This window comes from Leptospira abararensis (genome assembly GCF_016918735.1).
GTDB lineage: Bacteria > Spirochaetota > Leptospiria > Leptospirales > Leptospiraceae > Leptospira_A > Leptospira_A abararensis.
This window is the reverse complement of sequence record NZ_JAFFPR010000037.1, coordinates 1-57,671: the sequence shown is the minus strand read 5'-3', so window position 1 is coordinate 57,671 and position 57,671 is coordinate 1. Positions and strand designations below refer to the sequence as shown.

The window sequence follows — 57,671 nt, the reverse complement described above, 5'->3', positions numbered from 1 at the left end:
CTGTTTTTCAATCACTGAGCATCATGCAGTTGGCTGTTGAACGTGCAAGTAAAATGACCTTTGCTTTAAAGAATTTTGCTAGGTTCGAAATATCTTCAGAACCGGTAAAATTTAATCTGTTGGAAAATATTGAAACGGTCATTATTCTTTACCAAAACCAATTCAAAAAAAATGTAACCTTGATCAGGGAATACGACTATGTTCCTATATTGGAAGGTTATCCAGAAGAATTATTGCATCTGTGGACGAATCTAATCTATAACGGACTGCAGGCTATGGTTTTCCAAGGAGAGATGAAGATTTGTACAGAAGCGTTTAATGGAATGGTTCGAGTGACAGTAGAAGACACAGGGCCTGGGATTCCTGAAGAAGTCAAAGACAGGATATTTGAGCCATTTTTTACAACTAAATCTTCTGGGGAAGGTAGTGGGTTAGGACTTGATATTTGCAGAAAAATTGTAGAAAGACATAAAGGAAATATACATTTTGAATCCAAACCGGGAAAAACAAAATTTTTTGTTGATCTTCCTTTAATCACTAGAACCTAATCTATGTTTGTTTTTATCATAGAGACCGACAAGTAATTTGTCTCCGTCAGTTTTTCCTTCTAGAAAACGAATCCCCGCATATTTTGCTTCCATATAAAGCTCCGCATCGCCTTCTTGGAAAAAATAGGACTCTGCTCCGATTTTAAGATCATAATCACTTCGATAATATTGTAAACAAAACTCGGAAGCTTTGAGGTTACCAAAAGAAGACTGCAATCGAATGGGTACAAACACATCCGCTTGGATCTGAAAAACAAGACAACCGCGATTGGGTGCCCCTGCATTTTCTTCCCCTTCTAAAAGACTCCAGTCATAATTAAGAACCATATAATCCCCTTGGAATAGAGACCTGGGATCTTTGGGAAGAAGAGGGAGAAATACTAGTCGCCCATCCTTTTGGATGCTTTCTTTTTTTATTATAGCCTGTGTAAAAATGCCAAATAATAAAAGTAAGTTGAAAATAAGGAGAAGCGATATTTTTTCTTTCATCTTTTTTTACCCATTGGCGAGAAACGTAAACAAACATAAGCTCCGAAAAATAAGAGAGAGGAACCTAACATCATTTTTGATTTTTCTAAAAGGGAGGTATCCAGGTCGTAATAAAAAGCAAAATAAAATAAACCAAGAGAAACCCAGGCCAGGTAAGAAAGGAAAGTAACCCCGCTCGCAAATCCAATGAGAAGTAGGAAAAAAGAAGCAATGATTCCAGGAGTTTCGACTGTGGGAAAAAAAATAAGTCCAAAAAAAAGAATCACAAAACCGAGAGTCAGGGATTTAATTTTCGTATTCAGTTCTTTATACAGTAAAACACTTCCCGCAAAAAAGAAAACTAAAGATTGGAACTCTGCAATTTTTGGATTTTCTTTTAATTCTGGTAAAAAGGAAAATCCGGCCAAACATAAAAGCGCTATACTAAGAGAATAGGGAAGGCTTGCGAAGTTTTTTGGTAATTTTTTAAGAAACGTGTAACGGTATACTAAAAACAAACAAACCACTGTTAGAATAGGGATAAGGAATAGAATTTTGTATTCATAAAGCAAAACACTTGAAACTACAAAAAAAAGAATGGGTGATAAAAACCTTTGTATGGGATTGGAAAATAGGAAAAAGAAGGTAAGTTGGAAAATTAGAATGATCCAAAGGATAGAAGTATCTTCGAGTTTAAAAATATCATACAAACCAAAGAGAAATAAAAAGAATCCTTGGTATAAAAAGGAAAAAAAGACGGATCCATAACTTTGTTTTTTTCTCTCCCTTGAGAAAAAAGATAACAGGGAAACTGCCATCATTATAAATAAACCCAAAAAAAGATCGAGTTGTTTGTTGTTCAAAAGACCAAGGACAACCAAACAAAGTAGAAAAAAAGCTCCAGCAAGAACGGATCCAAAAAAACTTAAAAGTTCAATGTACCAAGGATATTTCACTCGTTGCCTTCTTCGATGGATTTAAGCTTTCGTAGGTTTTGTAGATGCGAAACAGCCCAGATCGTATAACCTGTGATGAAAAGACCAAATTGCAGAAAACTAACGGCTGAACTATAAGCCCAAACTTGAAAGATGTCGGCGGATTTTAGTATCACTTGACCGAGCCCAAAGAGTAAAATAAAACTTAGGTTCATCAACCGAAATCGAAACCATCGGTAAAAGGAATAAAAAACACCAACAAAAACGACTGGTAATAAAATTTGAAAAAATAAATAAGTATAGCCAGATTCTATTTCTTTATGATTCCTAAATAAATTTAAGTTTACTAGATGAAGAAAACCTAAAGCCAAAAAAAGTCCAAGACCAGATAGAAATGATTTAGTTTTTTCCGAAAAAAGATTGGTTTGGATCCAATCAAAGAGGAGAACCGTTCCACCAAAGAGTAGTGAGGTGATGCTAAATAAAATAGGAGATTCGTTTCCGTCTACCTGCGCGGAATATAAATAGACTGTGGTGGAACTAAGAACCATCCAAAGACCTGCCACTACTCCTGATCGGGAAATTGGTATTAAGAGAAGGGTGAGTGCCGCCCAACCCAAAAAAAGATCATAAACATCTGCCCCTGTTTGGTAAATTTGACCAAAGATTATAAGTGCAGATCCTGTTAGAAAAAAAATAAGGACAAGGCCCATTTCGAAGTAAAGGAATTTCTTCCGAAAGAAAATGGTAAAAAAATAGGCGAGAAGGATTAGAAATCCAACGAGACCAAACTTCACAATTCGATCGAGAAGGTTCCAGTTAAACGCAACTAGGAAAAAAATTCCAGAAAGGAAGAGGGCAGTTCCAATCAGTAGTAAACTGGATTCAAAAAAATGAATCCAATCTTCTACACTCTTTTTTACCATAAGGCAGCGATTACATGACTTTCTTGGATCACACCTAAGGTTCTTGAATCCACTCCCAATTCTCTATTGTCAGCGAGTACGAAAAAAGATTTTTCGGGAACTGTCAGCTTTGGCATATCATCAGATTCTGTTTTTCCTTGTGGGATGAGGGGAATGTCGTTTGATGCGGATTCGGGAAAACTTGTCGGATCGAGAATAGTACCATTACGAAAAACCATTCGCTTCTGTACATAAATACTGTCCCCTGGTTTGCCTACAATTCTTGCAATCAAAACGGATTCGGGATCGAGAGGGGAACGAACCAATACAATATCACCAATTCCTAGGTGTTTGGATCGAAACAAACGATTGAAGTATGCTGTGGATCCATTTTTTAAAGTGGGTTCCATAAACTGGTTTTGAATGTGAACGGGAGTGATGACATAGTATTTAACTAAAATAGCAGAGACAAGTCCGACAAAAAGCGGAATGAGGAATGCGTATAACCTGGTTTTGAATGGAACTTTGTTTTTCGATTTAGACATGGAAATAGTTAATCTCTCTTCGTAGGCTTTCGGATAATTGATTCATGGTTTGAGAACTGGATTTGGTTCCTTCACTGGACATAGCAGTGGTTTGTGCGTGGTTATTGATTTCCGACATAGATCTTGAAATTTCGAGCATTGCCATTTTCTGTTCGTCGGTGGCTTCCTTGATCATCTCAGAGAGTTCTCGAATTTGAGTGACACCTTCATTGACTTCTTCGTTGGTTTCAATTTGTTTTCGCACGACAGAACGAATCTCTTTTGTCATTTGGTTGATGGAATTGACTCCAGAAATGGTTTCACTTAAAATCACTATTGACTGATCAATTTTCTCCTGGCCTTGTTGGATCTCACCTTCGTTCTGTTTAATGAGCTCTTCAATCTCATCAATCGACTTCGCTGTTTTATCTGCAAGTTTGGAAATTTCGTCAGCAACCACAGCAAATCCTCTTCCACTGGCACCAGCTCTTGCAGCTTCAATGGCGGCATTCAATGCCAGTAAATTGATTTGTTCGGAGATATTGTGAATGATTTCAACAACATTGGTCATCTCTGAAGAAGATTGGAAAATTTTATCCATGGAGAGTTTCATCTCACCCAGAGACTTTTCACCTAACTTTGCATCGTTTGTGATCTCTTCCACTCGCACGTCGGCAATTTGAAATTTTTTGTCAATTTCAGAAACAGCCCCGTTGAGTTCTGTCATTTTTTTCATCAGGGAAACCAGGGTAAAGGATTGGGTTTCTGTTCTTTGGGCTACACTTTCAATTCCCGCTGTAATCTCCTCGACGGATGCAGATATTTCTTCACTACTTGCGGCTTGGTTTTGAGCAGCGTCCGAAAGGGATAACATTGACTCATAAATATCTGAACTTGTGTTTGTAAGTTCATTGGATACAGTTTGTGTTTGGTTTACAATTTGTCGTAACTTGGTTTGGAAATCAAACATGGCGTTTGCCATACTTCCAATTTCATCTCGACTAGAATCATAAAAATCTGATTGTAAATTGCCTTTGACCATTTCTGAAATTCTAACTTTGATTCTTTCTAAGGGTTGTAGTTTGGATTCAATCACAAGAACTGTGACAATCCCAATGAGTAAAACAACAATAATCGAAATTCCGAGAGTAGTAAAAAGACTTGTAAGTGTTTTTTCATACAACTCTGCATTTTCAAAAATACAATAGATGATGTAATTGAACTCAGGATTTTTGACATAAAAAATCCTTTTTAAAGTTCCATCTTCAGTAGAATCTGCAAAACCTAGAGCTTCTTGTTTTTGGAAAGGGATATCAAAAACTAACTTTGTTTTGGCGTTGTTTCCAATTTCTTTTTTATTGGTGTAATAAACTATAGTTCCATCACCATCAAAAAAACCCACCTGTCCAGATGTTCCAATTTTTATATTTCCTAGAATAAAACTGGAAAGTTTGCCTATATTTAAAAATCCACCAACATAACCTAAAAACTGATCATTCTGATATACGGGGAGTGTATAAGGGGAAACAATATCACCTGAAATACGAGAACGAATGCTTGTATGTCTAAGGGGGCCTTGTCTTGCAAGCCCTACATCTTCTATGAAAAATATCGATCCTGTTTGGGAACGATCGTATTCATTCGTGGATACAAAAATACCTTCTTCTGGTTTGTAATAAAAGAGAGCTTCCACTGCGTGGTTTGTACTCTTTAATTGGATTTCGTTTAACACTGCACGGATTCCTTGCAGGTCTTTTTTGATGATTTGGTCTTTTAATTTATTTTCTGCAAAAATAGAAAGGGTGAGTCTATCTCGGAAATCAACGAGAGTGACACGCATTAAAGTTTCCGAATCCATTACGGCTTGTTCCATACTGGAATGAACCAGATCCAACTCTTGTTTGAAATTCATTCGGTAGTTTACTATAAATAAAACAAGAATTGCTGCAAAAAAAGAAAGTACTGTTTGAAACCCAAGATTTCTGGAAAGTTTTCTAGTATTGATTCTTTTGTTATGATCGATGCGGATGGAGAGAAGGATTCCTTTGATATTGAATTTGTTTTCTACATAATCGATAAAAATGGATTGGAAGATGACGGTAAAAGCAAGTGTGAGAAAAAGACCAATTGCCATTTCACTCATCAGGACAAAGTTTTTGGAATGAAGGTAAAAAAACAAAGACCCAAGGACAAATAGAAAACCAATCGCATAGCGAATGATGACATCCAACATGGCAACCTTTGCCAAATGGTCTAACCAGAAGTAAGCCTTGACTTGGTCTCGTTTTGTGCATTCCGGTTTGCCGATTCTGCTTATGGAAGCAAAACGCATCCAGTAGAAAGAAACCCCATAAATTAAGATAAAGAAGACCGAAATGGATGTTGAAATTAGAATAATTTGAAATTCTTCTCCCGACCATTCTGTAAAAAAGTAAATATAAGCAAGTAGAGTGGGGAAGCCGATTCCGTAATTAAAACCTTCTAGACCAAAAATTATAAATTTGATCATTTTACGCATATCCATACCCTAGGGATACAGATCGTCTAAGAATTGTAAACGTAAAATTCCGATAAGAATCCGTAATGAAAGACTCACTTGTTCTAAAAACCATCCAAGAAAAGATTAAAAACTTAGGAAGCCTACCTGGTTGTTATCTTTGGAAAAACGAAGAGGGACAGGTGATCTATGTGGGTAAGGCACTCAAGTTACAATCACGAGTCAGGTCCTATTTAAATCCTAACCAAAAGGACAGAAAAACAAGGGCACTTTACGTGGAATTATTCGACTTAGATTGGATTGCCACAAGTACAGAAAAGGAAGCCTTACTCCTTGAAGCTACTCTCATCAAAAAACACAATCCAAAGTTTAACGTTAGGCTAAAGGATGACAAAAAATATCCCTTTCTTTGTGTCTCGACAAGTGAAGACTACCCCATGGTATTTTTGACAAGAAAGATCAAAGACAATGGAGACCGTTATTTTGGTCCCTTTACCGATGTCAAAGCGGCCCGTGATACTTTAGAATTGATTCATAGAATCTTTCCAATTCGTAAAACCAAACTCAAACTACCACTCGCAAAACCACAAAGGCCTTGTCTTAACTTTCATATGGGGCGTTGTCTTGGTCCTTGTCAGGGAAATGTGACAAAAGAAACCTATGCCGAGTTAGTGGATGAGATTTTGAGTTTTCTTGAGGGAAAAAAAGAACGTTTGGTTTCTGGTTTGAAGTCCGCTATGGTTCAGGCCTCCGAGAAAATGGAGTATGAAAGGGCTGGATTTCTAAAAGCAAGAATTGAAAAAATCATCCAAGTTAGGGAAAAACAAACTGTCGTTAGTATGGATGGTGGGGATGAAGACATCCTCGGGATTAGTAAACGTGAGGATGAGGGACAAATGATCATCCTGGAAGTAAGGGGAGGGCGACTCGAAGGGAAAAAATCTTTCCCGCTCACTGGGCTTTCTTTTTCGGATGATGAAGAAGTATTCACTTCCTTTCTTCGCGATTATTATTTGAATGTCACTCTCCTTCCGAGTATCGTTTTTTTACCACCTTCGGCCAAAGGCAATTATGATGTCTTTGTTGAAGCCATCACAGAAAAATTTGGAACTTCTGTTAAGTTAAAATTTCCAGAAATGGGACCAAAGAAGTCACTCCTTCGTTTAGCGGAAAAAAATGCAGACTTAAGTTTAACAGAGCGTATTCTAGCCACAAAACTTCGAGACCAATCGGTGGCAATGAAGGAACTCCAAGAGAAATTGAATTTGCCTGTGTTGCCAAGAACCATCGAGTGTTATGATATCTCTCACTTCCAAGGTTCCTCTCCTGTGGCAAGCGGCGTGATGTTTGTGGATGGAAAGCCGTATAAGGCCGGTTATAGGCATTATAAAATGCGTGGGTATGAGGGAATCAACGATCCAGGGATGATCCATGAAGTGATTGCAAGAAGACTCAGTCATTTAGTAAATGAAGAAGAACTACTTCCAGATCTCATTGTGATTGATGGTGGCCTGACACAACTTTCACGAGCGGCAGAAGCTGCCAATGCATTGGAGCTTGGCCACATTCCTATGGTGGGTCTTGCCAAAAAAAGAGAGGAAATTTATTTTCCTGGAGAAAAACACCCTTATAGTTTTGATATCCATTCTCCTATGATGCGCCTTCTTCGGAATTTGCGAGATGAAGCTCACCGTTTTGGCGTTACCTTCCAACGTGTCCAAAGGAAGAAAAAAGCTCTAAAATCTATCTTAGATGAGATGGAAGACGTTGGAGCCAGTAGACGCAAAAGTATTCTTTCCTATTTCCAATCCAAAAAAAAGGTAACTGATGCTACAAAAGAAGAGTTAATGGAAGTTCCAGGCATTGGGCCTGTGCTTGCCGAAAAAATCTACACTGGCATCCAAAAACTTAAAAAAATAGAACCATAAATTCCTGTCTTTCACCCAAAGCCATTGAGGTGGGAGATGCGAAAACAAACCCTTGTCTTTCTTTTATTTCTCCTTGGTTCTTGCCAAAATAAGGAAAATGTCCCATTTCTTTTGTTTGGTGATAATTTTTCGGAAACACCAGAACTCGAATTTCAATATGGAAGTTTGGAAGATAATGGGGACTCCATTGAAAATACAAGTTTTACAAGTTTTGAATCCGGTATCTTTTGTATCCATTCCCTTCCGATTTCCTTATATAGACGTGAGTTAGGTGGGAAATTTCGAATTTGTTGGAAAACAGAAGAATCCATTTCTGAAAAATGGAGAGAAGGTTTTTCTCTTTTAGGTTCCGAAACAAGCGAATACCCTTCTTGGAATTTAAAAGGAAAAGCTTGGGCTGCCTTACTCACCGAATATGGAAAATGGAAAAAGGATTCGGACCGGGTAGGAGCCCTTTTAGAATGGGATTCCCAAATTTGGTCCAGTGGCCTTGTCACCTATCAGACGTATGCTGTCCCTCATCCTTTATTTTTACAAAGAACAAAAGAAGTTTGTGAAGTTGTTTTTCCTAGCCAAAGGCTCGATGGTTCCTCAAACAAACACCCTTTGATTTCTTTGGAATTTCCCTGTCCTGATCTGGGAGAGATGGCAGAGAGAATCCAGACAAAAAATGAGGAATGGCTAAGACAATGTGAACCGGCAGATCCAATAGTGTCGGAGGTCTTTCGGCATTCCGAATCTTCTTACCTAAGGTTTTTAGAATGGGAAAATCCAAAAGATTCTGTGATTTGTCCAAACACTCATATTTTGGATTGGGAAAAGGAGGGTAGGATTACCTCCTTCCATTCGGATCTTTTTTCAAAACGAACTAAAGTGATTCTCCCTCGTGCCACTGTCCTTTTCTCTGATCACCCGGGGTACAAGGGAATTCCCATTCCTAAAGAATTTCTCTCCGATTTAGGAACTGAAACGGTTGTTCGGTGGGGGAGTTTTGAGTATCAAGATTCTGAATTTTTCTTTCGCCAAGGGCATGAGTTTTTTTCCAACCAATCGAACCCAGTCTCTTGCCGGGACCAATTCAATCTTTGGAAAACCAAAGATTTGTTTTGTGGAAACCCTGGCCTTCCCAACCGGACCGTCGGTAAGGTAAAGGAAGACAGTCCTCCCGGCTGCCGATCCGACCAAATCCAAATCACAGAATTTTATCCAGGGAATCACTTTGATTCTAGGATGCCTCTCCCTGCTTACTTTGAATTTCAGAATATAGGGGAGACTTGTGATGGTTCTGCCCTCCATTGGATTTTTGAGAAAGCCGTTTATCCCCTGTCAGCTGTAGAATGGGTTTTGGAATCGGGATCTACTTTTCTTATCACAAGAAAAGCCTGGTTAGGTTGGAACCTACTAGAAAAGGAGAAACCATTTTCCATTCCTAAAGTTGTTTTCCAAATTCCAAATTTTACTTGGGAAGAGAGGTTAGGAAAAACAAAAACTCACTTCCAATCGAATCCATCAATTTATCATTTACTTCGTTTCCAAGATCAAAACCGATTTTCTGTAATCCTAAGTTCTGAAGGGGAACATCCCCATGGTCGCGTGGGTGCTTCTTCCGGATTATTGTCATATGGATTCCAGATGAGTCCTGGATTAGTAAACACAAGTTTGGTGGAATCGCTTACAACGGAACTTTTGGAATTCAATCCGAACCAGTCTCCTTTTTTGGACTTTGGATTTACTGATTCAGAAGAAGGACTTGTTTCTTTGGAAAGGGAAACCGGAAAGCATTATTTGTTCTGGAAACCGAAGGAAGTTCGATTCCAAACCTTGGCAACGTCGCCTTCCCTTTGTAATGGAGAAAACTTTTACCAGTTGCCAGACGGATTTTTTTCAGATCCATTTCTTTCTCTTCGTTACTTAAAGAGAGAAACGGGGGAACCGGTTTCTCTTTTCTTTGATCCAAAACGAATCAAAGAGAGTACCCTCGGAGGCACTCGTTCTCTCCATCCAGAACCAAGTCCCATTCATTTTTCTCGTTCCCTTCTTCCTTCCGAACACTGCCTTGGGGATTTTCGAAGTCCAGGACGGACCAAACATCGCAGTCTAGAGGTTGAGAGATTAACTCCCTCATTCACTTATAGCACAAATTTTCCTTTAGGAAACGAGACAGAGGTAAGATTGGGAAATGGACGTAGCAGTATTCTCTTAAACTTACAAATTTTGGAAGCAAACACCTATTTGGCGATATTTGGAAATCCATTGCCATTCCCCCTTGAAGAACAACTTTATTCCTACTTTTCCGATCCCTCGCTTATCCAACCAAAAAGTTTTTTGGAACGTAAAGGCCCCATCCAAATCGAAGCTATCTTTCCGAATCCCCAGCTTTCACAAAATGAATGGATTTATCTTTGCAACCGCTCGGAAACTGCAGAGGATTTAAGTTTGTATTTGGTGGAAGACGAAGTAAGTACCGATGAACTTGTTGCTTACCAAACTCGTTTTACTAATCTTTCTCCTTTAGGGAAAGCCGGCCAAAGATTCCAATACAATACTACGGTTTTAAATCCAGGATCTTGCGCTTGGATTGTTGACCCCGATGGAAAGGATTGGTTTTTTCCCCTTTTTCAATCAGAATCGGATTTACTCCTTACCGTAAGGACAACCCAAACCATAGGGAATGGAATTTCCTCGGCTGAGTCCATCCAACTTCGGAAAAAACAAGGCGAGAATTCCCATCTTATCTCATCGTTCGGCCACAAAGAAAGTCATTCTCCCTTTCAAATTCCTGTGGTGACTGGTGAGTTCCTCTGGCTGAAGTCAGGATCCTTGGGAATGGCGAGTGCCGACTTTGAAATCTTTCGTGAGGAATTTTGAACTTCCATTCAAAACTTCTCCTTATCTTTCTATTCTTCCTTGGTTCGGCTCCTAGTTATGCTTTGGGAATCGAAGTTGGGATTTTTGGATATGAACTGTTTTTAAAAGAAACAAATTCCAATGAAACTGTATTTCCGCCTGGGTGGGATTTACAAATAAACAAGTCTGGGCAAGACTTTCAAAAAGTATCTTATCTAAATCGAATTTCCGGCGAATCAATGTTTGTTGGTCTAAGAGACAAAAATAAGAAAGAGAAATTTGTTTGGGATTTAGACATCAAACTCACAACAGGTAAGGAAACGGGTCTAAAACCTTTTTATCTTGGAAAAAACCACTATATTGGGTATGAGGCTTCCCAATTTCTGGTTGGTGTCGGTCGTCGTGAACATTTGTTTCGTCCGAATAGTTTTCAGACGAGTTTTGATTGCGGAGAGGGCCTTTTCGTAGAATTTTTACCCAAGCCAAAATGGACTCTCCAGTTTTTTCTTTGGGATCATTATTCAGGAGCTCTTTTGCTTGAGAAAGACCGGTTTCGTTCCCTACTTCAGACTCCCACCAATCAGACTCCGGAGGGTTTACTAGGAGAATCGCAACCAAACGATAACAAACGAAGTCACCATCGTAGGCATTCTTTTGGACTTCTATATGGCGATTACTTCAAAGTTCGTATGGGAGTTCAGTATATAGAGCTAGGTTCTTGGGGTCGCCATGTAAAAGACAGTCCGAGGGAAACGAAAGTTTCCGGTGCCGATGGAGATTCTTTACTTAATGGGAATTTAGGCTTTGGTTTTGATGCAGAAGTTTTTGAAATCCAATTCGACTTTTTATGGGCCAAAGGAAATGACAGAACGAATTCCAAAGTGGCCAGTAAACCTGGTTCCCTTCCTATTTCGGGCGAAGCGGTTCAGCTAGGGGCCGAACTACGCTTAGGTGGGTTTTTGATTCGGAGTTCTCACTTCTTATCTGACAGAGAGGAGAGAGATGAAAAGAATCAAATCATTAGGGAAGGTTATGTTTCATTTGGTTCACATCCAGGACAAACTCCTTATCTTTCGCAAATTTTCAGCATTTTTCCTTCGGCAGCAGTAACGGACGTTGGGTATGAAAAAAACTTTGCTTTGCGGGAGGGTAGGTGTTTTGGCAATTTAAATGAACTGGTTCTACAGTTCACCTATCACCAGTTCGTTGCAAAAGCTGTAGGATCTTACTTTTTGCCTTACCGGCTTAATCATCCCACTGACGGAAGGATCAGTTTTCAAAAAAGAGATTTTGAAAGTTTTTTTATCGGAGAGGGAGTTTTAGAGCTTTCATTTAAAGAGGATTCCTCTTTGGAACTTGGGATTGGAGTCTCTAAACTTTTCTTGCCAGAAACTTTGGCGATTCAATCCAACTTTGGCTATATATTTGGGAGGATAGAAATATGAAAAAGGGTATCCCTATTTTTTTCTTTCTTTTCTTTACTGCTCTCTTCTGTCAAAGACCAAAAACAAACCTGGATCTGACTTCTCTTCTATTTCCCACCTCTCCCATTTCAGAAATCTATTTTTCTTATCCCGGTCGGGACGTTGCGGAAGAGAAAAAAAGAATAGTAAAGGAGGCACTACTTACAGAAATCCGAAAAGCAAAAATATCCATCCGAGCTTATTTGTATTCGATCGATGATTATGAAATTCTTACGGAACTTTATTTAAAAAAAAGAATGGGAGTTCAGATTCAATTGTTTGGTGATAAGGAGGAAGAGTATCCAGAACTTGAGTCACTCGGCCTAGAAATTCATCGGTGGTCTGGATCAGGAATCCATCATACAAAGATTTGGATCTTTGATGGGATTCGTTTTTTTACAGGGACCGGAAACTTTACCACTCACGGGCTCTATACGGACAACAATGTCTACTGGACTCAGAACATATCACCGAAAGAGGTGGAGGGAATCATATCCACTCTTGAGGGGAAAAATCCCAAAGGTTATTTTCGGATTGGCGCCTTACAGTATTGGACTTCTCCAGAAGCAGGTTTGGAAATCCAACAGCAGTTACTGGATGCTGTGGATTCAGCTAAACATTCCATTAAATATTTAATTTATTCTCACTATGATCCTGTACTCAGCTTAAAATTGTTAGAAGCCAGTCGAAAGGGAGTTCGCGTTGAAGGAATTTACAATGCACCTATGAGTTCCAACCCAGAAGGAATTTATCTGAGCCAAAACCTAGAGTTCCCATCACAGATTTGGGAAGATGGAAATGTTGATTTTGTTTATAAAAAGGATCGGTATTTGGGTGGATTATTACACCACAAAACAATGTTAGTGGATGATCAGATTGTTTATACGGGATCTTATAATTATTCCGTATCAGCCAGAGATAAGAATAAAGAGGTTTTTGTTCGTTTGGAGCACCCAAACATAACCAAGGAATTTCTTAGGGAATGGAAATCCAATTTATGGACAGCCCAACTTGTTCCCTCTAATGCTCTGGGTTCGGGGGGAACGAGTGTGAATACAGAAAACCAGCTTCGAGTGTATTCCCTAGAACGGTTTCAAAATTCCCTATTTCAAACCAATATTTTATTCAATAGTGAAGGAGGTTTCGATTCCAATTCGAATGCTCTCTCCAGTGCCTACAAACAAACGTTAGGACTCAATGGCGTAACACGATCACAACTAGGGGAACGGTTTGAGTTCACTGCCCAAAGAACCGATCCGATTTGGGAGGAGAGCGAAGGATCAAATTTACAACTAAATCTTCAGAATTACTTTTTAGGAACAAAGGTTAGTCTTTCCAATGGGGAGAAGGTGATCTCCCTTTCTTTTTGGGACGGATCTCATCCGAAAGAGGTTTTTTCTTTGGATGCGAATTCTACGATTTTAGGTCAGACAAATTTTTGGAATGGAAAGAACTTATGGTTTTGGGTGCGCACTGAGAAAGGAATCCTCTCCTTTTGTCATACCAAAGAAAAAATGAACCCACCCGAATGGATGGTGTTTTTGAAAAATCGATTAGAGGTTAGGGGAAAAGTTTCTCCTATCTGCTCTTATGACTAGTCATTCCATTTTGTCTTCAATGACGGGAACAAGAATCTTTGCTATTTCGTCCTGGAGTTTCATGTAGTTATTGATTCCTAAATGAGTGATTTGTTTGTTCACATCGTTTAACATCGTTTGTATAAGAAGCACTAAGATATGTTTTTTATCTTGTGGAAGTTTGGAATCATGGATCAAATCTGACATGGCTTGTCCAGTATTCCCTAGAAAAGAGATTTTCCAAGCACTTTTAAACCCAGTTTTTCAGTTCTAGTTCTTTCAACTTAGGAGATAAACGGAAGGTAAAAAATACAATGAGTATCGTCATGGTGGCACCAAAAACAACGGAGCCGACGGGCCCTAAAAATTTAGCGGAAACCCCTGACTCAAAGGCGCCAATTTCATTCGAAGAACCAATAAACACTTTGTTGATCGCACTCACTCGTCCTCGCATCTCTTCAGGAGTCATGGTTTGCATAATGGTGGAACGAACAACGACCGAGACACTGTCAAAAACACCAGAGAGAAATAAGGCGAATAGGGATAGGAGAAAGGAATTCGAAAGACCAAACACAAGCATACAAACACCGAATCCAAATACACAAAGTAGGAGCACTCGACCTGATTTTTCCAGTGGTGGTTTGTAGGTGAGGTAATAGGCCATAAGTAGTGCCCCAAGCGATGGGGCGGCCCGTAAGTATCCTAATCCTTCGGAACCGACAAAGAGAATATCTTTTGCGTAAACAGGAAGTAGTGCTACAGCTCCTCCAAAAAGAACGGCAAACATGTCTAAAGCCATAGCACCTAACATAATTTCGTTTTTCAGAACAAAGCGAAGGCCCTTTAGAAGACTATCCTTTAATGCTTCTTTTTCTTTTCGTTCAGGGAGGCTGCGTTTGTTTATCCAAAAGAAAAGTAAAAAGGGGAGTCCAATACAAATTGAGTCAAGGCCATAAGCTACTTGCATTCCGAAACTTCCGTAAACAATCCCACCAAGAGCAGGTCCTATCACTGCACCAGCTTGGAAAGAAGTTCCCATCCAAGCTGCAGAATGAGGGTAATGTTCTCTAGGGACGAGTTGCGTCACAAAACTAAAGATCGCAGGAGAGATAAAACCCCTAGCAATCCCTGAAACCAAAATCACTAAAAAAATAGGGTAGGCTTTGTATGTTTCGAGTAAAAAGGAAAGAGGGCCGGTAAAGGCAAATAAAGTAAGAGAACAGAGGAGTAAAAAGAACAAACAAATCACTATGATATTGCGACGGTCTCTAAGGTCTGCTAGGTGGCCCGCATAAAGTGAGACCACAATCGAGGGGACAGCTTCAAAAAGACCTACAAGGCCTAAGTCTAAAACACTTCCAGTGAGTTCATAAACTTGCCAACCAACAATGGTTGCTTGGATGTTAATCGCAAGGACCATAAAGAACCTTGCGATGATAAAAAAGCGGAAGTCACGGTGTTTGAAAATGGCTAAAGAAAGATTTTTCTTCATCTCTTTAACCAATCTTTATTGTCGAAAAATTGGGGCAATCGACAATCTGAATTTATCTTTCAATTCGATTCACTACCGAGTTGGAAATTTAAAGTTTTGACTGCTTCTTCATTTCCCACTTGGTCTAGCGCATAATAGAAAAGTTGAAAGGATCCTTTACAGGCCGACTTTAAATCGTAAATGGAGATTTCCATACTATAAGGTTTGAATTCTGTTTGTGTTCCTGACTGGCAAGTGTAAGCGACAAGTATCTCTTTTGGTCCGCTCAAACGATCCTTTGTAGTCAGCTTGATCTTAGTTTCTTGCGAAATAAATTTTGCCTTTGCTTTGCCTACAGAATTTGGTCCCACCCATTCCAATTTTGTTTCCGGTGGTGTTACATCCTTAATAAAATCCAAAACTTGCATGGGTTCTTTATTTCCGGCCTTATCCACTGCAAAGTATAATAATTTATAATTCCCTTCCTCTCGGATGGGGACAGAAACTGGGGATTTTGCAGAGTTCCAATGTCCCCCATTGATGGTGTATTGGACTTCCAAAACACCGGAAGCATCGTCAGAAGGATTTAAAGTCAATTGGTCTTTTGTTAGATAACGAATGGATTCTTCCTTCTCTTTTACGATGATAAAACTATCGGTGGAGATGACCGAAGATAGTTTTTTTGGTTCTGCTAATGGAACAATGGCTTTTTTCGCAACAAACTGCTTGGGTACAGAAAGTGGGGATCCCGGATCTACATTCGTGGAAAAAACTTGAGTCCAAAATCCTTTTGCTCCATACTCACCTAACCTACGAACACGAAAGTATTCAAAATCATCTTTGGGTGTTACTGTAATCCGATTTCCTTTAAACTGGATGGACTCTGGAGGTTTGGGAGCAATGGAATCTCCATTTTCATTTGGTTTTTCTTGCCAAAGTTCTAATTCGAAATTGGCTTCTGGTTCTGCATCAATCAGAACCCTGAGTTCTCTTTTGGGTTTTGAAACCAGAGAACTAAATACTAGAAAAAAGATTCCAATGCTAAGTATAAATTTTCGATTCATAATCCGATTATTCTTCTCTTATTCGTGGTGCTTCTGGAATTTTATACGGTTGTACGGGAGACTTCCCTTTTTCTACAAAAGTTGCCATCCCTTGTTTTAATTCGACAGTTTTCCCCTGGGCGGCAACATCCACCACACCTTCAAAACAGGAAATAGTGGAACTGAGTTTATCATCTAACTCCACTCGGAACTCGGTTCCTCGAACTCCCGCTGTGGAAGAGGGGCTTACAATATTGAACTTGTGTTCGGTGGTAGGTGGATTGGATTTAGTCACTTTAGCATCCAAACTTCCCTTGAAGAGTGCAACTGTCACAGGTCCGCCTTTTTTGTCTTCACCCTTCACTTCAAAGTGGCTATTGGTTAGGATTCGCACCATACCGACGTTATTGATATGAACATCGGTTTTGCCTTTTCCAGTTGTTTTGATTTGGTCATTCGGATGGAGTTCCTGTCCTAATTTCAAAGGAACCCAAGGCCCTTTGCCACCAGTTCCATTCCATTCCACTTGTCCCATCACAAACTCCGTGACACCAACCACCGCTTTACGAAGGAAAACGGGAACCACCAGAGAAAGGCCTGGTTTGATTAAATCGGGATTTGGAATTTTATTGTGCTTTAGAAGTTCTGGCCAACGTTTTGGATCAGATAAATGCCTTTCCGAGATCAGAGAGAGTGTTTCACCCTTTTGGACCGTGATCGTAATCGGTTCTAATGCTTCGCCACCTTCTGCATAGAGCGAAAATTGGCTGAATATGATGATAAGTACTAGGATTGACTGCAAGATGGACTTTCTCATATATATACATTACGAAACTTATGTTTAAATTTCCAGCGATTTCGAAAATCTTGGGGATTTTTCTAAACAGTTACTGTATTGTATTTTTAGAATTTACGGAAAAGCGAATCTGTATTTATCCGAAGTGATCCTAGTAAAAAACTCTACATCACTTTGGTTGTGATCTAGGTTGTAAAAAATAGATACCAAGAGCTGCAGCCATATGAGGATGGTGGATGGTTCCATCAATTAACAACTGTTTCACTTCTTCTGGTTTCTTTAAAACAATCTCTATATCTTCCCCTTCATCAAATTCGACTTCGTGCTTAAGTTCCACATCGTAGGCAACATAAGAATAGGACCAATTGGTAAACATGGCGGGATTACCTGAAAATTTAGAGAGTAATTTGTATTGGGAAGGTTCAGTGGCATATCCTGTTTCTTCCCGCAGTTCTCTGATGGCAGATTCCAGTTCGGATCCAGGTCCTTCTTCATCCACAATCCCTCCGGGAATTTCTAAACTATCTTCCCCAATCCCATGTCTGTATTGTTTGATGAGTAGAATCTCGCCTGCCTTTGTCACTGGCACTACATTCACCCAATTTTTGGATTTTAGAACATAGTATGTTTTTTCCTCCACGGAACGGGGGAGTTGGATATCAAAACTCGCGAGGGTATAAATCGGAGTGGGGTAGAGGTCTTTCCAGTTCTTTCGTTCTTTCACTTTGGTTTCCTTCTTCAAAGGAATTTCCCAATCCGAGAATTGTATAGAGATTTTCCCTCTTTTTTAGAATTATAAAAATCTTACTCTTGAAGGATGGAAGCAGGATGAAACTATCTACATATGAAATTATATGGTAGCATCACTTCTCCATTTGTAAGAAGAATTCGTTTTCTCTGTTTGGAATTGGGGATTCCCTTTACCATGGTGGATACAATGACCGAGGCCGGTCAAAAGGAACTTCGGGACAAAAATCCACTTTGGAAAGTTCCTTATGCCGAGATAGACGATGTGAAAATTTGGGATAGCCATACCATCATTGACTATCTTTTTGAAACCAAAGGGTTCGGAAATTTTAGACCCAAAGCAGGTCCTCATCATTACCGCGAAGCTAATTTACAGACGGCCATTGACCAGGCTCTTGACAATGCCATTCTCATCTTTTACTTAAACAAAGAAGGGATCAAACCCGATGCGGCTCCTTACTTAACTAAAAATGCCCTAAGAATTAGCTCTATTTTGGATTATATCAAACGCGAGTTAAATGGTTATTTTTTCTTTACCGATGGAAAAGTGGGTCTTTCTGAAATTTCCTTATTTACCACTCTCGATTGGATTCGGTTTCGATCGGTTTTGCCTGTGGAAGAGGACCCGGTTTTTGCTGGGTTTTTAAACTTCCACGGTCAAAACAAATCCTGGAAGGAAACTGCTCCTAAGCAATAAAGAACAGCCGTTTTTCACTCGACCAGATCGGATTTCTTTGGATTATGTCCCTTACCGGTCTCCTTATGAAATTAAATGCGGCGCAAATGGAAGCAGTTTCCACCATCCAAGGTCCCCTTCTTGTTTTCGCAGGTGCGGGATCGGGAAAAACTCGGGTCATCACGAACCGCATCGCCCATATGGTCGAAGGGGTTAAAATCCCTGCCAGTAAAATTGTGGCCCTTTCCTTCACAAACAAAAGCGCCAAAGAAATGGCCGAAAGGCTTCGTAAGATGGTTCCAAGAGAAAAACTCAAAGGAATCACTCTTTCCACCTTTCATTCGTTAGGTTTAAAAATCCTAAAAGAACATATTACTAAACTTGGATATAACGAAACCTTTTTACTTTTTAATGGAACCGACCAGGAAGCCTTTGTTTCCGACCTTTTAAAATCCAAACGGCTGGATCCAAAAAAAGTTCCTCCCAAAGAAATCCTTAGGCGTATCTCTTATGCAAAAAACACACAAGTCCATCCGGCAGACAATGGCCAAACAGGTGAATTTGATTTAGTGGCAGCAGAAGTTTTTTCTATGTATGAAGAGGGCCTAAAAGAAAAAAATGCCATTGACTTTGATGATTTAATTTTACTCCCCAAGCGCCTGCTCGCTGAGTTTCCAGAAATCGCGGCTTTTTACCAAAGAAAACATGAATATTTCCTTGTGGATGAATTCCAAGATACAAACCAACTCCAATATGAGTTTTTGTCTTTATTTCGGGGAAAAAGTGATAATCTTTGTGTGGTAGGCGACGACGACCAAAGTATCTATGCTTTTCGCGGTTCGAATGTACAACTCATTCTCAACTTCGAAAGAGAATTCCCTCACGCGAAAGTGGTGAGGCTTCTCGAAAACTATCGTTCTACTTCTCTTATCATCCAAGCGGCAAACTCTCTCATCCAACACAACATTGGCCGAAAGGAAAAAACTCTCTATAGCCGTATCCCTTCCGCCGAACGAGTAGAATACTATGAAACCGCCGATGAAAGAGAAGAAGCCATTTTTGTCGCAGGAAGGATCCAAACCTTACTCATTAAAAATGAATTTAAGGGAAAAGAAATCGCCATCCTATTTCGGACAAACTTCCAATCTCGTCCCTTTGAAGAAGAACTTCGGAATCGAAGTATCCCATACAAAGTGGTAGGTGGTTATAATTTCTTTGATCGGAAAGAAATTCGGGATTGTATCTCCTATTTACGTTACGTGGCCAATCCTAAGGATGATTATTCCCTCCTTCGCATTATCAACTATCCCAAACGAGGGATAGGCCCGGGCACTATGCAGAAACTCCAAGAAGAGGCCTTTACCCACAAACTATCTTTATACGAAATCTTTCATAAAATGATTGAGAGCCCTGACTATTTGTCCGAAGTGAAAGCTAAGGTCAGACAAGAAATCTATCAGTTCGTAGAACTTGTGGATGCTTTTAAAAAGAAGTTTTCTATGTCACCTAAGATGGCACCAGTGCTTCGGGAAATGATCACCCAAATCGGATTCGAGAGAGAAATCTCCATGGAAGAAACCGAGGAGAAGGTGGTCAAAGCTCGGATCTACAATTTGAGTGAACTTGTGAATATGTTGTCCTTTTTTGAAGAAGAAGAGGGTCGAGAGGGCAAAGCCACCATCTTTGACTTCCTCCAAAGGCTTGTCCTCCTGATGGAAGACGAACCGAAAGAGGATGAGGAAGACCGGCGGGTCCAACTTCTCACCATGCACCAGTCGAAGGGACTCGAATACGATTTAGTTTTTTTAGTGGGCCTAGAAGAGGGAATTTTACCGAACTCACGTGTTATAGAAGAAGAAGGGGAAGTGGTCGATGAAGAAAGACGCCTTCTCTACGTGGGTATGACTCGCCCAAGGCGAAAATTGTACTTGACTTCGGCTCGTACAAGACGCAAATTTGGGGAGCAAATCGAGAGTGCCCCCTCTCGGTTTTTAAATGAGCTGTCTCAGGACGCTGTTCTTTTTTTCCCAATGGAAACGAAGGATAGAGACACAGAAACTAAGAATTTCTTAGAGGAATTAGACAAACTAAAGGTAGGCTAATGAAATCGATTCTCCCACTAACCCTCATTTTGGCGTTGGTAGTGGCATTTGAAAATTGTGCATCAAATCAAGGAACCCTTCGTACCGGAGTTTCCAAAGTAAATACCGGGTCTCATTTGGCCCAAATCGAATCTATCGATGCTGATCTCAAATCCTCTTCTCTATCTGACGAATCCCGAGACAAACTAGTCATCCGAAAAGGAAAACTTTTACTCGATCTTGGAAAATACGATGAATCTATCTCTACACTCAACCTAGTGAATCAGGCTAAGTCCAACCCGGTTCAACTTTCTGAGTGGAATCTCACTATGGGAAAAGCCTATGTGGGAAAAAACGAATATTCTAAAGCCATTCAGTTTCTAAACCAATCAGAAAGATTGGACAAAAACACTAACCTGATGGAACGAAAAAAACTAGTGGTTCAGTCCCTTGTTGCAGAGCGTGAATATTATCCTGCCCTTGCTACCCTAACTAAGACTTATACCAAAGGGAACCAAAAGAAAGACGAATTTTATTATGAAACCGCAGCGAAGACCTATTTAAAAATGGGTTTTGAATATAAGAATACAGGATTTTACCAAAAAGGTTTGCAAGTTGCCAATTTAGGATTGGAAGAATTTCCCAATAACGAAACTCTGAAGTCCATTCAGAAAGAGTGTTTGGAAGTGTTGCAGCCGGAGGGCAAACTCTAAGTTCTTTTGGAACGGATCTTTTCTCTAAAGCGCCTATTTGCCTATAGGTCATTTTTTTCTCAAATGTTCGATAGAATCCGCGAAAACAAGCGGATTCTATTTTCCTTTTTGGCCCTTAGTCTCATCTTTTTCTGCTTTCTCCTTTGTTATTATGGATTGGAATTCTATCTTCGGAACTACCGTATCCCCTTAGTACAACTTAGAAAAGTGGTCTCCTATACAATCAACAAGGAACTCGGAAAAGCGGTCGACATCGGTGTCCTTGACTTCTCGCTCCGAGAAGGTCTTATCATTGAAGACTTGGTGGTTTCCAATGAAGAGGACTTCTCTTTTAACGACCATATGTTGAAGGTAAAAAAAGTCACCTTCCGACTCTCCAGTTATTTTAAAGATTCCCCAACAGTGGAACAAATCGATTTTTATAGTCCACATTTGGTTTTGAACGAAAATGTTAGTTTACGAGACCAACTCATTCAATATGCACAAAAGAGTAAATTAAAAGACATTCGATTTCATGATGCAAGACTCACCGTCAAACAAAACGATTCTACTTTAGTAGATTGGAAAGAGGGCTGGGATATTGTTTTAAAACGCAAAAGTAAAAAATTATATCTCTCGTATAACAACGGTTGGTATTGGATTCCCAATACAACCCGGATCAAAGGTGAGGGAGAATTCTCCGAAACGAATTTGGAAGAGTTCCAGTTTGAGTTTAAATGGAAAAACTACCCATCGGAAGAAGCCATCATTCTTACCAATTATCTATTCGGTTCTAATGTACATTCTGCGGTTCTTTCGGGAGAAGGGAAGGTAGTTCGTGATTCGGTCTCTGGATTTACAGCGAGTGGTGATGTTGAGTTTGAAAATTCATTCATTCCTATCCCGTTTTTTGAGAATTATATTCTAGATGGATTTAGGTTCCGAGAAGTATTTCTTTTTACTCCGAAAAAGGAGGAAAGAGAATTTTTGGGAACTGACTTTCGAATCAAAACTTTGGTGAAAACGGAAACCATTAAAGAACCTCTTCTGGAAAGAAATTTTGAATTTCAGATTGAATCCTTAGAGAACATTGCAGAACGGATTTCCGATCTCTCGGGTAATTTTAATCTTCCTTTGTCTGGTTCGTTAAAAGGGAATATTGCCCTTTCCGAAACTGGCGATAGAAACAAATGGTTCCAACTTCACGGTGAACTTGTCGGGACAGAAATCCAATGGGATTCGAGCCTCATCCAATTGGAAAAGGGGAATCTTTCCTTAAAACTTTTGGAAGGGAATGAATGGAGTCTCAATATTGACTCTATGCTTTTTGGAAAACCTTCCCATATCTTAGGATCTGGGGCAAGTGTTTGGGGGCGGTCGAAAAAAGCAGATGGTTCTTATTATTATCCAATGAGTTCCAAAACCAAACTCAATTTCCAAACACCAGACTTAAATGGAAGTGATTGGAAACCTTTGTATGAGGATTGGAAAAAGGAAACTTTAGAAGAAATTCGGGAACGCCAAGAGAAATTAATTCCAGAAGAATATTTTTACCAAACTAAAATTTATAAATACTTTTTAGAATCTATGAATCTGGATTTCGGAATTCAAATTGCCAATTATTACCCTTTTAGTGGATCCAAATCTCTTGGGGAGTCAAAGGGAAACTTTTTAGTCAAAGAGGGGCGGATGAATCTAAATTTGAATTTAGGAACATCCAATTCCAAAATTTCAATGATTTCCTATTTTGCTAGTAAAACACCTAACTTTGGTTTTAGCCTTATTTTAAATGAATATCCCTGGTCAGATCCCTGGATGAATTTTTGTGGCTCAGATTTAAAACCTACTCATGTCAGTTTGGATTATAGTTTCAATAGCATTGGGAGTGATTATTATAGCCTTCATAAAGATGCCCGTACATCGTATTCACTCAAACTATTTGGAGTGAACTTTAAGGAGGCAGATCTGGTTTCTAAATTAGAAATGGATTTGGGACCATTAAGAAAACCTTTTCAATTGGAATTTGATTTGAGTCGTTATTCAGATATGGATTATATTTCTAATTTAGTAGTTTCTAGTGAGTCTTTAGACTTAAAGGGTTATGGAAATAACAAAAATGGGAACTATGCCTTTACGACTTATGGGCTCGTTGGGGAATCCAGAGGAAGTTTTAGTTTTACTGAAGAGGAAAATAAATGCGTCATCAAATAGTTTCTGTTAGTTTCCTTGTTTTACTTTTTGTTTTTTCCCTTTGCAAAGAAACCAAAAATCCTGCAGATATAGCACCAGAAATTTCCAAATTACCTGCTTTTGGTGGAGAGTGGATTTTAGAATGGGAGAACAAAACTCATTCCCTCAATATACAACCAGAAGAAAATAAAGTAATTTGGAATGGAGCTGGAGATCTCAGTTTGGAATTGGACTCTGTGGGAATTCGTTTACGCCCGAACGATGAAGAAACCATAAAAGGTTATTTTTTATACTCAGATCTAAAACCCAAGTCCTGGATTGGAACTTGGGAAAATCGTGTGGTACGTTTAATTAGAAAGGGATCGAAGGAGTGATTGGATTTCCTTAGCAGCCTTTTTGGATGCATTCATTGTTCCCAGTTCCCTTTCTTTGGCATCCCTGAGAATCCCTTTGATTTTGTTTTTTAGTTTTGTATTGGATAGAATCTTCCATGCTTCTTGAAAAATATACTTTGGTTGGCATTCGTTTTGTGTGATTTCACGACAGACTTCCTCACCCGAAAGGATATTGGCAAGACCTATAAATTTAGACCTCATCAGTAAAGATCCCAAAAGATAAGTAAACAAACTCACCTTATAAAGAATCACCATCGGTGTTTCAAAATACAATCCTTCCAAAGTGGCGGTTCCCGATGCAATGAGAAGCAGGTCACTTGTTTCCATCACTCGTAGCGATGCATTCCAGTGGTAATGGATTTGAATGTCTGGATGGATTTGTTTGAGCGTTTCAATTTTTTCTAACAAAAAACTTTCTTCTTTTGCATTGATATTCGGAAGGAGGAAAACAATTTTCTTTTTCTCTAATTTACATTTCTCATGGAGAAGGGCCGCCGTTCCAAGAATGGGGTCAATGAGCCTACGTATCTCTCCTTTTCTTGAGCCAGGAAGCAGACCTACCGTATACCCATGGTGGGAATCAGGAAGTTTTTCTGCGATCACAGGTTCTTTTTTTAGTTTTTCTGGAATTCTTTTAGTGATGGGATGGCCCACAAATTTTGCATTCACACCATATTCGGTATAGATTTCTTCTTCGAATCGAAAGAGGGTTAGCATTAGGGCAATCTGTTCTTTGATAAAATAGATGCGGTTGAATTTCCAAGCCCAGATTTGTGGTGATACATAAAAAACGGTTGGGATGCCTCTTAATTTTAATTCTTTCGCCAAACGTAAGTTAAATCCAGGGTAATCAATTAAAATCGCAAGTTTAGTCGGTCTATGTGTGGTCTCTTCTAAAACCCGATAGAAGATCTTTTTTAGAAAACTGTATTTTTTTAAGGCTTCCGAAAATCCAATCACACTGAGCTGTTCCAACTCTTCCATGGAATCAAGTCCGTGTTCAATCATTCCTTCCCCACCAATTCCATAGAACTTATATTCTGGTTCCAGAATTGTGAGCTCCTGTAAAAGGTCGGCTCCGAGTAAATCGCCGGAATGTTCTCCGGCAATGACTAGGATATTTTTGTCTGACTCATGTAGATGGGATTTTTTTTTGGTTACCATTAAGAACCTTACTTCCGCTTTTTCCTATAACACAAAAGTTTAACTTATGTTTGGTTGCAAATTCAATCGCTGCTTTTGGATCCACTACTAAGGTTTCTCCTTCTCGAATACAAAGTGTTTTGCAACCACTCTCAAGCATCATCTGGAAAGTGTGGATTCCGATGGTGGGTAGGTCAAAACGGTTGTCTTGTTTGGCTTTTGGGCTTTTACAGACAACAGCGTCACCTTTCTTTTTGGTGTACACACCACCTCGTCTAATGGTTTCATCGGTTCCTTCGACCGCTTCCACGGCAATGACTGACTCGTCACAAACCACAACCATTTGTCCGATGTCTAAATCGGCCATTTTTTCGGCATAAAACATCCCAAAGTCGATATCTTTAAGCTCCTGGGGTTTGAATTTTTTGGGAGTGTAACGACCTTCGGGAAGAAGTAAAGACTGTAAGTAGATCTTTTGAGAGATGACTTTGACACCCATAGCTTCAAACTCATCGGCGATGGCAAGAAAGATGGGGTAATCATTTCGATTGATAGTGCGAGCAAGGATGGCGAGAGCTTTGAGATCAAATTTTAGTTTTTGGAAGAGTAGGTCTTTACGCACTTTTCCGAGCATCAAAATTCGGGTGATTTTTTCTTTTTGGATGATTTTTAGAATTTTACCAACTTGAGTGATATGGACGGGAATCGTGCGTGCACTGTGTTCTCTCGGAGTGAAGTCTGATTCAATCAGTCCAAGAAATAAAGGATCCTCACCCGCAAGAAGTGCTTCTTTCATCCCAATGTGGGGAAGCTCCCCACCACCAGCAATAATGGCTAATCGGCCTTTGGGTGCCAAAGAGAGACCTTAAGGAGTTCCTGAATCACTGCTGCCAGTAGAAGACGAAGGAGTCGAGTCAGAGCCGGTTTTTTTATAATCGGTTACATAAAATCCAGATCCTTTGAAGATGATTCCTGCACTTGCTGAAATTCGGCGTTCGACGGATCCATTTTTTCCACAAAGGCACTCTGTGAGTGCATCATCTTTCATCGACTGGACATGTTCAAAGTCTTTTCCGCATGTATTACAATGGTAATCGTAGGTAGCCATAATTTCCCCCTCTAATGGATTCCCGTTCTAATTTCAAAGAGTATCACTTTGTCCCTGTTTGGTTCTTTCGCCAGTGGGAGACAAATTTCCCAGGAATATCGACCTGCTTGGAGGGCAGATTCATCCATAGGTAAGGAACGAATGGACTGAATGAGTCCTGTATTTCGTCTCCAAAGACTTGCGTTCCATTTGTCCCCTTCGCGAGATCCAATGTGTAAGGACAGGTTTTCTCTTCTTTTTTCGCCGTCTAGGACATATCGATTTTTATTTACCCAAATGGATTCCTTATCCAGCGACAAGGAGTAGGCAAGGTGTTCCTGGTTATCGTAATTTAGATGGAGTTCCAGAAAGGAGATGGGGAGATCGGAGTCCGTGGGTTGGAAGGAAAATTCAAAATAGTTTTTGTCCCCAGAAAGTTTTTTACAAATTCTTTGGAGGGTCTTTGATTCTTTGGAAAGTCCATAAATGGGAAAACCAGTTTCTCCTGAGATACGAAGAGAATCTCTTGGAATATAGTTTCCGAAAAAAGTAGGCGGGATTTGGTTTCCATTCCAACCTTCAAAGTCGATGCGAATCTCATTTTCCACAGATTTAAACCGTTTTTCGAATTCTGCGATAAGAGCGGGGTTTGGTGGAACTTCGGTTAAAAATCCAGAAAAGATCCAGGCAGACTTTTGTAAGTTGGGAAAGTAACAACGTTTCCAATGTCCCAAACTACCGGCAATGGTTTCTTTACCAACATCTTCTTCTAAACAGATTGCCTGTTCCGGTTCGCTGATTTTCCCCAGTTCTGAATTCTCGCGACCCGGTCCACTACGAAGGTTGACATTTTTTCCTCGTACAATCGCTGCTTGGTGAAAGAGGTTGGTATTTGCGGTATTAACTAAAAAATGTAAACTTTGTAATAAAAATTCAGATTCAATTTCTCCAATGGGTTCAAAAGGAAAACTCAGTAGGTTTGTCAGGGCTCGGCTAAACCGATCTTCCATTCCGCGCGGATCTTCTAGGATGAGCTTCAGAAGTAAGTTTGTGACTTCTGGTTTGGGAATTGGTCTCGAAAGGGTGGTAATCTTTGTGATGAGAGCTCTTTTGTAACCTTCACCGTGTTTCTTTAAATTGGGAAGGTAAGGATCCTCAATATGGTAGTAGGTGCCACGAGTGGTTTCCCATTCGACAAGTTTGGTTCCGGGACGTGATTGAAAAAACGATTGGAGTTCCTTACTCGTTTCTTTCTCATTCAATTTTTTTTCTAATTGAGAAACGGTTTCGGAAAGAATGGTAAGCTCTAATTCGCTAACGGGAATTTCTTTTTCCTGATAGAGACTAAGAACTTTGAGATAGGATTCCGATTGGTAAAAATCATAGGCTTTGTCTTCTTTCTCGCGAAAGTCTACAAAGGTATAAGTGATAAAGGATATAAAAAGAAAAAGAAGGCTAAGGGCAAGAAATACACGGGAGCGTATCAAAAGGATTCTCCCGTTTTTGTCTTAAAGATTTTCTGGTAGGAGTTTGGATCTTTCCACTCCGTATTCTTCAAATAAAGCATTTTTAGCAACATAGTATCTGTGTAAATTGATGTTGTAATCTACTTTTGCTCGAACGAGTGACAACTGGTCTTGGACATGAGTGTCTAATGCATTTTTCACTGCGAGCGCATTAAATCTTCCTTGCTGGAAGGAGCGTAACACACCATTATAATACTTCTTAGATTCTTCTTCTGTGCGTTTTGCATTTTCCATCACTTGGAAGGACGCTTTTAGAATATCAATGCGAGTTTTTACATCATCGGAAACTGCTTTTGTTAAATCTGCTTCTTCCAAAGAAACTTGGCGTTTTTGGATTTCTGCATCACGGATTCCTGCCTTCACTCCCTTATCCATAATCGGATAAGATAAATCAAGGGAACCTTGCATCACAGGGTATTGGTAAGAAAAAACTCCGGCACGACCGTCAGAATAATTGTTTTGTGGACTAATCGTATTTTGTGCCTGGTATCCGTAAGTTCCCGCTGCCTTTAAAGAAGGAAGGGCTTCATTTTTCGCAGTTCGCATAGACAGGTCGGCATTTTCTTTTTTACGTAAGATAGCACGGAAGTCTGCTCTGTGTTTGTATGCATAGTCAATATCGGCCGCATAGTCTAACTTGGTAGGGAGAGTTTCAGAAAGAGGAGTTGTCTTTTGGAAGATGGTATCCTCGGGAAGATTAAGGGAACGAATCAGTTTACGACGAGCTTCTTCTCTTTCTGCAATGGCTTGTGCCATTTGTCCTTCGACTTGGGAGAGAAGGGCGTTCCACTGGTTTACTTCAAAACTTTCAGAAAGTCCAAGACCTTGTTTGCGAATGGTAAGGTCTCTTACATTCTTTGTATTTTTTAAAAGTTGTTCGAAGGTTTGGTATCCAGATTCCTTGACCGAGTAGTTCCAATAGTCCACTAGAGTGGCTACCACTTTACTTGCAACTTGGTCTTCCATTTGCTCTCGCAAAATCTCTGTTTGGTTCTCTAGGATTTTTTCCATATTCCTTTCATTGGCACCAAAAGCGTTTTTGAGTAAATCTTGCGCGATGGTAACGGAAAGGGTATCTGTATATAATGGAGGTAGGCCTAGAGAGGTAAATCCCGCAGGGGTTTTATTTGGATCCTCAAAGGCATTTGAGTCAAAACGTTGTGACTTAGCTTCTAGTTTGAAGTAGGTTCCCGTTGTGAAAAGTTTTTCTAATCCAGCACTGTAGGTATTGGTTTGGGTTTTGGTTCCCGTAAAGATATTGTTTTGGTTGAAAGGGAATTGTTTTTGATCCAATTCCGCTTTGGAAAGAGCACGCCAAGAATACTTTCCCTCATATTTCATAAGAGAAGAGTCGGCTTTGGCTAACTCTAAGCGGGCCTGCATGACCTCGCGGTTGTTTTCAATGGCATACTTGACTGCGTCTTGTAAGCTAAGTGTAAATGCCTTATCTCCAGACTCCGCAGCCAATAGGCCCACGGAAACGAGGAGGATCAATGTACTTGAAACCCATGAACGTTGTTCCATACTGTTAATTCAGACTCCTCATTTCCCTTGAATAGCTGTTTTTTTTATAGCAAACCCTTATTTTTTAAGGGCTTGTTTCATTTTCTCGCCAACTTCTCCAATGTGCGCGCAGATGCTGACTCCAGCATCTTGCATTGCAGCAATCTTAGAAGTGGCAGTTCCCATTCCCCCGGAAATGATCGCACCGGCATGGCCCATACGTTTTCCAGGAGGCGCCGTTTGGCCTGCGATAAAACCGACCACTGGTTTTTTCACATGAGCTTTGATGTAAGCCGCTGCTTCTTCTTCCGAAGTTCCGCCGATCTCACCAATCATTACGATTCCCTCAGTGTCTGGGTCTTCGTTCAGGAGGCGAACCGCTTCTACGTGGTTCATCCCGGGAACTGGGTCTCCTCCGATTCCAATACAAGTGGACTGGCCAAGGCCAGCAGCTGTAAGGGAGGCAACGGATTCATAAGTCAAAGTTCCAGAACGAGAAACAATACCAATGTTTCCCGGAGTGTGGATAAAGCCTGGCATAATCCCCATTTTCACATTGTAACGAGGGTTGATCACGCCGGGACAGTTTGGTCCTACTAGTTTCGTTTTAGAATTACGAAGCACACTGTATACTTTCAGCATATCGTGAGTAGGAATTCCTTCCGTGATACAAACTACGAGTGGGATCTCAGCAAAGATTCCTTCCAAAATTGCGTCAGCAGCGAATGGAGGGGGAACAAAGATCACAGCAGCGTTGGCACCGTCTTGGATCATTGCATCTTTGATGGTGTTACGAACCGGAGCAGTTTTTCCTGTTTCGGAAGTCCAGATTTGACCACCTTTGCCTGGAGTGACTCCGGCAACTACTTTTGTACCATATTCCAACATTTGAGTCGCATGAAAGGATCCTTCCTTACCGGTGATCCCTTGGACGACTACTCTTGTGTTTTCATCAACTAATACAGCCATGTTTTATAGTTCCTATTTTTTGATTAGGGAGACAATTTTGTCTGCCGCGTCACGGAGTCCTTCCACTCCAACAATATTCATTCCGGATTCGTTCAGGATTTTTTTCCCTTCTTCCGCGTTAGTTCCTTTCAAACGAACTACTACTGGCACCGATACATTTACTTTTTTAGTCGCTTCGATAATTCCGACAGCCACTCGGTCGCAACGGACGATACCACCAAATACGTTTACAAAGATTCCTTTTACGTTTGGATCAGAAAGGATGAGACGAAAGCCATTTTCTACAGTCGTAGGGTTTGCTCCACCTCCGACATCCAAGAAGTTTGCAGGTTCTGCACCGGCAAGTTTTACGATGTCCATAGTTGCCATCGCAAGACCAGCCCCGTTCACCATACAACCGATGTTACCATCTAACTTCACGTAGTTGAGATTGTATTCTTTTGCTTTCACTTCATACGGATCTTCTTCAGTGATATCACGAAGAGCTTCGTTTTCAGGGTGGCGGTAAAGAGCGTTTTCATCCAAGTCCATCTTGCAGTCACCTGCAATGATTTCGTTTTGTTTTGTAAGGATGAGAGGGTTGATCTCAAGGAGTGCTGCATCTTCTTTAATGTAAGCTGCATAAACAGAGTTTACTAGAGCTGTAAAAGATTTTTGCGCCTCAGTTGGAATTCCTAAAGCAAATGCGAGTTCACGCACTTGAGAACCTTGGATTCCGATTCCTGGATCAATTTGTATTTTAATGATTTTTTCTGGATGAGTTTCTGCAACTTCTTCGATTTCCATTCCACCTTCGGTAGAAGCCATGATGATGGTTTTGCGGATGGCGCGATCGAGTAAGATGGAGAGGTAGTATTCCTTTGCGATTTCAAGACCTTGTTCCAAATAGACTTTCAGAACTTTTTTTCCTTCTGGACCGGTCTGAGGGGTGATGAGTTGCATCCCGAGAATTTTCTCAGCAGCAGCTTTGGCGTCATCTTTGGTCTTTGCGACTTTGACCCCGCCACCTTTTCCTCGTCCACCTGCGTGGATTTGGGCTTTTACCACCACTACTGGTGATTTTTGGACAACTTCGCTGTATGCCTTTTCGAAATCACCGACTGTGTCGATGACCTTTCCGAAGGGAACGTTGGCATTGTGTCTACGTAGGATTTCTTTGGCCTGGTATTCGTGGACTTTCATGGATTTCCTTATGTCATTGGTACGTCCGCAGGATTAACCGACGGATCACTAGGGTAAGCCTCAAGGGTTGGGGGAGATTGTCAAGACCGATTGGAAGGATCTACTCTGACAAAGCAGAGAGCGGACCGATTCTCGAACGTACAAAGATTCAGCAGAAACAAATTAGATGTGAATGGTCTCATTTGGATTTTCAGGAAGTAACACAGTGAACGCGGAACCTTTTCCTTCACTGCTCTGGACTGTGATTGTCCCTCCGAGAACCTCCACTTGGGATTTTGTGATAAAAAGTCCAATCCCCCGGGCGTCTTCGTTTTTATGAAAAGTCTTAAACATGCCAAAAATTTTGTTACCATGTTTTTCTAAATCGATTCCAAGTCCGTTGTCTTCCACTACGAGCTGCACTTGGCCACCTATGTTTTTAGCCGAAACACGAATGAAAGCTCCCTGTTTCAAACGTACATATTTAATCGCATTAGATACCAAGTTTAGGAGGATACTTTCGAGATAGGCTGGAATGATTCTGAGTTGTAAATTTTCTTCTATTTCCACAAAAACTTCTATATTTCGCGATTCAATAGAACCTTTGAGTATGTTTAAAGTTTTCTCTGCTTCTTCTTCGATAGAACAAACTTCCATTGGTTTGTTTAACATCTGATTGATGGAAATAATATCGTTTAAGTGGGTTATCGTTTCGTTCAGTTTGTCGGCTGAGGCATGTAACATGTTCACAATATTCTTTCTTTCTTCTTCGGAAGGATTCTCTTCTAGTAAGGCAATCAGGGAGGTGAAATTAGACGAGTGTTGGCGAATGTTGTGCGAAACAATATAAGCAAAGTTTTGTAAACGTGTGTTTTGGATTCCTGTAAAATGAAGCATCCTGTTGGTATTTTCTAAGGCTTCGATTTCTTCTGTGATATCAAATCGAATGGACAAAAAGGATTCTATTTTTTCATTAGAATCATAGAGGGGATGGATATAAGTTTGTAACCAGAAAAAATTTCCTTGTTTGGATTGGTTGCGGATGATACCTTCCCAAGGTTTCCCCGATAGAATGTCGGTCCACATTTTTTCCCAAAACTCTTTCGGATGAAATTTGGAATTTAATTTTCTGTGATCTGAACCTAACAGTTCTTTTTCAGTATAACCTGATATTTTAATGAACTTTTGATTCGCCCTTTGGATGACACCTTTTGTATTGGCCACACTGACAATGGCGGATCTTTCAATAGCATCGAGGATGGCTTTAAGTTTTCTGTTTTTTAAATCGATTGTATCTTGAGTGTTTTTCAGTTCTGTAATATCAAGAAAACTGGCCGTCGCACCTTCTAATTTACCATCTGCATTATAGAGGGGAGTGGCATTGACACTTAACCATTTGACTTTTTCCCCATCGGCAACAATCCCATGTTCTGAGTTGTATACAGTTTGCCCTTTGCCAAGAGCTATCGATAATGGAAGTTCTTCAGGAGGGTAAGGTGTTCCATCTTCACAAATTTGCCTCCAGTCCTTAGAAGCAAAGTATTTGTTTTCAATTTTATCGATACTAAGCGAAAGGATTTTGGCAGCACTATCATTTGCATAAATAATTTGTCCTTGTAGGTTGACGACAACCACACCGTTGATCATTGTTTTTAAAACACGATCCAATTGGGATTCTTTCTCGCGAAAGGATTTTTCGGCAAACGAGAGTTCTGTGATATCTTCCAATAGAAAGAAAAAATGGTTTTCACCAAGTGGTTTGGCTAGTAGCGAATAAACCTTTTCACTAGTTGATTTTTCTATCAATAACTCTGCATTTAAGTAAATAGGCGAGGGATCTTTTTTTGATAAATTGGAAATGATTTCTGAGAGTAATCCCGCTTTCTGTAAGTGAGGAAACAATGCTTCTAAAGTTTTCTGATTTTTTTGGGATGGTTTCATCTCCAAAAAGGTTTTTGCCAATGGATTTGCATAAACCAATGGGCTTTCCAGAGAAAACTCAGCTTCCAACGATTCGAATATAAATACTCCACAAGGGAGATTGTCCGCAAACAGAGCCAATGATGTAACATGGTTTTGGTTAAAAGATTTCATCAAATGTTCTGTTCGCAGGTTTTGCACCTACGCTTAAACATCTGACGAAGGGAATCTAAAATATACGGGACTTGTATTTTCTCATAGTTTATTCCAATAGGGGGATAAGCGGAGGGAATTACAAAACTTTCCATTAGAATTGGTTAGGATGGCATCGAAGCGATTAGACGAATGCGGTGCCAAGTAGATCTCCCCGTTAGGTCCGAGTGCTCCTCCGCGGTAAGAACCGGCAGGTTTGGCAAAGAGAGTGGTGATGGTATGGTCTTTGGTGTCGATAGAAATGAAGTTGGAATATAGATCAGGAACAGGGTAAATCTTTCCATTGGGAGCAAGAACTGCGCCATTAAACATATTCGATCCGGGGGAAGGTATTGTGGTAACGGTAACAATCTCGTTAGTGGCTGTGTCTAGGTAGAGGAGGGGATGTGAATTATAAGGGATCATGTAGATTCTACCATTTGGTGTGAGAATTCCGGATATATATCCACCAGAACCTGGAAAAACATATGGGTGAATGCTAACCGAATCATTGTTAGTATCTAAAATATACATACTGGTTGCCGTAAATGGAATGAAATAAATTTTCCCTTGTGGGCTAAGCACCGCTGCAGAAAATCCACTCGAAGTTGGTGTGGCCACAGATCCAACCATTCCCGTTTTTGTGTCGTAATAACGAATGAGAGTTTCTGTACTTGGCACAAAGTAAATCTTTCCATTGGGAGCATACATCGCACCATTATAAGTGGCGCTTACCATTGTTTGGTTCGCGACAATCGTCTGCTGGTTGTTATTTGTATCCAATGTCCGGAAGTCATTCGAAGTATGAGGCGCAAGATAAATTTTCCCCGATGGACCGAGAGATCCCCCAATAAAAGCTACACCTCCAGGGCTAACTCCAACATCTGTATAGGTTTTTGAACTTGTGTGAATCGATAAAAACATCGGAGAGTCATAGGGCAAAAAGTAGACATCTCCATTTGGTGCATTGAGAGCCCCTTGAAAGGCAGTCGAACCGTTTCCCGTGACAGAAGCTACAGTTTCTGGTCTGTATTGCAATAGGGTTTCACCACCACTGGAGCCAAGGGCAAACTGTGATTCCATCTCCGCTTTTACCGCGGGCCAATTTTCGGCTAAATGGGTTTGTTCGTATTCCAATTGGCAAGCAGGAAGTTTGGGAAAAACTCGGTATCCGCATTGGCTGCTTTTGTCTTCCACAATCAGTCGGTAAAAGATATTTGGAAGAAAAAAAGAGTCATCTGCATCGCAGAGGTTGTCCGTCTTGGGTTTGGAACAAACGAACAAGCAGGAAATGGCGAGAGAGAAAAGAATGAGGCGATTCATAAATGTTTGAATATGGACTTTATTGCCGACCTATTAGCGAAAGCAACTCGGAAAGATTAGTAAAGAGGAAAGGGTTTGCGTCTTTCATGAAAACGGGAAGTCTTTATTGTTTATCAATTGACCCATTCTGAAATTTGATTTCAATAAGGGCTTCAAAAGGGGCCTGGATATGTATTTGTATATTCACTTTGCGTTTGTGTTGATTTTTGCCTCCAGCCTTTGGGCAAAGGATATAGCTGTCATAAAGCAAGAAAATCTTTTCCCAAGTAATTTTAGCCTTCCTGATAGTGTTCCCCTTAACTTTGAAGAACTGGAAAGAATAATCGTTCCCTCAGATCAGGATTCGGATCTGAGACAAACCCAACAAGCGAGCGAATCCAACGATGGGTATTGGGAATGGAAAAATCAATCACATATGATTCGTTCGGCGAAAGGATCCCATGCCTTATGGGAATCTTTATGGTTCATTCAGTTTCCAGATGGATCAACTATCACAAAACATAAAATCCCAAAAACAAATATAAACCAGTATACTTATAAAAAAAGAAACAGAGGAACTTTTCTTTATTATGACATTGTGCACCCAATCTATTGGGGAGAAAAAAGAGTGCGGGTTGGTGTTTTTGATATTACATATTCACCTAAATGGAGTTTGGTTGTTGATTCTTTGCAGGAAACGGATCGAATCTCTGCGTTTTTGAATTATAGTGAAGAACAATTTGGATTCCGGTCCGAAACCATTAAAGTTGTTTTACACGAATCAAAAGAAAGATTTTGGATTTATGCAGGCAAAGATCCAAAAACCAAAGAAGACTGCACTGGATTTTCAAATGGAAGTTTTTTTACTCTATGCCCACTTCCAGGGATCATTGTGGAAACCAAAGGAGATCAAATCCTTGATTCCTTTTTGAAAAAGAATTATGATCTTCGGGCGTGGAAACATGATACTTTGCATTATATCCAATCCCAGCGATGTGAACAGCTAGGTTTGCAGTCGGGAGGTCTTGCAGAACCTTGGTTTTTAGAAGGAATTGCTGAGCTGAGTGTGATTCAAACTGACTCAGAACACAAAGCGAACACGTATGAAAGGTTCTTTCAAAAATATCTCCGTAAACGGACCTCCTTAAAAGAAGGAAATGATCCTAAACTCCCCGACTATCGTTTGGTGGGGACAATGTTTTTGGAATACATTTCCCAAATCTATGGGAACAAAAAAATTCGAAAATTTTATGAAGAAACCTGTTTTGGAAAACCAACAGAAACTTCCTTTTTGGCTGAGTTTGGTATTTCCTTAGAAAAAGCAACGGAAGATATGTATGATTATTTTTAAAAGAACCAGTCGAGTATAGAAAATCAATTTTTTGTTTGGCGGTTGAATGAAAAACCCAAACTAACCAAAAAAATAAGAGAACTTCCTCTACATTGTGATATAGATTCAGTAACGATTCCCCAAAAGCCAAATGAAATTTTAGAGTTTCATCATATCCCTTGTATGATGAGAAACCAAATCTATGAATTTGGTAACCTTTCGGGATTGTATGAAGGTGGGTTCTCTGGATTATCTGACAAAAATCAGTTGGAGTCTATCTTTCTATGGAAATCAGGTGCATATCAGATCCAATCCAGAGGGCAAACCTGGACTATTGGCGAGGATGAGGAGCAGTGGGATAAAGATGGTGTTCGGATCATCAATTGGTATAAAAGTGGAGACCGACAAATTATTTTTGCGAACAAAAAGAGAGTCCATTGTTTTTATAAATCAAAAACGTGTTCAAAACCTTATGAATAGAATTTAATCTTTGTTAGATGTTTGGAAGTTAGGAGGATGTAAGAATTTTTTTCCGGTCGTGGTAATGATGGGAAAAAAGTTTGGATCTCTGTTTGGATCGGTAAGGAGAAGTTTTACATCTCGAATTTTATCATAACAATCTTTCATGAAGAGTTGGTGTCCGCATCCGAGTAGATGGTATCCTTCATGGATAAGAGTGGATTTTGGACTAGTAAATAACATTTGTATGGTGGAAATGTATTTTGCTTTAATATATCCTCTTGTATTGGTTTGGCCTTCGACAGCTCCTTGGACTTCGAGTTTTAGACCCACACCCACAAAGATACCCAGGGTGAAAACTTCAAAACCAATGTCACCCCAGGTCCTTCCCTTTAAGTAAAGTATTCGATCGCAATCATTCGGTAAGGGAATTGTCATTAAATAACTGAGAATATCGGTTCCCCAAAATCCTGGCCTTTCTATGACATCTAGTAGAACTAGTTTTGCTTTTAGTTTATAGAAAGAAAGTTCCTCATTCCATGCCAAAAACAAGCCTTCCGCTTCTTCCGCTGTGATGTCCGGTTCTCTTAGAACACAAACACGGAAATTTGCTTCTGGTCCAAAGGAAATTCCTTCCCGAATCTTTGTTTCATGAAAGCCAATGGTTGTGCATTGGAAAAGAAAGAGGACAAGAAGGTAGGGAAGAGTTCTGAACATATTTATTTGAGAATTCTACTTTCTGATTTTAGTTTTTTTCGCCAAACCTTAAAAATCTGTTACACAACGAGTTCTATTGGTCGTATTGTTTGACTTTACATCAGGTCCACCGCTGGAACTTCCGAAATGCACTATGTAAGCATTGGCGGCTGCACCCAAAGGAGATGTTGTAGATGTCCAAAAGTTTGAGGAAACAGTATTAGGAAAGTAGATAGGATCAAATCCGGGGTTTCCAAAACTGATGTAATAATCTAAGAGACTTCGAAGTTCACTGACATTGGGCAATCTCCATATTTTCCCCGCTAGATTTAAACCTTGGCAATAGTTAATAGCACTAGCCCAAGTGGTGATGAGATCCGTTCCCCCTGTGCAAGTAGTTAAGTTTGTTTGCCCGGCTGTACATCTTTGCCAAACTAAAGAAGTGTCCAGGTCTGTAATCGTACCATTTCCATTATCATACAATCGTTTGGCGGTAGTGCGAGGGCCATTGGAGACACAACGTAGATGGTGCATATCACTATAAATACCTGTTCCAATCGAGGACTCTATAAAAGTGGGATAGAATGCTGCCGTTGCAGCAGCATTGGAAGTATTACTTTTAAAATTGAAATTATCTGTCGCCGGAAAATAAGTTTGGTTGATGGAAGGATTTGCTAGGGAATAATCAAAAGTACTTGCGTATTCTTCCATTTCGGGAACGCGCCAGTCCGTGCGGTTAGCAAATCCAGATCCAGAATTTAGGTTCGCACATTCGGTTCGTGCATCGGCAAAGGCAAACGTAGTCATCCCGACGGTTGGACACCCTGTTCCAGCTTTTCCTATTTGGCAGCTAGTCCAAATGAGTCCCGTATTTAAGTCGGTTGTGATTTCTACCCCCGCCACAAAGGAGGGGCCGCTAAAACTTTGGGTTAATCCTTTCTGCAATTGCCCATCTTGCCCTGGAATATTTGTACAACCTGGATCTGGGTTATTTGCTCCATCGTAACAAATGGTGCTATTCGTTTTGAAGGGGGGTTTGCCCATCCAAGTAGGTTTGTAGGTACAACTGGCAGAACCTTTTGGGTTACTGGCGGTGATGGTAAATTCTTGTCGGTTGGCTTTCCATCCAAAATAACTTCCTTGGAGTGAAGCAGAAAATGGCGAAAAAGAAATACCAGCAGGAAGAGGTGGATTTGAAGAGAAACTAAGCCTATTTCCATCGGTTTCAAAATTTTCGAGAAAGAATGTCCCGTTTATTTGGGGGATAAGAGGAGGACAGATCAAATAAGAAGGAGGGGTCACCTTTAAAACTACGCCACAGTGTTCGGTTTCGTCAAAATTTATATAACGTATGAGTAGGCTTTCTAGGTAATCATCTGCTTTCGGATCGCAAAGGTTACTCAAGTCTGATCTTCGACAGGAAAATGAGACAAAAACAATCAAAAAAAAACATAGAGTTCTTTCTTTCAATAACATTGATTAATATCGCAAAGGGTAGAGATGACAAAACGTCTAACTTCGATTTAATTTAATCAACTACTTTCTTTCTTATATCTTCAATTTGCATCCGTAAAGCATCCACTCGTTTAGAATCGGCGGTCAGAAAAGAAGTTAGCCCCAAAGTTTTCTCTGCTTTAGGCAAATTGCCTACTAAAAGATACAGTTGTACGAGATGTAGAAGGTTAGATAAATGGCCTGGATTACGTAATCGAATCCTCTCCGCCATATCGATGGCCTTTCCATATTCTTTGGTTTGTTTGTAAGTAAAAGAAGCCAAATAAATAAGATCTGTATCCCCAGGAAATTCCTCTATATATGTGTTAAATTTTTCAGAAGCTAATTGATAGTCTTTCATTCGTACAAGAAGGCGCAAAAGTGCTCTTAAGATCTCTTGGTTTTCTGGATTGATTTTGTTTGCTTCTAATAAATTGTCTTTTGCATTTTCTAAAAGATTTTCTTTTATATGGGATCTTGCCTTTCTCATTAGTTCATAGGATTCTTTTCGGATGGACCTTGGAGGAAGGGATTGGTGTTCTTTATAAGAAATTCGCATTAAACTCAAATCATCTGTTAGTTCGCCTGTTCCCAAAATGGACTGGTATATCGATTTTAGATCTCCTTTCCCAGTTTCGACATGTTGTAAAAATAATTCTTCATCATTGTTGATTTTTCGAAAGTCCGTTTCTGTCACAAATTCAATGTCATCACGACCATCCGAACCCAAAACCATAACATCTCCCGGCTGCAATTGTAAGGTGGATATTTCCAAGGAATTGTCTTTAACGGGAGTTCCCAGTTTTCTAAGTTCCGAATTGTTTTTTATAAATTCCGCTTTGCCATTTCTAAATAAAACGGACCAGGGATGTTCTGCATTTAGGTAATAAACAAGGCCTGTTTCATCATCAATTAGGCCCATTACCATAGAAACTAACATGGAACAGTCGAAACTTTCAAAAATATGATGGAGTTCTTGGTAGGCATTTTTAATCCATCGTTCCGCATAAAGTAGTTTGACGGATTGGACCGCCAAAGACCTCTCTAATATGGATTGAACGGCCGCACCAAGTACCAAAACTCCACCGGCTCCTTGTAAAGATTTTCCCATCGCATCAGCATTGAGAAAAAATGTATAATCTTTCCCACGCAAAGGGACGGTTCTCGTAATACAAATATCCCCTCCAATTTCATTTTCTCTTCCATGGAAGGTAAAGGTTTTCTTTTGTTTAATAAAAAAATCTGTTTTTACATTTGCACCGAGTGTTTTGTTTAGGCTTAAGGGTTTAATGAGTAAGGAAGTAAGAAAATAATCTCCATCTTGTTGTTTTTTTAAGAATTCTACTGTCTCTAAGCTGTTTCTTAACTCGGAGGTTTTTGCTTCAACTAATTCTTGTAAGTTTTCCCTTATCCTTCCTACTTCTCTCGTGGCCTTTTCGAAATTTTCTGCAAATTGAATAAACTCTTTGTCAATGGAGAGGATGGGGAGTGATCCTCTTCCTCCACTCGCCAAACTATTTGCCGATTCGTTGATTTGTTCTAAAGTTAAATTGATCGATTGGAAAAACATAAAGATTAGTATGACTGCTTCAAAAAAAGTCATGGTAATGAATGTGGAAATTTTGATAAGGCTAGCATTCCCAAGAGAAATAAAGACTGCAAGGACACTTAAGGAAAGTAATATGAGAATCAGAAGAAAAATAAACTTACCTTTTAGGCTCATGATTCCATGGTTTTTGTGAATGGTGACATCACGGTAAGAGAGAATTTTTTTGATTTCGACTCGTTTTGCTCCAGTGAAATAATCGGAGATGATATAAGAAAATCCTCCGTAAACAAAAACGGCCGCAAGCCATCCAATAAAAATTAGGGACAATTCATAAAACGGATGTTTGTTGGCCACATGGGTAATCAATACGGAGATAAAAACAAAGGACGCATAACGCACTGCAGCAAACATATTTTCTTTGGGAAAATCAATAATAGAATTGAGTAGATTCTCTAATTCCAAAATATCCTTATGCCGGATGGTTTCGTTCGGTTTTAAGTTTGCATTGAGTTTTTTTGTATCCGACCGAAAGCCAAGAAAACCAAAAGGGGCTAGGATACCAAACTCAACACTATGGCCAATGGCGGCTAGAGCTGTGGTAATTACGAAGACCAAAACCACCTGAGGATGGTTTTCTGCAGTAAATTCAGGGATGAGAGCAGATCCGAAAAAGTATGCGTAAAAGGCCCCAAAAAATGCACCTAGGAGTGAGAAAAAGACGATGGCAAAACTATAGGAAATATATTTATAGAAGAACTTGAAAATAAGATCAAAAAAGCTACTCATATGGATTCCCCTGGGGAGACAAAGACTAAAGGTAAAATAGACTCAGTAAAGATTTTTTATAGAAATATTCCAAAAAAGTTAGATGTCTTATTAAAAAGAACTTTATTCCGAATCTCTCCTATTTAGGTTTCACCCATGGAACTAAAAAATAAACGAATCGTGATTACCGGTGCAGGCTCCGGAATCGGAAAAGAGACCATGTTGCAAGTGTTAAAGCATGAAGGTGTGAAGGTTCTTGCCTGCGATCTAAATGAAAAGAACATTCTGGTTCACCCAAACGTTATCCCTTACAAATGCGACGTATCCAAAAAAGAAAGTTTGGATAAATTATTTAAAGATGCAGATAAAAAATTGGGCGGAATCGACATTTTTTATGCAAATGCAGGGTTTGCTTATTATGAAGTCATTGGTGCTCCCGATTGGGATCGCATTGATCGGATCTATCGTACGAATGTATATTCACCCTTGTATTGTCTAACTACATTAAATCTCACAAGAAAAGAACCTTTTTTGTTTATCGTAACAGCATCCGCGATGAGTCATTTGGCACTCCCCGGTTATGCCCAGTATTCTTCGACCAAAGCGGCCGTTCGTTCTTTTATCGATGCCTATCGGTTTGAGTTAAAACCGGGAAACCGAGTGATGGTTGTTTATCCAATTGCTACAAGAACACAGTTCTTTGATGCAGCAGGGAAGAAGGTTCCAGTTCCCTTCCCGAGCCAATCCGCGGAGACGGTTGCGAAAAAAGTAGTGAGTGGGATTGAGTCAAATGCTAAAGAAGTTTATCCGTCGCTTCTTTTCCGTTTCATCCAAGTTTTGGATCGGTTTTTGTTTATCATCCTTCCAATTTACCAAAAAATCGAAGCTACTAAATTGGATTCTTTAAAAAAATAAGTCTATTGGGGAGTGGATTCTACGTTAGGAAAGGGCGATTCAAAGGATAAAGGAAAACCGGAAGGTCGTCGTCTTTCTGCAGATGAGAAGTTTGTCGAAGCTGAGCTTTTGACAACCATAATGAATGTCAGTTCCACTGCCATGATGGTGCTCAATCCATTGGGCCAGATTCTGTATGCCAACCCGGCATCCGAGTCTGTTCTTGGAATCAAACTAAATGACATTTTGACAAGAACCTATGATGCCCCCGAGTGGAAAAATACATCGGTTGATGGTGGACCTTGGAGAGAAGAAGACCAACCCTTTAATATCATTTTAAAAACGCAAAAACCAGTCACGGACATTCGGCATTCTATTGAAGATTCCGCAGGAAATAAAAAATATCTATCGATCAATGGTTCTCCAGTTTTCAACCAACGCGGTGAAATTTCTTTCCTTGTATTTCTTATCACAGACATAACAGAAAATGTTTTAAAACAAAAAGCACTTGAGTATAACGAAATCAAGTACCGAACCATCACAGAATTGTCGTTGAGTATGGTTTATGATTTGGACATAAAAACAGGTGAAAATCTTTGGGGGGGGGCCATACAAGAAATCACTGGATATTCACCGAGTGAATACCAACAATTTGGATACGAACTATGGTCGAATGCAATTCATCCTGATGATAGAGAAATTACATTGCAAGTGTTTGATGAAGCACTTGCAAATCGCAGAAAATTTTCTGTAGAATATCGATACAAAACTAAATCGAATGACTACGTTTACATAGAAGATAACGGTATATTTTTGTATGACGATAAGGGAGAGGCCTATCGGATGTTTGGTGCCATGATCAACAGAACCAAACAAATGGAAGCAAGCCTAGCACTTCGGGAATCAGAATCGCGATTGGTTTTGGCACTGGATGCGGCCAAGATGGGGATTTGGAGTTGGGACATTGGATCAAGAACCATCTATTGGTCTCCTCAAACCTATAACATCTATGGATTTCCCGGTGCGAATTTTGAAGTTACCGAAGAAAAATTCATCGAATTAACATATAAAGAAGACTGGGAATTGTTATCAAATGAAACAAATCTTTTAATGGGTGATTTAAATCGTTCGGAGTATCGGATTCGGAATCGTATCAATCATTCCGATGGTAAATTACATTGGGTTGAAGCTCGGGGGAAACTCACTCGTTCCAAGGAAGGTAAACCATTGGTTCTTATGGGTACTGTTTTGGACATCACCGAAATCAAGTTAAGTGAAGAGGCACTCCGCAAATCCGATGAACGTTTTGAAGCATTCTACCAATTTTCCACAGAAGCTTTCCTTATTTTTGATGAAAATGGGTTAACAGTAAAAGATTCCAATTTTGCCTTCCAAAGGTTGTTTGGATACGAATTGGCGGACGTTCCGAAATTAAAAATTCGTAACCTATTAACCGCAGAAACCCTTCGTAAAATCCGTAAATCGATTCGTTTGAATGCAAATGACTCTTTAGAAATTGTTTGTAAAAAGAAAAATGGGGATTTGTTTCCTGCCCTTGTATCTGTAAAACGATTTTTATATAAAGATACCCATTCCATAGGTTACAGCATCTTTGATTTAACTCCATTAAAAGAAGTGGAAAGGTTACGTCTTATTAATTCAGAAATTCGAGATAAAAACAAACTCATCGAAAAACAAAAGTTGGAATTGGAAGTTGCTTTCGAAAATTTAAAACGAACTCAAGAACAGTTGATTCAATCGGAAAAACTTGCCGCCTTAGGTCAGTTAATAGCAGGGATCGCTCATGAAATTAATAATCCAATTGGAGCAGTAAAGGCTTCCAACCAAAATATGTTAGATTGGCAAAAACGTTATGGACTTGCCTCTCAATTGTTTCGGGAGGCGATTCTCTCTGTCTCAGTCCCAGAGCAGAAGATTGTAAAAACAATCCTTGCAAACTTAGACCAACCGATTGAATTTTATACAGGAAAAGAAGAACGACTTCGTAAGAAAAGAAACAAAGAAGTGTTTTTGGCCCATGGTTATGAAGTTGGTCCTGCTGAAGATTTTGCTGAAGCTTGGGTAGAGTTAGGGATTGGAGAGATAGATCCAAATTATTTACCGCTATTCCAATCGCATTATATAAAGGTATTTTTAGACTATTTAGCTTTGGAAATCCAATTTAGAAGGAACACAAGATCCATCCAACTGGCTGTGGATCGAATTTCCAAAATCATGTATGCATTGAAGAATTTTTCTCGTTTTGATGCCACTGGCAAAAAAAACAAAGCTTCGATTCAAGACACAATCGAAACAGTTCTCACCATTTATCAAAACCAATTAAAACGCGGAATAAACTTAGTAAAAGATTTTGATGAAGTGGCACCTATTGAATGTTATCCGGATGATTTGTTGCATGTATGGACTAACTTAATTTATAATTCCTTACAAGCCATGTCTTTTGTTGGTAATTTGGAAATTGCAGTAAAAGATCGGGGAGAGGACGTTTTAGTTTCTTTAAAGGATTCCGGTCCAGGAATTCCAGAAGAGATACAATCTAAAATTTTTGAGCCTTTTTTTACAACCAAAGCTCCTGGGGAAGGGAGTGGGCTTGGTCTCGACATAGTGAGTAAAATTGTCAAACGTCATGGTGGACGGATCGAACTGAGTTCTGTTCCTGGTAAAACTATTTTTTATATCTTCCTACCCAAACACAGTTAATTGTGCATGGCATTGGAAATTGTGGAGATCAGTTCTTCTTCATCCCAAGGTTTTTTTAAGCAAGAGATAGGGCCAATTTCTGAATTGAGATCTTCGACTGACTTTTGGTCTGCAAATCCAGTGATGATTACTTTTTCAATATTAGGATAGGACTTATGAACCTTTCTTAGAAACTCATCACCATTCATCCCAGGCATTGACCAATCAGAGATGATGATTGAAACAGAGTTACCTTCTTCTTCTAATTCTTGCAAGAGATCCCAAGCTTCCTTTGCATTGTCAGCGGTAAGATATTTGTACTTTTCGCCGAAATGTTGTTTTACTTGCGACTTCATGCTCATCAAGATAATGGATTCATCATCTACAAAAAGGATGGCATTTTTTGTTTTTTGATTCTCTGTCACAAGTTCCACAGGGGATTGTTATACCTGTTCTTCGCTTAAATTGCAAGTAAATCTTGCCAAAAACTTCCATTTTCTATTTTTGTAGCATATGACTTCTTATCCAAATCTTTTGTCACCTTTATCTCTCGGATTCACTACACTTAAGAATCGAACCATTATGGGCTCCATGCATACCGGCTTAGAGGAAGCTCCTAACGGGTATGAACGAATGGCTGCTTTTTATGGAGAAAGAGCCAGAGGCGGAGTGGCTCTAATTGTGACAGGTGGGATCGCTCCAAATGAAGCGGGCCGAGTTTCTAGAGGTGGGGGTGTGATGGATACTGAAGAAGAAGCCATACACCATCGTGTGGTGACCGAGGCAGTACACAAAGAAGGTGGAAAAATTGCCCTACAAATCCTCCATACGGGCCGGTATGGATACCACGATAAAATTGTGGGGGCATCAAATCTACGAGCACCCATCAATATGTTCAAACCACATCCTCTCACTGAAGAAGAAATTTTGAAAACTATTGAAGATTTTGCACGCTGTTCCGAGTTAGCAAAGTTAGCTGGTTATGATGGAGTTGAGATTATGGGCAGTGAGGGATATCTCATCAACCAATTCATTGCCAAAAGAACTAATAACCGAACCGATGATTGGGGTGGAAGTTTTGAAAACCGCATCAAGTTTCCGATTGAAATCGTTAAAGCCGTTCGAAAACGAGTGGGGACTGATTTTATCATCATCTATCGATTGTCTATGTTGGATCTTGTAGAAGATGGTGGAAATATCGACGAAGTCCTTGTCTTAGCTAAGGAAATTGAAAAAGCAGGAGCCACAATCATCAATACAGGAATTGGTTGGCATGAAGCTCGGATTCCAACCATTGCGATGATGGTTCCAAGGGCCTCCTTTACTTGGGTCACTGCTAAAGTCAAAGGTCATGTGAACATTCCTCTTGTGACCTCGAATCGAATCAACACTCCCGAAATCGCAGAGTCAGTTCTTAGTCGTGGAGATGCGGATTTAGTTTCTATGGCAAGGCCCTTCCTTGCGGATTCTTTTTTTGTTAATAAGGCTGCCGCGGGAAAAGCAGAGGAGATCAATACATGTATTGCTTGTAACCAAGCGTGTCTTGATCATATCTTTCAAGGAAAGATATGCAGCTGTTTGGTGAATCCAAGAGCTTGCCATGAAACCGATTTAATCATAGAAAAAACGGCAAAACCAAAAAAGGTCGCCGTTGTTGGGGCAGGTCCTGGTGGGATGTCTTGTTCCACCACCCTTGCAGAACGCGGACATTCTGTAACTTTGTTTGATGCTGGGGCGGAACTCGGAGGACAATTAAACATTGCTCGTCGTATCCCCGGAAAAGAAGAATTCAAAGAGACCATTCGTTATTTTGGTGAAATGGTAAAAAAACATGGAGTCCAGTTAAAATTAAATACGTTTGTCTCTGCAGAGGAACTCATCAAACAAGGGTTTGATGAAGTGGTATTGGCTACTGGTGTTACACCAAGAACTCCCGAGATTCCTGGAATTCATGGAGAGAATGTTCTTAGTTATGTGGATGTGGTTCTAAAAGGAAAACCTGTGGGAAAAAGGGCCGTTGTCATGGGTGCTGGTGGAATCGGTTATGATGTGAGTTTACTTCTTACCGATGCAGGCCATTCCTTTACCAAAGAAAATTATCTAAAAGAGTGGGGAATTAGCCAAGAGATCGCTAAGGATGGAGGGCTCGGAACCAAAGACACCCCTCGTTCAGACAGAGAAGTAACAATGCTCAAACGTTCCAATAGCAAATTTGGTGCTACCCTTGGGAAAACAACAGGTTGGATTCATAAAACCACACTCGAAGATCGTAAGGTAACTCAAATCTCTGGTGTCACCTACAAAGCCATCGAAGCGGATGGAATTGTCATCGAAGTGAAGGGTGAAACAAAAAAGATCCCCTGTGATACAGTGGTTGTCTGTGCAGGCCAAGATCCAAATCGGACCCTACTCGAACCTTTGCAAAAAGCCAATATTCCAGTCCATTTGATTGGTGGGGCAGATTTAGCATCCGAACTTGATGCCAAAAGAGCCATTGATCAAGGAACGAGGTTAGCGGTTACCATTTAGCCTTTGTTATGGGATATAAACGACCTCTAAAAATCAGTGTTAAGAATGCAGAGTTTCAGATTTTATTGGCTCTTCGAACAAACCGTTCCAAACGAAGCCAAGAAAAGGAAGTTTTTGTAGAGGGGACAGAGGGCATCAAACAATTGATAGAGGCAGGTTGGGAGGTCACACGCATCTTGTATCGGGATGGTGTGCCCTTGTCCCACTGGGCGGTTTCAGTCTTAAAGAAATTTAGCAAAGCAAAACAATTTGAGATGGCACCTGATTTGTATGCGGAACTTTCAGAAAAGGAAAATCCTTCTGAGTTGATTGTCACAGCAAAAATCCATACTCATTCCTTGACGGAACTTATTTCTTTAAAAAAACAGATGCCATTTTATGTACTTTTTGATCGGCCCAGTGATTTGGGAAATTTTGGTTCCCTTTTGCGCTCAGCCGATGCCTTCCAAGTGGATGCCATTTTTGTTTTGGGGCATTCCATTGATGTTTATGATCCGAAAGTGATTCGAGCAAGCCTCGGAAGTGTATTTCATACAAAATTGATTTTTCTGGAATCAGTTTCTCAATTGGAATTTTTCTTAAAAAATGAAAAGGAAAGGTGTGGGTTAAAGGTAATAGGAACCGATTCAGAAGGTTCCCAATCCTTACGAGACCAAAGTTTAAATTCACCAATTCTTATCATTCTTGGAAATGAAGCCAAAGGGATGAGTGTTCATTTACAATCCCTTTGTAATTCGATCGTCAACATCCCCATGTTAGGTGTTGTCAATTCGCTGAATGTATCCTGTGCAGGCTCTATTCTACTTTGGGAAGTGGCAAAGAACCTGGACAAAAAAAGATCAGTTTAAACTTACTTTAGTACTTTAGCGACAAGTGGCAATCGTTCCATCGGGATTGTATTTTACACTGGCACCTGAAGTGAACTGGATGTATTTGACCCCATCCACACAAACTTCGTCATAACCAAAATATTTGGCACAACCACGAGAGATGGTTCCGCATCCCAGAAAAAATAAACTTAAAAAAAGGACAATACGAATGGGTTTAAGTGGTTTCATGAAAAACTCCTTGGTTTGTAAAGATTCCATTCCAAACTTCTTCTAAATGATTTAGGTGAGCAGTGAGTTGGTTTCTGTGATACATAACGATATTTGACTTTTTTAAATTATGAAGGGACTTGGGGATATGATAAAGGATATCTTTTGTTTGGATTGTTTCCTCTTCCCAATCAATGAGTTTGAAGTTTTTTAGTTTTTCAAAGATAGATTCGAGTTGGATATGAAAACTTTCCTTACGCAGTTCGGAAGCAACGGTGATTTCAGGAAAAGTGGATTCAATTTGTTTTTTCAGTTTTAATAGAAGGTCAACTAATTGTTGTTTTTTGATTTTTGTTTCTTTCCCAAATTTTAGTAATACATAAGAGGTAAGATTTCCGAGGGTGATCGTATAGTTTTTACCCAGTTTTTCACCCACAAGTCGGGTCACTTGGTCTGCTGTCAGTTCTGGATCAATTTGAAATGGTTTACCGTATTTGATATAGAGTTTTGTTTTTTGGTAAGAAAGGTGATCGTAAGTCAGAGTGAAACTATTAAAATGAAGACTATCTATTTTTGATTTAATATAGAAGGCCCCTCGTTTGATTTGGTTTAGAAAACCATCATGGCTGTAGGTTCCTTCAGGAAACATAAACAAATTTCGGCCCCTTCTAATATTGGCAACAAGTTCTGTCCATTCACTATCTACCTTCTCTCGTAACTCACCAGATTTTACGAGTTCTCTAGCATTATCGCGAAATGGTCGTTTGATGGGAACCGCACCAATATAACGCAAAAGAATAGGAATGATTTTTATAGCATCAATGAATTGAAAGATCCATTTGATGATTCCTTTGGCTCGAAACTCTTTTTGTAGGAACCCAGGTTTTAATATGTCCTCTCTTGCAGGAATGATCATTTTGATTTTTGGATTGAGTCTGGGATAAACCATAGAGAGAGAAACAACATCAGCTTCCGAAACATGGTTGCAGAGTAGTGCTGTAGGATAAGGAGATGCTAATTCATTATGGTCTGAAAAGTTTTCTTCGATGGAATGGAAAACAATCCCTTTGGCGACACTGACAAGTTTGATGAGTAAGTCATAGGGAATGGTGCGCTTTTTTGGTTTCATTGCGAATGGTATCCCTTTCCTTAGTTTCTAAGTCAATAGGAAAGCAAATGAGTTTGAATCCATCTCTTATTTCTGCAAACCATCCAAGTCGAAATTCAGGTTCGTGCCAAATTCCTTCAAAAATCAGGGCAGATTTTTGTTCAAATTTTGAACAAAAATATCTTTACTTCGTTCAAATAGTGAACACTTTTTGTTAAATGGCTGGGACTCAGGGGGCGGAGCTACGCCTGGATCCAAGATAACTGCTAAGCCGATCTCTTATCCCATTACCTTGATTCAGTATTCTCTAGAACCAAAAGTGCGCACAGGGAATGTCTTAAACAAATGAAAGAAGTATCACAATATAGCGATTACCACTTAAAACTTTTGCAATTGTTAGCTGAGAATCCTCATCTTTCTCAGCGCGATGCTTCTGATGTACTAGGGCTTAGTCTAGGTAAGGTGAACTATATTTTAAAAGCATTTCTTGATAAAGGTTTAATCAAAATGAATAATTTTAAAAATAACAAAAATAAGATGGCATATACTTATTTGTTAACGCCAAGCGGAATTGAAGAGAAGGCGCGATTGACATTACATTTTTATGAGATTAAAAAAAAGGAATATGAAGCTCTAAAAGTGGAAATTGAAAAGTTAGGTGATTCGCAAATATCTAACGGGTTTTATTGAGTTGTTTAGGAATAAATAAGAATATGGAGTGTTTCCTTTGAATAAAGATGCAAAAATCTACATTGCGGGCCACAAAGGGTTGGTTGGTTCTGCGTTAGTTAAAGTATTAAAAGATGCTGGCTTTACGAATGTGATCGGAAAATCACATTCGGAGATGGACTTAACCAATCAAGAAGCTGTCATAGAATACTTCGAAAAAGAAAGGCCCGAGTATGTTTTTTTGGCAGCCGCAAAGGTTGGAGGAATCCATGCGAACAATACATATCCTGCTGAATTTATATTTTCAAACTTACAAATTCAGAATAATATTATTGATGCAGCTTATCGATTTGGAACTAAAAAAATGTGTTTTCTTGGTTCTTCCTGTATATATCCAAAGTTTGCAAAACAGCCGATGGATGAGGGGCAGTTACTTGATGGCAAACTAGAACCGACAAATGCACCATACTCTGTTGCAAAAATAGCAGGTATCGTAATGTGTCAGAGTTATAACCGGCAGTATGGAACTAATTTTATTTCTGTGATGCCTACAAATTTATATGGGCCGGGGGATAACTATCACCCAGAAAACTCTCATGTATTACCGGCTTTGATTCGAAGGATCCACGAAGCGAAAGTTCAAAATTCAGCTGAAGTTGTGATTTGGGGAACGGGAAAACCGCTTAGAGAGTTTTTATATTCAGAGGACATGGCAAGAGCCTGCCTATTTTTGATGGAAAGTTACGATGTATCGAATGACCCAAAAGGTGGAGAACATGTTAATATTGGTTCTGGTATCGAAGTTAGCATTCGGGAATTGGCGGAAACCATTCAGGAAGTGATTGGATACACTGGTAAATTAAACTTTGATTTAACAAAGCCAGACGGCACACCTAGAAAACTTTTAGATGTATCAAAATTGCACAGTATGGGTTGGAAACATGAGATCGAACTCAAAGAAGGTATCAAACGAGCTTATGAAGATTTTGTGAAGCAACATAGAGGATAACTACTTTGGCAAAGGTTTTCGTTTCTACATTTCCATTTTGTCGCTCTGATAAAAAAGCATTCGAACATTTGCTCGCCCATGGCCATCAAGTTGAGATCAATCCGATGGGAAGAAAGATGAAACCTATCGAAGTTCTAGAAAATGCAAAGGATTTTGACGCATTGATTGCCGGAACAGAAGATTTAACACCGCTTGTGGCAGGTAGTTCCCAGTTAAAATTAATTTCAAGAGTGGGAGTAGGGCTTGATAGTGTTCCATTAGATCTCTGCATTAAAAATTCTGTTTCGGTTGCTTATACACCTGATGCTGTTTCTCCTGCCGTCTCCGAATTGGCAGTGGGTTTGATGGTTGATTTGATGCGACAGGTGTCCTTTGCTGATCGAGAAATTAGAAAGGGTGGATGGACTCGTCCTTATGGTAATCGGATTGGTGGTTCTAAAATAGGCATTCTTGGATTTGGTCGTATAGGAACGCGGGTCGCTTCCCATTTACTTGGATTTCTTCCTAAAGAGATTCTTGTTTGTGACCTGCTTGATAAAGCTGATGAGATCAGAAGATTACAAGAATCTGCTAATGTTCTCTATAAAATGAATCGGGAACTCGGTAAAAATTGGAGTCCAGTTTTAATCAGACAAGTTGAGTTATCAGAATTAGTACAAAATTCAGATATACTGACAATCCATGTGCCTTTATTAGATAGTACAAAAAACTTATTTGATGCAAGTTTACTAAGGAAAATGCAACCTTCTGCATTTCTAATCAACACAGCACGCGGTGGAATTGTGAATGAAGCGGATCTTTACAACGTAATAAAATCGAATCAACTTGCTGGTGCGGCCTTGGATGTTTTTGATGAGGAACCTTATCAAGGTAACTTGAAGGAATTGGAGAATGTGATTTTAACTCAACATATGGGTTCTTGTTCAGATGATTGCCGCGCCGATATGGAGAGAGAAGCAGCGGAAGAGGTTGTTCGTTTTTTTAATGGAGAGCCGTTGAGATCCAAGGTGGTATAAATTAATTCATGAAAGAAATTGAAATTACAAACGAATCTAAGTGGTATAATATTGATTTTGCGGGAATTTATGATTATCGCGATCTTTTATGGCTTTTAGTGAAAAGAGATTTTGTTGCATTTTATAAACAAACCATTCTTGGACCACTTTGGTATATCATTCAGCCAATTTTCACCTCACTGACTATGACTGTGATTTTTAGCAATATTGCGAATATTTCAACTGATGGAATCAATCCTTTTTTGTTTTATTTGTCTGCTTCCACTTTATGGAGTTTTTTTTCTGATGCTCTAAATAAAACATCTAATACTTTTTTAAACAATTCCGGATTGTTCGGAAAAGTATTTTTCCCTCGTATGATTGTGCCGATTTCAACAGTATTAATCACTTATCTTAAGTTGTTTCTGCAAGTTGCTCTTCTCGGGATTTTTTATATTGCTTTTGATGGTTATTCTCATTTGAGTCTAATTTCTATTTTCCATATCCTGATACTCATTCCTCTGGTTTTTTTGCAAGTTGGATTGTTTGCCCTTGGTTTTGGAATTTTTTTATCTTCCTACACAACAAAATATAGAGATTTGGTTTTTGCACTTAGTTTTGGAATTTCTTTAATGATGTATGCCTCCCCAGTGATTTATCCAGTTTCCATGGTGCCAGCAAAATATTTAGATATATATATGCTAAATCCAATCAGTTCAAGTATTGAAATCTTTCGGTATTCCCTGTTCGGAGTTTTAACTATCGAATGGTATCACTGGGGTATCGGCTGGATAGTCACTTTAGTGTTTCTATTTTTAGGAATGATTTCATTTCATAAAGTTGAAAAGAATTTTATGGATACAATATGAATAAGTTCGCAATATCAGTCGAGGGACTTAGTAAAACTTACCAATTAGGATCCATAAACCATGGTACTTTGTTTCAGGATTTACAATCGGCCTGGGCCAAGTGGCGGGGGAAAGAAGATCCGAATGCGAAGGTTGGAGAAAAAAAATCTCGTTTGGTCGGAAATAACTTCAGGGCACTTTCTGATATCAATTTAGAATTTCAGAAGGGTGAAAGAGTTGGTATCATCGGGCGTAACGGAGCAGGGAAGTCTACTTTATTAAAGATTTTATCTCGCATTACTAGCCCTAGTGAAGGGCGTATTCGTATTAATGGTCGAATCGCAAGTTTATTGGAAGTGGGAACCGGTTTTCATCCAGAGCTTACAGGTCGTGAAAATGTTTTTCTGAATGGTGCCATTCTTGGGATGAGAAAGGAAGAGATTCTACGCAAATTTGATGAAATAGTTGATTTCTCCGGAGTGGAGGAGTTTATTGATACGCCTGTTAAACGGTATTCTAGCGGTATGTATGTTCGATTGGCGTTTGCTGTAGCAGCACATTTGGAGCCAGATATAATGGTTGTAGATGAGGTATTAGCTGTCGGGGATGCTGTCTTTCAGAAAAAATGTTTAGGGAAGTTGGATAGCGTGAGTAAAGATCAGGGAAGGCTAGTGATTTTTGTTAGCCATAGTATGGATGCAATTACTACGCTTTGTTCAAGATCTATATTATTGGATGATGGCCGCGTAAAATTTGATGGGGATACTTCATCTGCCGTCTCCCTTTATCTTGATGCTTTGAAATCAGATATGATGCAAAATTCTAGCCAAGAGGCAAGTTTAAGCTTCCCAATTGAAAAGGACATCAACCATCAAATTCTTTCTTTTGGAATTGTAACCGCCGATAAAAAGAACTTTCAACCCTTTGATAAGGCATTTGACTTTAACATTAAATATAAAGTCAACGGACGGATTTCCAATTTGGTTGTTGACTTAAGAATTTTGAAAGATGGAGAGACCATCCTTTTAACTTGTATTGGTGATCAGAATGAAAGTTTTCGCGAGCAGCATGAGCCAGGTATTTATGAGGCCAAGGTAACGATTCCGGCAATTTTTTTGCCAGTAGGAAATTACATTGCTCAAGTGACAATGCATGTTCCGCAAATCCATCCACATGGAATATATAACCCCGGGAAAGGAATACAGTTTCAAATCCATCAAGAGGGAATGAATCTCGTGAGCTCATCCTATTTATCTGGATGGTCTGGTCGAGTATTGTTATCACAACCGTGGAAGGTAAGTAGGACAAATTAATGAAAAAAATTCTTATTACTGGCGCAGATGGTTTTATTGGTTCGCATTTGACAGAGGCGTTAGTGCGTGCCGGCTATGATACAAAGGCTTTTGTTCTTTATAATTCGTTTAATTCTTGGGGTTGGTTGGATTCCTGTTCACCAGAAGTTAATGGAAAATTTGAAGTTTTTTCTGGTGACGTTCGAGATCCAAATGGAGTAAGAGCTGCAATGAAAGGTTGCGATGCTGTTCTCCATTTGGCAGCTTTGATAGCCATACCTTATTCTTATCATTCACCAGATACATATGTGGATACAAACATCAAAGGTACTTTAAATATAGTTCAAGCTGCGAAGGATTTGGGAGTTAAGAAAGTAATTCACACATCGACTTCAGAAGTTTATGGAACTGCGCGCTTTGTTCCGATAACCGAAGAACACCCATTACAGGGACAGTCTCCTTATTCTGCAAGTAAGATAGGAGCAGATCAAATAGCGATGTCGTTCTATAGTTCCTTCGATACACCGGTATCCATAATTCGTCCATTTAATACATATGGGCCAAGGCAATCGGCTCGAGCAGTCATTCCTACAATTATCACTCAGATTGCTAAAGGTATTCGCAAGATCAAGTTAGGTGCCATTCATCCAACACGGGACTTTAATTATGTAAAGGATACTGTTTCTGGGTTTTTGGCTGCTTTGAATTCAGATAAAGGGATTGGCCAAGTAATTAACCTCGGAAGTAATTATGAAATTTCTGTTGGCGATACTGTAAAAACTATTGCTGAGTTAATGGATGTAATGATTGAGATTGAATCAGATGATGCTCGATTTAGGCCTGAAAAAAGTGAAGTAGAGCGGTTATGGGCCTCCAATGAAAAGGCAAAGAACCTTTTGGGATGGATCCCGGAGTTTGGTGGGCTAGATGGGTTTCGGAAAGGTTTACAAGAGACTGTGGATTGGTTTCGAGATGAAAAAAACTTACAGTTGTATAAAACTGGTATTTATAATATCTAATATATGTTAAACGTTGAAGAGTTTTCAATTTCCACACTTACAGCTTTAAAAAAAGTGACAGGGGATTCTTCGGTTATTTTACATGAGCCGGAGTTCTCTGGTAATGAATGGAACTACTTAAAGGAATGTTTGGATACTGGATTTGTTTCTTCCGTAGGAAAATTCGTTGATAGGTTTGAAAGAGAATTAGCATCCTATACAGGTTCTAAATATGCTGTGGCTGTCGTGAATGGAACTTCTGCTTTACATATTGCTCTGAAACTGGCTGGTGTTCTTCCGGGAGACGAAGTACTGATTCCTTCTCTTACTTTTGTCGCTACTGCAAATGCTGTAAGTTATTGTGGAGCTATTCCGCATTTTGTTGAAAGTGAATCAGCCCAATTAGGCATCGATCCTTTAGCTCTTCGAGAATATTTGAAATCGATTACCGAAATCAGAAATGGACAAACGGTTAATCGTGCTACGAATCGAGTAATTAGAGCCATTGTTCCCATGCATACATTTGGCCATCCAGGTCTTTTAAGTGAACTTGTTGCTCTAGCAAAGGATTATCATTTAGCCTTTGTCGAAGATGCAGCAGAATCACTGGGGAGTTATTACTTTGGCAAACATACGGGAACCTTCGGGCAATTTGGTGTATTGAGCTTTAATGGGAACAAAACAATAACTACAGGCGGCGGTGGAGCCATTTTAACTCAAGATGAGAGTTTGGCAAAACATGCTAAACATATAACCACAACTGCAAAAATTCCACATCGATGGGAATATGTTCATGATGAAATAGGTTTTAACTATCGAATGCCTAATATCAATGCTGCATTGGGTTGTGCTCAATTAGAACAATTACCTTCTTTTTTGGAATCGAAACGATTGTTATTCAGTAAATACCAAGAGGCACTAAAATCTGTTTCTGGCCTTTCTTTGATGGAGGAGCCAAAAAATTGTAAAAGTAACTATTGGCTTCAAACTTTAGTATTATCTAAAGAGTCCCAAGCCGCGCGTGACTCCATCCTTAAGATCACAAATGACAATGGAATCATGACAAGACCCTGCTGGAGATTGTTACATACTCTCACTCCATTCCAAAATTGTCCAAAGATGGATTTGCCTGTTGCGAAATCTTTAGAACAAAGACTGATTAATATTCCGAGTAGTCCCTCTCTGGTAACTTAAATAAAAGTAATGAAAGAACCATTATTATTACTTGGAGCAGGTGGACATGCCAAATCTTGTATTGACGTGATTGAAGCCGAAGGTCGATTTCAAATTGTTGGCCTTATTGGTTCGGAAGTGGAAAAAGGAAAGGAAATTTTAGGTTATCAAATTATTGGAACAGATAAAGATTTGCAACAAGCTAAATCAATTTCTAATAATATAATCATTTGTATTGGTCAAATTAAAAATTTTGAGCCAAGACATCAGATGTTTTTGCATTTGAAGGAATTGGGTTTTTCTCTGGTTTCTATTGTATCACCAAAAGCAAGGATAGCTCGATCGGCTCAAATTGGAGAGGGGACTATCGTTTTACATAACGTGATTGTTAACAGTGATGTAAAAATCGGAAATAATTGTATTATCAATACAGGTTCTATTTTGGAGCATGAGGTTATAGTCGGTGATCATTCCCATATCTCAACATCTTGTGTTCTCAATGGTGGAGTCACGGTTGGCGATTGTACTTTTTTGGGAAGTGGAACTACGGTAAAAGAAAATGTATCCATTGGTTCAAAAGTCATAGTGGGAATGGCATCAAAAGTCTTAAAAACAATTCCCGATACAACATTTTTTAAATGAAAACGAATCATAACAATCAAACTTTGATTATCGCTGAGGCAGGTGTAAACCATAATGGCGATTTAAAATTAGCACACCAATTGATCGACATAGCTTGTGAGGCAGGTGTTGATATTGTAAAATTTCAAACCTTTCGTGCGGAAGCTTTGGTAACAGAGTCAGCAAAGAAAGCGGAATATCAAGCGGCATCCACAGATCCAGAAGAATCACAGTATTCGATGCTTAAGAAACTGGAGATATCTCCTTCAGCACATAAAGAATTAATTGACCATTGTTTTGATAAAAATATCGAGTTTTTGTCGACTGCGTTTGATTTGGAAAGTTTGGATTTTTTAACTACTTTGAATTTAAAACGTTTTAAAATTCCATCGGGAGAAATCACAAATTTACCTTACTTGGAAGCAATCGGTAAGTTAGGCAAACCTGTAATTCTATCGACGGGAATGGCTAATTTAGGTGAGATCGAAGAGGCAATTCTCGTTCTTGAGAGTAGTGGATTACCACGAGACCTTTTAACGGTCCTTCACTGCACTACGGAATACCCGACACCGTTTTCTGATGTGAATTTGTTAGCACTACAATCGATTAAGAATGCGTTTGGGGTTTCCGTCGGGTATTCGGATCATACATCTGGGATTGAAATATCGTTGGCTGCCGTTGCCTTAGGAGCAACAGTTATTGAAAAACATTTCACTCTTGATAAAAATCTTCCCGGTCCTGATCACAAGGCAAGTTTAGATCCAACGGAATTGAAACAGTTAGTTGCTGGAATTCGAAATATAGAACTTGCATTGGGTGACGGAATCAAAAGACCTACCGCAAGTGAAATTAAGAATATCCCTATAGCAAGAAAATCAATAATAGCTAATAGTTTGATTAAGAAAGGTGATGTTTTTTC

At 39.5% G+C, this 57,671-nt stretch carries 50 protein-coding genes (1 of these 50 running past the window's edge); 25 read left to right on the top strand and 25 right to left on the bottom strand.

The window, feature by feature from the left end; genetic code table 11:
- Window positions 1-548, top strand: partial view of a GAF domain-containing sensor histidine kinase gene (locus tag JWG40_RS11770; RefSeq protein ID WP_205286000.1) — the 3' end only. It extends 1,117 nt beyond the left edge of the window; 548 of the gene's 1,665 nt are visible here — the last part of the coding sequence; the start codon falls outside the window, past its left edge; the stop codon is at window positions 546-548.
- Here the strand turns inward: JWG40_RS11770 and JWG40_RS11765 are convergent.
- From JWG40_RS11765 to JWG40_RS11745, 5 genes are read right to left on the bottom strand one after another with little or no spacing between them, the layout of a single operon-like run.
- Window positions 531-1,037: a GDYXXLXY domain-containing protein gene (locus JWG40_RS11765; RefSeq protein ID WP_205285999.1), complete on the bottom strand. Its 507-nt coding sequence runs from the start codon at window positions 1,035-1,037 to the stop codon at window positions 531-533. The genes JWG40_RS11770 and JWG40_RS11765 overlap by 18 nt on opposite strands.
- Complete coding sequence (locus JWG40_RS11760) at window positions 1,034-1,972, bottom strand: DUF4401 domain-containing protein (RefSeq protein ID WP_205285998.1); 939 nt, start codon at window positions 1,970-1,972, stop codon at window positions 1,034-1,036. Before JWG40_RS11760 ends, JWG40_RS11765 begins: the two co-directional genes overlap by 4 nt.
- Window positions 1,969-2,877: a DUF2157 domain-containing protein gene (locus JWG40_RS11755; protein ID WP_205285997.1), complete on the bottom strand. Its 909-nt coding sequence runs from the start codon at window positions 2,875-2,877 to the stop codon at window positions 1,969-1,971. The genes JWG40_RS11760 and JWG40_RS11755 overlap by 4 nt, the downstream gene beginning before the upstream one ends.
- A complete protein-coding gene (gene lepB, locus JWG40_RS11750) occupies window positions 2,871-3,401 on the bottom strand; it encodes a signal peptidase I (RefSeq protein WP_205285996.1) in 531 nt (176 codons plus the stop codon). The genes JWG40_RS11755 and lepB overlap by 7 nt, the downstream gene beginning before the upstream one ends.
- A complete protein-coding gene (locus JWG40_RS11745) occupies window positions 3,394-5,889 on the bottom strand; it encodes a methyl-accepting chemotaxis protein (RefSeq protein WP_205285995.1) in 2,496 nt (831 codons plus the stop codon). Before JWG40_RS11745 ends, lepB begins: the two co-directional genes overlap by 8 nt.
- Before the next feature lie 74 nt (window positions 5,890-5,963).
- Here JWG40_RS11745 and uvrC point away from each other — a divergent pair, with 74 nt between their 5' ends.
- From uvrC to JWG40_RS11725, 4 genes are read left to right on the top strand one after another with little or no spacing between them, the layout of a single operon-like run.
- A complete protein-coding gene (uvrC, locus tag JWG40_RS11740; protein ID WP_205285994.1) occupies window positions 5,964-7,805 on the top strand; it encodes an excinuclease ABC subunit UvrC in 1,842 nt (613 codons plus the stop codon).
- A 36-nt stretch (window positions 7,806-7,841) separates the two neighbouring features.
- Window positions 7,842-10,673 carry an LIC11755 family lipoprotein gene (locus JWG40_RS11735; protein ID WP_205285993.1) on the top strand — a complete coding sequence of 944 codons (2,832 nt, stop codon included), beginning with the start codon at window positions 7,842-7,844 and terminating at the stop codon, window positions 10,671-10,673.
- Window positions 10,670-12,097, top strand: a complete 1,428-nt coding sequence (locus JWG40_RS11730; RefSeq protein WP_205285992.1) for an LA_2168 family protein — start codon at window positions 10,670-10,672, stop codon at window positions 12,095-12,097. The genes JWG40_RS11735 and JWG40_RS11730 overlap by 4 nt, the downstream gene beginning before the upstream one ends.
- Window positions 12,094-13,713, top strand: a complete 1,620-nt coding sequence (locus JWG40_RS11725) for a phospholipase D-like domain-containing protein (protein ID WP_205285991.1) — start codon at window positions 12,094-12,096, stop codon at window positions 13,711-13,713. Before JWG40_RS11730 ends, JWG40_RS11725 begins: the two co-directional genes overlap by 4 nt.
- Here the strand turns inward: JWG40_RS11725 and JWG40_RS11720 are convergent, their stop codons facing one another.
- The 5 genes from JWG40_RS11720 to JWG40_RS11700 all read right to left on the bottom strand — a co-directional run bounded on the left by JWG40_RS11720 (window position 13,714) and on the right by JWG40_RS11700 (window position 17,726).
- Complete coding sequence (locus JWG40_RS11720) at window positions 13,714-13,899, bottom strand: hypothetical protein (RefSeq protein WP_205285990.1); 186 nt, start codon at window positions 13,897-13,899, stop codon at window positions 13,714-13,716.
- A 43-nt stretch (window positions 13,900-13,942) separates the two neighbouring features.
- Window positions 13,943-15,184: an MFS transporter gene (locus JWG40_RS11715; RefSeq protein WP_205285989.1), complete on the bottom strand. Its 1,242-nt coding sequence runs from the start codon at window positions 15,182-15,184 to the stop codon at window positions 13,943-13,945.
- 59 nt (window positions 15,185-15,243) lie between these two features.
- A complete protein-coding gene (locus tag JWG40_RS11710) occupies window positions 15,244-16,227 on the bottom strand; it encodes an LBF_2017 N-terminal domain-containing protein (protein ID WP_205285988.1) in 984 nt (327 codons plus the stop codon).
- 7 nt (window positions 16,228-16,234) lie between these two features.
- A complete protein-coding gene (locus JWG40_RS11705; RefSeq protein WP_232369337.1) occupies window positions 16,235-17,008 on the bottom strand; it encodes a FecR family protein in 774 nt (257 codons plus the stop codon).
- Between the two features lie 163 nt (window positions 17,009-17,171).
- A complete protein-coding gene (locus JWG40_RS11700) occupies window positions 17,172-17,726 on the bottom strand; it encodes an NUDIX hydrolase (protein ID WP_205286070.1) in 555 nt (184 codons plus the stop codon).
- 120 nt (window positions 17,727-17,846) lie between these two features.
- On the opposite strand from JWG40_RS11700, the gene JWG40_RS11695 reads away from it, so the two are divergent.
- The 5 genes from JWG40_RS11695 (at window position 17,847) to JWG40_RS11675 (ending at window position 23,762) form a co-directional block, all read left to right on the top strand.
- Complete coding sequence (locus JWG40_RS11695) at window positions 17,847-18,446, top strand: glutathione S-transferase family protein (RefSeq protein WP_205285986.1); 600 nt, start codon at window positions 17,847-17,849, stop codon at window positions 18,444-18,446.
- Between the two features lie 65 nt (window positions 18,447-18,511).
- Complete coding sequence (locus JWG40_RS11690) at window positions 18,512-20,527, top strand: ATP-dependent helicase (protein WP_039926766.1); 2,016 nt, start codon at window positions 18,512-18,514, stop codon at window positions 20,525-20,527.
- The gene (locus tag JWG40_RS11685) at window positions 20,527-21,219 is read left to right on the top strand and encodes an LIC12587 family lipoprotein (RefSeq protein WP_205285985.1); all 693 of its coding nucleotides are present in this window, start codon (window positions 20,527-20,529) and stop codon (window positions 21,217-21,219) included. Before JWG40_RS11690 ends, JWG40_RS11685 begins: the two co-directional genes overlap by 1 nt.
- A 63-nt stretch (window positions 21,220-21,282) precedes the next feature.
- Window positions 21,283-23,409, top strand: a complete 2,127-nt coding sequence (locus JWG40_RS11680; RefSeq protein WP_205285984.1) for an LIC_12586 family protein — start codon at window positions 21,283-21,285, stop codon at window positions 23,407-23,409.
- Window positions 23,394-23,762: a hypothetical protein gene (locus tag JWG40_RS11675; protein WP_205285983.1), complete on the top strand. Its 369-nt coding sequence runs from the start codon at window positions 23,394-23,396 to the stop codon at window positions 23,760-23,762. The genes JWG40_RS11680 and JWG40_RS11675 overlap by 16 nt, the downstream gene beginning before the upstream one ends.
- On the opposite strand, the gene lpxB is transcribed toward JWG40_RS11675, so the two are convergent.
- The 9 genes from lpxB to JWG40_RS11630 form a co-directional block, all read right to left on the bottom strand.
- Entirely contained in the window at window positions 23,736-24,947 is a 1,212-nt protein-coding gene (gene lpxB, locus JWG40_RS11670; RefSeq protein ID WP_205285982.1) for a lipid-A-disaccharide synthase, read from the bottom strand. The two genes, JWG40_RS11675 and lpxB, sit on opposite strands and share 27 nt — an antisense overlap.
- Entirely contained in the window at window positions 24,916-25,782 is an 867-nt protein-coding gene (locus JWG40_RS11665; RefSeq protein WP_205285981.1) for an LpxI family protein, read from the bottom strand. The genes lpxB and JWG40_RS11665 overlap by 32 nt, the downstream gene beginning before the upstream one ends.
- A gap of 9 nt (window positions 25,783-25,791) precedes the next feature.
- Window positions 25,792-26,034 carry an FmdB family zinc ribbon protein gene (locus JWG40_RS11660; RefSeq protein WP_205285980.1) on the bottom strand — a complete coding sequence of 81 codons (243 nt, stop codon included), beginning with the start codon at window positions 26,032-26,034 and terminating at the stop codon, window positions 25,792-25,794.
- An 11-nt stretch (window positions 26,035-26,045) separates the two neighbouring features.
- Window positions 26,046-27,500 (bottom strand): SH3 domain-containing protein, encoded by a 1,455-nt coding sequence (locus JWG40_RS11655; protein WP_205285979.1) that lies wholly within the window; start codon window positions 27,498-27,500, stop codon window positions 26,046-26,048.
- Window positions 27,501-27,521: 21 nt separating this feature from the next.
- A complete protein-coding gene (locus tag JWG40_RS11650; protein ID WP_205285978.1) occupies window positions 27,522-29,063 on the bottom strand; it encodes a TolC family protein in 1,542 nt (513 codons plus the stop codon).
- 57 nt (window positions 29,064-29,120) lie between these two features.
- Window positions 29,121-30,011 carry a succinate--CoA ligase subunit alpha gene (gene sucD / locus JWG40_RS11645; RefSeq protein WP_205285977.1) on the bottom strand — a complete coding sequence of 297 codons (891 nt, stop codon included), beginning with the start codon at window positions 30,009-30,011 and terminating at the stop codon, window positions 29,121-29,123.
- Between the two features lie 12 nt (window positions 30,012-30,023).
- Window positions 30,024-31,193 (bottom strand): ADP-forming succinate--CoA ligase subunit beta, encoded by a 1,170-nt coding sequence (sucC, locus tag JWG40_RS11640; RefSeq protein WP_205285976.1) that lies wholly within the window; start codon window positions 31,191-31,193, stop codon window positions 30,024-30,026.
- A 162-nt stretch (window positions 31,194-31,355) separates the two neighbouring features.
- Complete coding sequence (locus JWG40_RS11635) at window positions 31,356-33,266, bottom strand: PAS domain-containing sensor histidine kinase (RefSeq protein WP_205285975.1); 1,911 nt, start codon at window positions 33,264-33,266, stop codon at window positions 31,356-31,358.
- Between the two features lie 81 nt (window positions 33,267-33,347).
- Entirely contained in the window at window positions 33,348-34,607 is a 1,260-nt protein-coding gene (locus tag JWG40_RS11630; RefSeq protein WP_205285974.1) for a Vgb family protein, read from the bottom strand.
- A 169-nt stretch (window positions 34,608-34,776) separates the two neighbouring features.
- Here JWG40_RS11630 and JWG40_RS11625 point away from each other — a divergent pair, with 169 nt between their 5' ends.
- Complete coding sequence (locus JWG40_RS11625; RefSeq protein WP_205285973.1) at window positions 34,777-35,937, top strand: hypothetical protein; 1,161 nt, start codon at window positions 34,777-34,779, stop codon at window positions 35,935-35,937.
- 42 nt (window positions 35,938-35,979) lie between these two features.
- Window positions 35,980-36,396 carry a hypothetical protein gene (locus tag JWG40_RS11620; RefSeq protein WP_205285972.1) on the top strand — a complete coding sequence of 139 codons (417 nt, stop codon included), beginning with the start codon at window positions 35,980-35,982 and terminating at the stop codon, window positions 36,394-36,396.
- Window positions 36,397-36,399: 3 nt separating this feature from the next.
- Here the strand turns inward: JWG40_RS11620 and JWG40_RS11615 are convergent, their stop codons facing one another.
- From JWG40_RS11615 to JWG40_RS11605, 3 genes are read right to left on the bottom strand one after another with little or no spacing between them, the layout of a single operon-like run.
- Window positions 36,400-37,092 (bottom strand): hypothetical protein, encoded by a 693-nt coding sequence (locus tag JWG40_RS11615; protein ID WP_205285971.1) that lies wholly within the window; start codon window positions 37,090-37,092, stop codon window positions 36,400-36,402.
- Between the two features lie 48 nt (window positions 37,093-37,140).
- Window positions 37,141-38,547 (bottom strand): Lcl C-terminal domain-containing protein, encoded by a 1,407-nt coding sequence (locus tag JWG40_RS11610; protein ID WP_205285970.1) that lies wholly within the window; start codon window positions 38,545-38,547, stop codon window positions 37,141-37,143.
- 52 nt (window positions 38,548-38,599) lie between these two features.
- A complete protein-coding gene (locus JWG40_RS11605) occupies window positions 38,600-40,900 on the bottom strand; it encodes a PP2C family protein-serine/threonine phosphatase (protein WP_205285969.1) in 2,301 nt (766 codons plus the stop codon).
- A gap of 135 nt (window positions 40,901-41,035) precedes the next feature.
- On the opposite strand from JWG40_RS11605, the gene JWG40_RS11600 reads away from it, so the two are divergent.
- Both JWG40_RS11600 and JWG40_RS11595 read left to right on the top strand, forming a co-directional pair.
- Window positions 41,036-41,794: an SDR family NAD(P)-dependent oxidoreductase gene (locus JWG40_RS11600; RefSeq protein ID WP_205285968.1), complete on the top strand. Its 759-nt coding sequence runs from the start codon at window positions 41,036-41,038 to the stop codon at window positions 41,792-41,794.
- Between the two features lie 120 nt (window positions 41,795-41,914).
- Window positions 41,915-44,494 (top strand): PAS domain S-box protein, encoded by a 2,580-nt coding sequence (locus tag JWG40_RS11595; RefSeq protein ID WP_408611516.1) that lies wholly within the window; start codon window positions 41,915-41,917, stop codon window positions 44,492-44,494.
- Here the strand turns inward: JWG40_RS11595 and JWG40_RS11590 are convergent.
- Window positions 44,491-44,907: a response regulator gene (locus JWG40_RS11590; protein ID WP_205285966.1), complete on the bottom strand. Its 417-nt coding sequence runs from the start codon at window positions 44,905-44,907 to the stop codon at window positions 44,491-44,493. The genes JWG40_RS11595 and JWG40_RS11590 overlap by 4 nt on opposite strands.
- Window positions 44,908-44,986: 79 nt before the next feature.
- Between JWG40_RS11590 and JWG40_RS11585 the strand changes: the two genes are divergently transcribed.
- Together JWG40_RS11585 and JWG40_RS11580 are read left to right on the top strand one after the other, a co-directional pair.
- Window positions 44,987-47,002, top strand: coding sequence for an oxidoreductase (locus JWG40_RS11585; protein WP_205285965.1), 2,016 nt, complete (start codon window positions 44,987-44,989; stop codon window positions 47,000-47,002).
- A gap of 8 nt (window positions 47,003-47,010) precedes the next feature.
- Window positions 47,011-47,850, top strand: coding sequence for a TrmH family RNA methyltransferase (locus tag JWG40_RS11580; protein WP_205285964.1), 840 nt, complete (start codon window positions 47,011-47,013; stop codon window positions 47,848-47,850).
- 15 nt (window positions 47,851-47,865) lie between these two features.
- Here JWG40_RS11580 and JWG40_RS11575 read toward each other — a convergent pair whose 3' ends face one another.
- Together JWG40_RS11575 and JWG40_RS11570 are read right to left on the bottom strand one after the other, a co-directional pair.
- Window positions 47,866-48,060, bottom strand: coding sequence for a hypothetical protein (locus JWG40_RS11575; RefSeq protein WP_205285963.1), 195 nt, complete (start codon window positions 48,058-48,060; stop codon window positions 47,866-47,868).
- A complete protein-coding gene (locus JWG40_RS11570; protein ID WP_205285962.1) occupies window positions 48,047-49,168 on the bottom strand; it encodes a 1-acyl-sn-glycerol-3-phosphate acyltransferase in 1,122 nt (373 codons plus the stop codon). The genes JWG40_RS11575 and JWG40_RS11570 overlap by 14 nt, the downstream gene beginning before the upstream one ends.
- Before the next feature lie 324 nt (window positions 49,169-49,492).
- On the opposite strand from JWG40_RS11570, the gene JWG40_RS11565 reads away from it, so the two are divergent.
- The 9 genes from JWG40_RS11565 to neuB all read left to right on the top strand — a co-directional run.
- On the top strand, window positions 49,493-49,837 hold the full coding sequence (locus JWG40_RS11565) for a MarR family EPS-associated transcriptional regulator (RefSeq protein WP_205285961.1): 345 nt from the start codon (window positions 49,493-49,495) through the stop codon (window positions 49,835-49,837).
- Between the two features lie 37 nt (window positions 49,838-49,874).
- On the top strand, window positions 49,875-50,825 hold the full coding sequence (locus JWG40_RS11560; RefSeq protein WP_205285960.1) for a GDP-L-fucose synthase family protein: 951 nt from the start codon (window positions 49,875-49,877) through the stop codon (window positions 50,823-50,825).
- Window positions 50,826-50,830: 5 nt separating this feature from the next.
- Entirely contained in the window at window positions 50,831-51,841 is a 1,011-nt protein-coding gene (locus JWG40_RS11555; RefSeq protein WP_205285959.1) for a phosphoglycerate dehydrogenase, read from the top strand.
- 8 nt (window positions 51,842-51,849) lie between these two features.
- Complete coding sequence (locus JWG40_RS11550; protein ID WP_205285958.1) at window positions 51,850-52,689, top strand: ABC transporter permease; 840 nt, start codon at window positions 51,850-51,852, stop codon at window positions 52,687-52,689.
- Window positions 52,690-52,757: 68 nt separating this feature from the next.
- Window positions 52,758-53,981 carry an ABC transporter ATP-binding protein gene (locus JWG40_RS11545; protein WP_232369335.1) on the top strand — a complete coding sequence of 408 codons (1,224 nt, stop codon included), beginning with the start codon at window positions 52,758-52,760 and terminating at the stop codon, window positions 53,979-53,981.
- Window positions 53,981-54,979: an NAD-dependent 4,6-dehydratase LegB gene (locus JWG40_RS11540; protein WP_205285956.1), complete on the top strand. Its 999-nt coding sequence runs from the start codon at window positions 53,981-53,983 to the stop codon at window positions 54,977-54,979. The genes JWG40_RS11545 and JWG40_RS11540 overlap by 1 nt, the downstream gene beginning before the upstream one ends.
- A gap of 3 nt (window positions 54,980-54,982) precedes the next feature.
- Window positions 54,983-56,152 (top strand): LegC family aminotransferase, encoded by a 1,170-nt coding sequence (locus JWG40_RS11535; protein ID WP_205285955.1) that lies wholly within the window; start codon window positions 54,983-54,985, stop codon window positions 56,150-56,152.
- A gap of 9 nt (window positions 56,153-56,161) precedes the next feature.
- Entirely contained in the window at window positions 56,162-56,773 is a 612-nt protein-coding gene (locus JWG40_RS11530; protein ID WP_205285954.1) for an acetyltransferase, read from the top strand.
- The coding region (gene neuB / locus JWG40_RS11525) for an N-acetylneuraminate synthase (protein ID WP_205285953.1) at window positions 56,770-57,671 on the top strand (902 nt) is incomplete at its 3' end. The genes JWG40_RS11530 and neuB, both read left to right, overlap by 4 nt.

Excerpts from the sequence above, each read along its gene's own strand:
- JWG40_RS11725 (WP_205285991.1), top strand. The coding sequence starts at position 12,094 with ATGAAAAAGGGTATCCCTATTTTTTTCTTTCTTTTCTTTACTGCTCTC.
- sucC (WP_205285976.1), bottom strand. The coding sequence starts at position 31,193 with ATGAAAGTCCACGAATACCAGGCCAAAGAAATCCTACGTAGACACAAT.
- JWG40_RS11765 (WP_205285999.1), bottom strand. The coding sequence starts at position 1,037 with ATGAAAGAAAAAATATCGCTTCTCCTTATTTTCAACTTACTTTTATTA.
- lepB (WP_205285996.1), bottom strand. The coding sequence starts at position 3,401 with ATGTCTAAATCGAAAAACAAAGTTCCATTCAAAACCAGGTTATACGCA.
- uvrC (WP_205285994.1), top strand. The coding sequence starts at position 5,964 with ATGAAAGACTCACTTGTTCTAAAAACCATCCAAGAAAAGATTAAAAAC.
- JWG40_RS11745 (WP_205285995.1), bottom strand. The coding sequence starts at position 5,889 with ATGATCAAATTTATAATTTTTGGTCTAGAAGGTTTTAATTACGGAATC.
- JWG40_RS11535 (WP_205285955.1), top strand. The coding sequence starts at position 54,983 with ATGTTAAACGTTGAAGAGTTTTCAATTTCCACACTTACAGCTTTAAAA.
- JWG40_RS11680 (WP_205285984.1), top strand. The coding sequence starts at position 21,283 with ATGTTCGATAGAATCCGCGAAAACAAGCGGATTCTATTTTCCTTTTTG.
- JWG40_RS11710 (WP_205285988.1), bottom strand. The coding sequence starts at position 16,227 with ATGAATCGAAAATTTATACTTAGCATTGGAATCTTTTTTCTAGTATTT.
- JWG40_RS11720 (WP_205285990.1), bottom strand. The coding sequence starts at position 13,899 with ATGTCAGATTTGATCCATGATTCCAAACTTCCACAAGATAAAAAACAT.
- JWG40_RS11625 (WP_205285973.1), top strand. The coding sequence starts at position 34,777 with ATGTATTTGTATATTCACTTTGCGTTTGTGTTGATTTTTGCCTCCAGC.
- JWG40_RS11695 (WP_205285986.1), top strand. The coding sequence starts at position 17,847 with ATGAAATTATATGGTAGCATCACTTCTCCATTTGTAAGAAGAATTCGT.
- JWG40_RS11530 (WP_205285954.1), top strand. The coding sequence starts at position 56,162 with ATGAAAGAACCATTATTATTACTTGGAGCAGGTGGACATGCCAAATCT.
- sucD (WP_205285977.1), bottom strand. The coding sequence starts at position 30,011 with ATGGCTGTATTAGTTGATGAAAACACAAGAGTAGTCGTCCAAGGGATC.
- JWG40_RS11570 (WP_205285962.1), bottom strand. The coding sequence starts at position 49,168 with ATGAAACCAAAAAAGCGCACCATTCCCTATGACTTACTCATCAAACTT.
- JWG40_RS11595 (WP_408611516.1), top strand. The coding sequence starts at position 41,915 with ATGAATGTCAGTTCCACTGCCATGATGGTGCTCAATCCATTGGGCCAG.
- JWG40_RS11585 (WP_205285965.1), top strand. The coding sequence starts at position 44,987 with ATGACTTCTTATCCAAATCTTTTGTCACCTTTATCTCTCGGATTCACT.
- JWG40_RS11565 (WP_205285961.1), top strand. The coding sequence starts at position 49,493 with ATGAAAGAAGTATCACAATATAGCGATTACCACTTAAAACTTTTGCAA.
- JWG40_RS11550 (WP_205285958.1), top strand. The coding sequence starts at position 51,850 with ATGAAAGAAATTGAAATTACAAACGAATCTAAGTGGTATAATATTGAT.
- JWG40_RS11650 (WP_205285978.1), bottom strand. The coding sequence starts at position 29,063 with ATGGAACAACGTTCATGGGTTTCAAGTACATTGATCCTCCTCGTTTCC.
- JWG40_RS11580 (WP_205285964.1), top strand. The coding sequence starts at position 47,011 with ATGGGATATAAACGACCTCTAAAAATCAGTGTTAAGAATGCAGAGTTT.
- JWG40_RS11660 (WP_205285980.1), bottom strand. The coding sequence starts at position 26,034 with ATGGCTACCTACGATTACCATTGTAATACATGCGGAAAAGACTTTGAA.
- JWG40_RS11755 (WP_205285997.1), bottom strand. The coding sequence starts at position 2,877 with ATGGTAAAAAAGAGTGTAGAAGATTGGATTCATTTTTTTGAATCCAGT.
- JWG40_RS11600 (WP_205285968.1), top strand. The coding sequence starts at position 41,036 with ATGGAACTAAAAAATAAACGAATCGTGATTACCGGTGCAGGCTCCGGA.
- lpxB (WP_205285982.1), bottom strand. The coding sequence starts at position 24,947 with ATGGTAACCAAAAAAAAATCCCATCTACATGAGTCAGACAAAAATATC.
- JWG40_RS11635 (WP_205285975.1), bottom strand. The coding sequence starts at position 33,266 with ATGAAATCTTTTAACCAAAACCATGTTACATCATTGGCTCTGTTTGCG.
- JWG40_RS11690 (WP_039926766.1), top strand. The coding sequence starts at position 18,512 with ATGAAATTAAATGCGGCGCAAATGGAAGCAGTTTCCACCATCCAAGGT.
- JWG40_RS11630 (WP_205285974.1), bottom strand. The coding sequence starts at position 34,607 with ATGAATCGCCTCATTCTTTTCTCTCTCGCCATTTCCTGCTTGTTCGTT.
- JWG40_RS11610 (WP_205285970.1), bottom strand. The coding sequence starts at position 38,547 with ATGTTATTGAAAGAAAGAACTCTATGTTTTTTTTTGATTGTTTTTGTC.
- JWG40_RS11575 (WP_205285963.1), bottom strand. The coding sequence starts at position 48,060 with ATGAAACCACTTAAACCCATTCGTATTGTCCTTTTTTTAAGTTTATTT.
- JWG40_RS11735 (WP_205285993.1), top strand. The coding sequence starts at position 7,842 with ATGCGAAAACAAACCCTTGTCTTTCTTTTATTTCTCCTTGGTTCTTGC.
- JWG40_RS11540 (WP_205285956.1), top strand. The coding sequence starts at position 53,981 with ATGAAAAAAATTCTTATTACTGGCGCAGATGGTTTTATTGGTTCGCAT.
- JWG40_RS11685 (WP_205285985.1), top strand. The coding sequence starts at position 20,527 with ATGAAATCGATTCTCCCACTAACCCTCATTTTGGCGTTGGTAGTGGCA.
- JWG40_RS11615 (WP_205285971.1), bottom strand. The coding sequence starts at position 37,092 with ATGTTCAGAACTCTTCCCTACCTTCTTGTCCTCTTTCTTTTCCAATGC.
- JWG40_RS11675 (WP_205285983.1), top strand. The coding sequence starts at position 23,394 with ATGCGTCATCAAATAGTTTCTGTTAGTTTCCTTGTTTTACTTTTTGTT.
- JWG40_RS11605 (WP_205285969.1), bottom strand. The coding sequence starts at position 40,900 with ATGAGTAGCTTTTTTGATCTTATTTTCAAGTTCTTCTATAAATATATT.
- JWG40_RS11715 (WP_205285989.1), bottom strand. The coding sequence starts at position 15,184 with ATGAAGAAAAATCTTTCTTTAGCCATTTTCAAACACCGTGACTTCCGC.